The 57,671-nt window shown below is 54.8% G+C and carries 52 protein-coding genes and 2 tRNA genes (1 of these 54 running past the window's edge); 5 read left to right on the top strand and 49 right to left on the bottom strand.

Annotated elements, in window-relative coordinates; all coding sequences use genetic code 11:
- From IAE55_RS04675 to IAE55_RS04555, 25 genes are all read right to left on the bottom strand, one after another.
- Positions 1-678, bottom strand: the 5' portion of a protein-coding gene (locus IAE55_RS04675; RefSeq protein ID WP_200631221.1) for an NADPH-dependent oxidoreductase. It extends 183 nt beyond the left edge of the window; the window shows 678 of its 861 coding nt (coding positions 1-678); its start codon is at positions 676-678; the stop codon falls past the left edge of the window.
- A gap of 47 nt (positions 679-725) precedes the next feature.
- Entirely contained in the window at positions 726-1,676 is a 951-nt protein-coding gene (locus tag IAE55_RS04670) for an aminopeptidase (protein ID WP_145157766.1), read from the bottom strand.
- 44 nt (positions 1,677-1,720) lie between these two features.
- Positions 1,721-2,392: an AroM family protein gene (locus tag IAE55_RS04665; RefSeq protein ID WP_200631220.1), complete on the bottom strand. Its 672-nt coding sequence runs from the start codon at positions 2,390-2,392 to the stop codon at positions 1,721-1,723.
- Positions 2,393-2,555: 163 nt separating this feature from the next.
- Complete coding sequence (locus tag IAE55_RS04660) at positions 2,556-3,491, bottom strand: DUF1177 domain-containing protein (protein ID WP_200631219.1); 936 nt, start codon at positions 3,489-3,491, stop codon at positions 2,556-2,558.
- A 72-nt stretch (positions 3,492-3,563) separates the two neighbouring features.
- A complete protein-coding gene (locus IAE55_RS04655; RefSeq protein WP_200631218.1) occupies positions 3,564-4,622 on the bottom strand; it encodes a DUF917 domain-containing protein in 1,059 nt (352 codons plus the stop codon).
- Between the two features lie 12 nt (positions 4,623-4,634).
- The gene (locus tag IAE55_RS04650; RefSeq protein ID WP_200631217.1) at positions 4,635-6,245 is read right to left on the bottom strand and encodes an OPT/YSL family transporter; all 1,611 of its coding nucleotides are present in this window, start codon (positions 6,243-6,245) and stop codon (positions 4,635-4,637) included.
- Positions 6,246-6,400: 155 nt separating this feature from the next.
- Positions 6,401-7,051, bottom strand: a complete 651-nt coding sequence (locus IAE55_RS04645; protein WP_145157751.1) for an aspartate/glutamate racemase family protein — start codon at positions 7,049-7,051, stop codon at positions 6,401-6,403.
- Positions 7,052-7,200: 149 nt separating this feature from the next.
- Positions 7,201-8,739 (bottom strand): PucR family transcriptional regulator, encoded by a 1,539-nt coding sequence (locus IAE55_RS04640; protein WP_200631216.1) that lies wholly within the window; start codon positions 8,737-8,739, stop codon positions 7,201-7,203.
- Positions 8,740-9,119: 380 nt separating this feature from the next.
- Complete coding sequence (locus tag IAE55_RS04635; protein ID WP_200631215.1) at positions 9,120-9,311, bottom strand: hypothetical protein; 192 nt, start codon at positions 9,309-9,311, stop codon at positions 9,120-9,122.
- A gap of 49 nt (positions 9,312-9,360) precedes the next feature.
- The gene (locus IAE55_RS04630) at positions 9,361-9,675 is read right to left on the bottom strand and encodes a CD3324 family protein (RefSeq protein ID WP_076177008.1); all 315 of its coding nucleotides are present in this window, start codon (positions 9,673-9,675) and stop codon (positions 9,361-9,363) included.
- 357 nt (positions 9,676-10,032) lie between these two features.
- Positions 10,033-10,626, bottom strand: a complete 594-nt coding sequence (locus tag IAE55_RS04625; RefSeq protein ID WP_260986804.1) for a TetR/AcrR family transcriptional regulator — start codon at positions 10,624-10,626, stop codon at positions 10,033-10,035.
- A gap of 35 nt (positions 10,627-10,661) precedes the next feature.
- On the bottom strand, positions 10,662-11,597 hold the full coding sequence (locus IAE55_RS04620; RefSeq protein WP_234489319.1) for an SDR family oxidoreductase: 936 nt from the start codon (positions 11,595-11,597) through the stop codon (positions 10,662-10,664).
- 166 nt (positions 11,598-11,763) lie between these two features.
- Positions 11,764-13,929: a HelD family protein gene (locus tag IAE55_RS04615; RefSeq protein ID WP_200631211.1), complete on the bottom strand. Its 2,166-nt coding sequence runs from the start codon at positions 13,927-13,929 to the stop codon at positions 11,764-11,766.
- A gap of 210 nt (positions 13,930-14,139) precedes the next feature.
- Positions 14,140-14,724: a DUF5044 domain-containing protein gene (locus IAE55_RS04610; protein ID WP_200631208.1), complete on the bottom strand. Its 585-nt coding sequence runs from the start codon at positions 14,722-14,724 to the stop codon at positions 14,140-14,142.
- Complete coding sequence (locus IAE55_RS04605) at positions 14,721-15,218, bottom strand: hypothetical protein (RefSeq protein ID WP_200631207.1); 498 nt, start codon at positions 15,216-15,218, stop codon at positions 14,721-14,723. Before IAE55_RS04605 ends, IAE55_RS04610 begins: the two co-directional genes overlap by 4 nt.
- Positions 15,219-15,512: 294 nt before the next feature.
- The gene (locus IAE55_RS04600) at positions 15,513-16,478 is read right to left on the bottom strand and encodes a 3'-5' exoribonuclease YhaM family protein (RefSeq protein ID WP_145157726.1); all 966 of its coding nucleotides are present in this window, start codon (positions 16,476-16,478) and stop codon (positions 15,513-15,515) included.
- Between the two features lie 145 nt (positions 16,479-16,623).
- Positions 16,624-17,919, bottom strand: coding sequence for an NCS2 family permease (locus IAE55_RS04595; RefSeq protein WP_200631206.1), 1,296 nt, complete (start codon positions 17,917-17,919; stop codon positions 16,624-16,626).
- 163 nt (positions 17,920-18,082) lie between these two features.
- On the bottom strand, positions 18,083-18,838 hold the full coding sequence (locus IAE55_RS04590; RefSeq protein WP_116229365.1) for a tRNA threonylcarbamoyladenosine dehydratase: 756 nt from the start codon (positions 18,836-18,838) through the stop codon (positions 18,083-18,085).
- Between the two features lie 23 nt (positions 18,839-18,861).
- Complete coding sequence (gene aspS / locus IAE55_RS04585; protein WP_145157724.1) at positions 18,862-20,649, bottom strand: aspartate--tRNA ligase; 1,788 nt, start codon at positions 20,647-20,649, stop codon at positions 18,862-18,864.
- Positions 20,650-20,679: 30 nt separating this feature from the next.
- Positions 20,680-21,945, bottom strand: a complete 1,266-nt coding sequence (gene hisS / locus IAE55_RS04580; protein ID WP_145157721.1) for a histidine--tRNA ligase — start codon at positions 21,943-21,945, stop codon at positions 20,680-20,682.
- A gap of 611 nt (positions 21,946-22,556) precedes the next feature.
- Positions 22,557-23,015, bottom strand: a complete 459-nt coding sequence (locus IAE55_RS04575) for a hypothetical protein (RefSeq protein WP_145142807.1) — start codon at positions 23,013-23,015, stop codon at positions 22,557-22,559.
- 71 nt (positions 23,016-23,086) lie between these two features.
- On the bottom strand, positions 23,087-23,593 hold the full coding sequence (locus IAE55_RS04570) for a type 1 glutamine amidotransferase domain-containing protein (RefSeq protein WP_076176996.1): 507 nt from the start codon (positions 23,591-23,593) through the stop codon (positions 23,087-23,089).
- 289 nt (positions 23,594-23,882) lie between these two features.
- The gene (locus IAE55_RS04565; protein WP_181152633.1) at positions 23,883-24,044 is read right to left on the bottom strand and encodes a hypothetical protein; all 162 of its coding nucleotides are present in this window, start codon (positions 24,042-24,044) and stop codon (positions 23,883-23,885) included.
- Between the two features lie 70 nt (positions 24,045-24,114).
- Positions 24,115-24,561, bottom strand: coding sequence for a D-aminoacyl-tRNA deacylase (gene dtd / locus IAE55_RS04560; RefSeq protein WP_105441533.1), 447 nt, complete (start codon positions 24,559-24,561; stop codon positions 24,115-24,117).
- Between the two features lie 94 nt (positions 24,562-24,655).
- Complete coding sequence (locus IAE55_RS04555) at positions 24,656-26,833, bottom strand: RelA/SpoT family protein (RefSeq protein ID WP_076176994.1); 2,178 nt, start codon at positions 26,831-26,833, stop codon at positions 24,656-24,658.
- 279 nt (positions 26,834-27,112) lie between these two features.
- On the opposite strand from IAE55_RS04555, the gene uraA reads away from it, so the two are divergent.
- Complete coding sequence (gene uraA / locus IAE55_RS04550; protein ID WP_200631205.1) at positions 27,113-28,435, top strand: uracil permease; 1,323 nt, start codon at positions 27,113-27,115, stop codon at positions 28,433-28,435.
- Positions 28,436-28,618: 183 nt separating this feature from the next.
- Here uraA and IAE55_RS04545 read toward each other — a convergent pair whose 3' ends face one another.
- The 12 genes from IAE55_RS04545 to IAE55_RS04490 form a co-directional block, all read right to left on the bottom strand.
- Positions 28,619-30,199 carry an FAD-dependent oxidoreductase gene (locus IAE55_RS04545; protein WP_234489318.1) on the bottom strand — a complete coding sequence of 527 codons (1,581 nt, stop codon included), beginning with the start codon at positions 30,197-30,199 and terminating at the stop codon, positions 28,619-28,621.
- Positions 30,200-30,256: 57 nt separating this feature from the next.
- Positions 30,257-30,958 (bottom strand): N-acetylmannosamine-6-phosphate 2-epimerase, encoded by a 702-nt coding sequence (locus IAE55_RS04540; RefSeq protein WP_325168613.1) that lies wholly within the window; start codon positions 30,956-30,958, stop codon positions 30,257-30,259.
- 44 nt (positions 30,959-31,002) lie between these two features.
- A complete protein-coding gene (locus tag IAE55_RS04535; RefSeq protein ID WP_145157711.1) occupies positions 31,003-32,547 on the bottom strand; it encodes a DUF4127 family protein in 1,545 nt (514 codons plus the stop codon).
- A gap of 38 nt (positions 32,548-32,585) precedes the next feature.
- Positions 32,586-33,344, bottom strand: a complete 759-nt coding sequence (locus IAE55_RS04530) for a carbohydrate ABC transporter permease (protein ID WP_374954578.1) — start codon at positions 33,342-33,344, stop codon at positions 32,586-32,588.
- 86 nt (positions 33,345-33,430) lie between these two features.
- The gene (locus IAE55_RS04525; protein ID WP_105441537.1) at positions 33,431-34,312 is read right to left on the bottom strand and encodes a carbohydrate ABC transporter permease; all 882 of its coding nucleotides are present in this window, start codon (positions 34,310-34,312) and stop codon (positions 33,431-33,433) included.
- Positions 34,313-34,383: 71 nt separating this feature from the next.
- Positions 34,384-35,709, bottom strand: coding sequence for an ABC transporter substrate-binding protein (locus IAE55_RS04520; RefSeq protein WP_076176989.1), 1,326 nt, complete (start codon positions 35,707-35,709; stop codon positions 34,384-34,386).
- 436 nt (positions 35,710-36,145) lie between these two features.
- Positions 36,146-36,664 (bottom strand): adenine phosphoribosyltransferase, encoded by a 519-nt coding sequence (locus tag IAE55_RS04515; RefSeq protein WP_200631680.1) that lies wholly within the window; start codon positions 36,662-36,664, stop codon positions 36,146-36,148.
- 112 nt (positions 36,665-36,776) lie between these two features.
- Positions 36,777-39,176 carry a single-stranded-DNA-specific exonuclease RecJ gene (recJ, locus tag IAE55_RS04510; protein ID WP_200631203.1) on the bottom strand — a complete coding sequence of 800 codons (2,400 nt, stop codon included), beginning with the start codon at positions 39,174-39,176 and terminating at the stop codon, positions 36,777-36,779.
- Between the two features lie 56 nt (positions 39,177-39,232).
- Complete coding sequence (locus IAE55_RS04505; RefSeq protein WP_105441539.1) at positions 39,233-40,189, bottom strand: cation diffusion facilitator family transporter; 957 nt, start codon at positions 40,187-40,189, stop codon at positions 39,233-39,235.
- 159 nt (positions 40,190-40,348) lie between these two features.
- On the bottom strand, positions 40,349-41,254 hold the full coding sequence (secF, locus tag IAE55_RS04500; RefSeq protein WP_105441540.1) for a protein translocase subunit SecF: 906 nt from the start codon (positions 41,252-41,254) through the stop codon (positions 40,349-40,351).
- A complete protein-coding gene (gene secD / locus IAE55_RS04495) occupies positions 41,244-42,527 on the bottom strand; it encodes a protein translocase subunit SecD (protein WP_105441541.1) in 1,284 nt (427 codons plus the stop codon). The genes secF and secD overlap by 11 nt, the downstream gene beginning before the upstream one ends.
- A gap of 141 nt (positions 42,528-42,668) precedes the next feature.
- Entirely contained in the window at positions 42,669-42,911 is a 243-nt protein-coding gene (locus IAE55_RS04490; RefSeq protein ID WP_076177013.1) for a post-transcriptional regulator, read from the bottom strand.
- Between the two features lie 317 nt (positions 42,912-43,228).
- Here IAE55_RS04490 and spoVB point away from each other — a divergent pair, with 317 nt between their 5' ends.
- Positions 43,229-44,833 (top strand): stage V sporulation protein B, encoded by a 1,605-nt coding sequence (spoVB, locus tag IAE55_RS04485; RefSeq protein ID WP_200631679.1) that lies wholly within the window; start codon positions 43,229-43,231, stop codon positions 44,831-44,833.
- A 23-nt stretch (positions 44,834-44,856) separates the two neighbouring features.
- Here the strand turns inward: spoVB and IAE55_RS04480 are convergent, their stop codons facing one another.
- Entirely contained in the window at positions 44,857-45,714 is an 858-nt protein-coding gene (locus IAE55_RS04480; protein ID WP_200631201.1) for a DUF421 domain-containing protein, read from the bottom strand.
- Between the two features lie 178 nt (positions 45,715-45,892).
- Here IAE55_RS04480 and IAE55_RS04475 point away from each other — a divergent pair, with 178 nt between their 5' ends.
- Positions 45,893-46,288: a TIGR04086 family membrane protein gene (locus IAE55_RS04475; protein ID WP_105441542.1), complete on the top strand. Its 396-nt coding sequence runs from the start codon at positions 45,893-45,895 to the stop codon at positions 46,286-46,288.
- 63 nt (positions 46,289-46,351) lie between these two features.
- Complete coding sequence (locus IAE55_RS04470) at positions 46,352-47,182, top strand: phosphatase PAP2 family protein (RefSeq protein ID WP_146116105.1); 831 nt, start codon at positions 46,352-46,354, stop codon at positions 47,180-47,182.
- Positions 47,183-47,356: 174 nt separating this feature from the next.
- Here the strand turns inward: IAE55_RS04470 and yajC are convergent, their stop codons facing one another.
- From yajC to IAE55_RS04430, 8 genes are all read right to left on the bottom strand, one after another.
- The gene (yajC, locus tag IAE55_RS04465; protein WP_145157695.1) at positions 47,357-47,701 is read right to left on the bottom strand and encodes a preprotein translocase subunit YajC; all 345 of its coding nucleotides are present in this window, start codon (positions 47,699-47,701) and stop codon (positions 47,357-47,359) included.
- A 41-nt stretch (positions 47,702-47,742) separates the two neighbouring features.
- Positions 47,743-48,882, bottom strand: coding sequence for a tRNA guanosine(34) transglycosylase Tgt (gene tgt, locus IAE55_RS04460; RefSeq protein WP_145157692.1), 1,140 nt, complete (start codon positions 48,880-48,882; stop codon positions 47,743-47,745).
- A 38-nt stretch (positions 48,883-48,920) separates the two neighbouring features.
- On the bottom strand, positions 48,921-49,949 hold the full coding sequence (queA, locus tag IAE55_RS04455; RefSeq protein ID WP_076176981.1) for a tRNA preQ1(34) S-adenosylmethionine ribosyltransferase-isomerase QueA: 1,029 nt from the start codon (positions 49,947-49,949) through the stop codon (positions 48,921-48,923).
- Between the two features lie 7 nt (positions 49,950-49,956).
- Positions 49,957-52,083 carry a SpoIID/LytB domain-containing protein gene (locus IAE55_RS04450; protein ID WP_145157689.1) on the bottom strand — a complete coding sequence of 709 codons (2,127 nt, stop codon included), beginning with the start codon at positions 52,081-52,083 and terminating at the stop codon, positions 49,957-49,959.
- 77 nt (positions 52,084-52,160) lie between these two features.
- Positions 52,161-53,165 (bottom strand): Holliday junction branch migration DNA helicase RuvB, encoded by a 1,005-nt coding sequence (ruvB, locus tag IAE55_RS04445; protein ID WP_076176979.1) that lies wholly within the window; start codon positions 53,163-53,165, stop codon positions 52,161-52,163.
- 36 nt (positions 53,166-53,201) lie between these two features.
- Positions 53,202-53,816 (bottom strand): Holliday junction branch migration protein RuvA, encoded by a 615-nt coding sequence (ruvA, locus tag IAE55_RS04440; RefSeq protein WP_116229345.1) that lies wholly within the window; start codon positions 53,814-53,816, stop codon positions 53,202-53,204.
- Entirely contained in the window at positions 53,813-54,316 is a 504-nt protein-coding gene (gene ruvC / locus IAE55_RS04435) for a crossover junction endodeoxyribonuclease RuvC (RefSeq protein ID WP_076176977.1), read from the bottom strand. Before ruvC ends, ruvA begins: the two co-directional genes overlap by 4 nt.
- 119 nt (positions 54,317-54,435) lie before the next feature.
- Entirely contained in the window at positions 54,436-55,329 is an 894-nt protein-coding gene (locus IAE55_RS04430; RefSeq protein ID WP_200631200.1) for a LysR family transcriptional regulator, read from the bottom strand.
- 127 nt (positions 55,330-55,456) lie between these two features.
- Between IAE55_RS04430 and IAE55_RS04425 the strand changes: the two genes are divergently transcribed.
- A complete protein-coding gene (locus tag IAE55_RS04425; protein WP_200631196.1) occupies positions 55,457-56,524 on the top strand; it encodes a branched-chain amino acid aminotransferase in 1,068 nt (355 codons plus the stop codon).
- A 131-nt stretch (positions 56,525-56,655) separates the two neighbouring features.
- On the opposite strand, the gene IAE55_RS04420 is transcribed toward IAE55_RS04425, so the two are convergent.
- The 3 genes from IAE55_RS04420 to IAE55_RS04410 form a co-directional block, all read right to left on the bottom strand.
- Positions 56,656-57,324, bottom strand: coding sequence for a BofC C-terminal domain-containing protein (locus IAE55_RS04420; RefSeq protein WP_076176974.1), 669 nt, complete (start codon positions 57,322-57,324; stop codon positions 56,656-56,658).
- 102 nt (positions 57,325-57,426) lie between these two features.
- Positions 57,427-57,500 (bottom strand) — tRNA-Pro (locus IAE55_RS04415).
- 23 nt (positions 57,501-57,523) lie between these two features.
- Positions 57,524-57,603 (bottom strand) — tRNA-Leu (locus IAE55_RS04410).
- Between the last annotated feature and the right edge of the window lie 68 nt (positions 57,604-57,671).

Raw genomic sequence — 57,671 nt, 5'->3', positions numbered from 1 at the left:
TGATATCATTTGCTCATCGTACGCCTCCAGCCCTTCGTCCAATGCGGCGGCCGAATATCGTTCTTCATGAACCGTAACGCTCATCGGCAGGCGGGGCTTCACCCCTCTGCGTACCCCTTCACGCTCCCGGCCGACCGCCAGGCCGACCACGGCAAACATTCCCTCGGGAAGGCCGAGCTCAAGCGCCAGCTCCTCCGGATGGTTGCGGACGGACCCGACCGGGACGGCGCCATAACCGAGCGCTTCGGCAGCGACCAGGGCGTTCTGCATCGCCAGTGCGGCATCGACGGAAGACAGCAGGAACATTTCAAGCGTGTCCGCCTTAAAGTCGTAGCCCTGCCGCTGCGTCACATATTTCAGCCGATGGATGTCCGCGCAGAAAATCAGCATCACCGGCGCTTCCTGAATAAACCCCTGGTGGCCCGACAGTGCCGAAATTCGCGATTTCCGGTCCGCGTCCCGGATAACGATGATGCTGTAAGCCTGGAGGTTGGAGGAAGTAGGTGCGCTTCTGGCGGACGTCAGGATCGCTTCAAGCACGGCCGGCGGCACCTCCTCCGGCGTAAAGCCCCGGACGGACTCATGGCTGGTCAGAACCTGGATCGTTCCGTTCAGGTGCGTTTCGTCCGGCACGCTACCCTCCAGCTCAAAGCGGTTTCGTATCATGTTCCGTCCCATGTCTCTCCCCCTCAAGCAGTAGGCATTCCACTAGAACATCATAGGGTTCAGGCGTTCAATTCCCCATTCTTCATGATTTGACGGCCGTCCAGATACACATCCGGCTTACCGACGACGCAATCGATATGCACGCCTGCGGCGACGACGCCGCCGAACGTGTTGTTGCTGCCGAAGGCCACGTGGATGGTGCCGTACACCTTCTCGTCTTCCAGCACGACACCGGTGATCCGGGCCTTCTCGTTCGTGCCGATGCCGAACTCGCCAAGCAGACGGCCGTCCCCGTCGCCGAGCATCTGCAGCAGCTTCTCTCCCTCCGGTCCGCCTTCGGCCGCGGTCAGGCGTCCCTTTTCCACGGTCAGCACGATCGGGCCCGACAGCTTGCCGATGCCGGCAATGGAGCCGTCAACGACGATTTGACCTTCGGCCGTTCCTTCGACTGGAGCGATATAGGCTTCACCCGAAGGCAGGTTTCCGGATTGTCCCGGCTCCAGGTACATGCCCGTGCTGGGCACCCCGTCCCGCCCCTGGATGGAAAACTCCAGCGAACGGCCGTCCTTCTCGATGCGCACCGTTTGGGCGCCTGTCAGCATATCCGTCACTTTTTCGGTCAGCGCTTTGACCTGCGTATAATCGGCGGCAATGGCTCCTTCCAGGAACATGTCCTCGGTGATGCCCGGCATGGTAGCCAGACGCGCTCCGGCGGCTGCCGCCTGCTTGCGGGCCTGCGTATGCGTCAGCGAGTGCTTCGTAATGCACACCACGACCTGCGCTTTGGTCATTGCGGCCGCGATCGCCTCAGGCGGCTCCTCTCCCGACTTCGCGCGCTCCTTCATGACAGCCAGCATCGACTCGGCTCCGAGGCGTTTTCCGGCTTCATGCAGCGCTTCGGCCAGCTCCTTTCGGCTCTCATCGGTAACGACCAGAAAAGTCTCTCCGGATTTCAAGCCAAGGCAATCGGCCAACGTGTTCATACTAATTTCAACGATCTTTTCATTCATTGCGAAACAGCTTCCTTCCATATAAAAAATAGGGCTCGACCGGCTCAAATCATTTCCGATACGATTTTAGCCATAATAGCATTCGACAGAATGACCGGCAAGCCGGAGGCTTTGGCCACGATGCGGCGCGCTTCCTCCGTATATCCCATGCAGTCCAGCAGGATCAGATCCGTCTGGTCCTTCAGCGTGCGTGCGGCCGCTTCGAAATTCCCTTCCTCAACAATGTACGGCGAAGCAACGGCAAACACCGGATGCAGTCCATGAAGCTCAAACTTCGAGTTCATGCTGTCCTTCTGCTCCTCCAGCGGAACGATGACGCCCAATCGTCTTGGGCCGACCATCGCTTTCACCGCCGGGGGAATGATATGATCCGGCTCGATCAAATAGGAAGATTGGGTGGCGAGTCCCGGAAATACGCCTGTGCACAGCAGCAAAATCTGCCGGATGCCCTGCTCTTCCATGGCATAAATTTTCTGCTGAAGGAGCGGCTGCATCTTGCTTCTTCCCATGACGACCGACTGCCCTGTCGTTAACCGCGAGGTGAGCGTATGGTCCCCTTCCTCCGGCTTCAGCTTTGCGTCGATTTCTTCCTTGGTCATTCCGTCCAGCACGCCGGCCTGAACGATGTCCACCCGGCTTGGCAAATGCTCCTCCAGAATCGGCGTAACGTCCTTCCGCGGCGCCTGCCCGATCGTAATTACCCCCAGTTTCGTCATACCGCTGATCCTCCTTCACCATGATCGATATCGAATGAGGCTTCCCCATTCCACATTGTCCGTGATCCCCTGGTTACGTCATGATTGAATCGTCCCCAAACGGGGATCTCCCTGCTGAAAAAGGGAAGACAGCCGTTTGGCCTCTTCCCTCTTCCGTGCTGACTCAGGCATTCCCCGCCGTCTGCAGCACCTTCATCGAACCGTACAGCTTGACGATCCGGTCATATTCATCCGGATTATAAAACGCGCAGGTTCCGTTCGTGACCTCTTTGGCGACTTCCACCGCAAAGCGGACCGCGGCGGCGATGTCGATCTCGTGGCTCGCCCCCGTGCCGCATCCCGGCACGACCGACTGGGCCGTTACGGCTACCCCGACGACCGGTGCCGAGGTGGCCACGGCAGGCTGCAGGATCGAGTTAATGTGGTACAGGTCGTTGCCGTAAGGTGTAATGTCCTGCATCGTGATCGGGAACGTCACCGGCAGCAGTCCCGTCGTCATTTCCATAATGCGCAGCAGGTCCTCGCTCACCCGCAAAATGTAACCTTCCTTGACGGTCGGCGAAATGGCGAAGCCTTTATGGTTGATGACCCGGTTGCCCTTCGTCGTGTCGATCGAGAGGACCGCGTCCATTTCCGGCAGCACCTCGTGGGCGTTCATCGCACCGATATCAACCGGCGAATCCATAAAATCTACCGGCTCATGCGGACGGGTCGGGGCGTCGGGACAAATATGCGTCGTCACGATAACGTCGCCTTTGAGGCGGTCTCCCTTGACCTGCATATCCGCGAGCTTAAGCGCGGAAGCAACCGCCGCTACTGCTCCGTCAGCGTCGGAGACGAGCCCGATCCGGCTTGGACGGGCGCCGATGCCACCAAGGCGTCCAACGATGCCGAGGGTCGGAACAGAACCGCCCTTGGACTTGCCCTCGGTTCCCGGAATGACGATTTTAATAAAATCGGTGCTTCCCTTTTCGCCGGTTACTTTTTGTACGTGGGCGGAAATCTCCGCATAGTCGACGAACAGCGCTTTGACCTTCTCTCCAGTTACATAGCCATCATCCATCGCGTCCAGCGAAATCATCGTTTGCTTGAGTGTCATATGACCGATACCTCCATCTTCTGTCTGTTGTGCGGGTGTTCTCTCTGTACTTTTCGAACCATCCGTAACGATTTAGAACAAATAATTCAGAACCGGTTTCTTGATAATGTCTTCCACCGGCAGCATCAGCTTCTTGTTGCGCATCGTGGTGCTGAGGAGCAGCTTCTCCTTCGGCACGACGATCACGGCGAGCTGCTGTCCCTTCTCCAAAGCGGCGGTCACGACGGGTCTGGCCGTCTTGGCGTCCAGGGTCATGATCAGGTCCGGGAATGTCGCGAAGCGTTCCCCGTCCTTTTCCAGCGTCATGTATTCATTCCAGAACGTCATTTCGAACCCGTCGATCTGCACGGTCCCGACATCGAATCCGCCGGTCGTCTCGATCTGGAAATCCGTCACTTCTCCAGCCGCTACGATCCGGCCGCCGAGCTTGGCGACAACCGCTTCGATAGCTGCTTCGCCCTTGGCGCCGAGCAGCGCCCGGCCGACTTCGATCGCCTGTGAGATGGCTCCCGGAGCGCCGTTTTGCTTCGCATAGGCTGCGGTCACCGGATTTCTCGCCACCGCGACCAGGCCGCCCGCTTCAACCGAAGCCTTGCGGACCATCGACGCCGCTTTGCCGAGGGAGCCGGAGATGCTGAACTCCAGGTAGTTGTCACCTTTACCGCCGATGGCCGTTTGGTGGGACACGTAATCTTCCACCTCCGTTAGATTCAGGGCGCCCATCGTGCCTGTCGGATGCGCTCTGCCGTTGCAGGCGAAGTCGACCAGCGGAATACCGGTAATGACTGACTGCAGCCATCCGTTGACCGTTGTGCCGGCCCCGTTCTCGTTGGTGTGAATGGCCGAGATCGGCTTGCCGAGCAAGCCGGCCAGCATGTCCAGCGCTTTGGAGTAGTGAATGGGCTTCAGATACTTATCCTTTGCCCCTGGTGCACCGACCAGCGATACGGTTACGAGCGTGTCGTTATCGGCGAATTCGTCGATGGTGCGCAGTTCCGGCTGTCCCAGCTCGAGCGCGAGCCGGCCGATTTGCAGGCCTTCCTCGATCCAGCCGCCACCGCCGCCGCCCAGGACCGCGCCGCCATAAACGGCGCTCTCCATCATGTTTTCATCCAAAGGTATACGTGCCATTGGTGTATGCACCTACTTTCTGATTTTGAATATCGAGTTAAAGAAGCTGTACAGCGCATCCCCTGCGATAAATCCGGCCGCCAGGATACTCATTGGTGTCTCGGCTTCCTTGCCTTTCACTTTCAGGACGACAATCCGGATCAAGAGACCCGCCAGGACCGCCCAGCAGGCGTTCGGCGTCGCAATGAGGAGGCCTGTCGCGAACATGACGCCGATCTGGCGCTTGGCACCGCCGATGAGCTGCAGAATGGCGCCCGGAATGGCCCACAGCAGCAGCTTCATCGCCACGTCGCCCGAGGTTCCCGCTTGAATCGTCGATACGTAAACCGTATCGATCGGCGGAACGAGCTTTTGCGAGAAGTACGAGTTATACGTCAGGGCAACAACGATCACGGCTACGCCGAAGGCGATCATGCCTGTCATGTACTGCTGCTTTCTGCCCCGCTTTTCAAATTCGGGGTCCTCCCCGTTGCCGCGCAGAATGTAGCCAGTCTTCAGGTCGTATCCCATGTCCGCAAACGCCGGGCCCGTAGCGGCACTGAACCCGGCCAAAAGGGCCAGCGCCACCGGCGGAAAGCCGATCAGCATGCCGAACAAAAGCGTAATGAACGCGACGGCAAAGGCAGGGAACCAGCCGGAATGCATGGCCGCGATGCCGACGATAATTTCGTGTACAAACGCGGCAAAGGCCGCAAAGAACAGGAAGCCGATCAGCATGCCGAGGGACATTTTCGTCATCAGGCCGCCGATGATGGCGATAATAAGTGCGATGATCAGGTAAGCGACAAAGCCCAGTCCCAGGGAGCGTCTCGCTTCACCCTCCGTACGGGTATACTTCGAATCGTCAGCTTCCCGTTCCGATTTTTTCGGCCGCTTGAAAATCAGAATCGCGGCTTGAACGAGGGCGACGATCCCTGCGCCGATCATGACGCCATGGGCGATATAGAGAGCCTCCACGTTAATGTTGAACCACAGAATGGAATACTGCCGGATCAGAAGGCCGATGCCGAACATGCTGAGCGCCCAGATGTTGCCGATAAAGGCGACGCCGAAGGCCGACATCGATATGTGGAAATAGGAACCGATGAGTCCGAGTACCGTACCGACGCCGAGCAGTCCGGCGCGCTTGCCGCCCTTATCGCCGGCTATGATCGATTCGGCTGTCGCTACGCCCGGAGCCCATGTCCCTGACGCGGGGAACAGCTTCGAGTCGAACAGCTTGTACAGCAGCGCCGCATCCACGAACATGGCCATCGCTGCGCCGATCAGCATCGGTACGATCAGCTTCGTCTCCCCCATCACGAACGGAATGCCGATCGGAATAAACAAACTGTTGGCCGCCCCGAACGTGGCCGAGGATATCGAAGTCTGCACCATATTTTGCCGGTGTACCGACTTGTATTTTTTAAAGACCGCAATCGGAATCCTCGCGATCAGCATCGCCACGAGCGCTCCGATAATAGCCGTATTCGGCGTAACACCAAGCGTGGTAACGATTTGTATCCCGACGATGGCACCCAGGATGGCGGTAACGATGTTGAGTATCAAGCCAAAGGGCTCAAAAATGCTGGGGTGCTTCTCTTTGCCGCCTGCTTGTTCTGCTTCGTGTTTTACTTCGCTCATGATAACGCCTCCAATATATATGAATTTCACTTGGCACTTTAACTCTCATTTCTTTAGTTCAATCTATATTGCAGGCCGCATTTGAAGGACCGTATGAGAAGGGAGATTCCACCGCCTCGCATCAGGGTAATACAGTACTGGCAAATCCGAGCAGATCAGGAAGCGGAAATAATCTGCTTATAATAGTTGGCGGCCATCAGGCCTTCCGCTTCGACGATATCAACGACGGGAACCTGCAGCTCTTTCCGGATCACATCGGCAAAATGAATAGTAGAGAAACCGGTACAAGCGAATACAATCGCTTTTGCACCCTTCTCCACCAGGGACCGTGCTCCTTCAAGCGCTTTCTGCCGTCCCGCTTCCGTCAGCAGATCCGTCGTGTTGGTCACGCCTTCAGGCCGGGAGTATCCTACGATCAGCTCATCCAGCAATACTTTCATGACCGGCGGGATCCCTTCGGTGATCCCCATTAATCCGATGGGCTCGCCTAGCGAGAGAGCGACCAAAGCAGCCGAGCTTCCGGCCCCGATGACGGGGATCGACACGCGGCTACGCAATTCCCGGACGCCCGGATCGGCGGCGCAGCTGACAATCAGCAGGCGGCAGCCTTCCTGCTCCATCTGGATGCCCAGCTCTACGATTTTTGGAAGGGCTGCTTCCTCCGACGCATCATCGTAAATGCCCAGCGGTTGATCAGGTATGCTTCTGCTCATGACAGGGACTTCAAATTGCTCTTGAATCATGTTTCCATGCGCTTGCAGCACTTCATTATCTTTCGCCGTAAATACACGAATTAATCCTATCAAGTCGATCACCCCTTCATTCCTTTAAACTATTGATGTTAAAATATATTACATTAGATTTTATGCCTTTCACCCCGATGGAACAATGTACTCATCCCCCAAAACTGAAAGCGACCCTTTGTGCTCATGGCACAAAGGGTCGCTTTGATCCGCTAATGATTTAATAAATAAAATGTCGTACATAAGTACAATTCGAAACGGCACCTTGGATTGTTCAAATCCAGATCAAGAATCGATTTAATCCGGTCCATCCGGTAATTTACCGAATTGCGGTGAATAAACATTCGCAACGACGTTTCGTTCAGGCTGCCGCCTGTCGCCATATAATGATATAGCGTCCTGACGTAATTTGTGCCGTGGGTCCTGTCATGTTCAGCGAGCACGCCTACCTTTTCCTCAACGAACCGGTTCAGGCGGGCAGGGTCGGTCGATTCCTGCAGCAGGTGAATCATCTCCACTTCCGTGTAAGTGAACATCCGGCGCTCCTGGTTCAGCCGGTATCCGATTGACACCGCCGTTCGGGCTTCGCCATAGCTTCGGTGCGCCTCGACCAGGGAGCCCGGACGGCCGATGCCCATCCGCACTCCTTCCCAAGAGCTCAGCTGCCCGGAAAGGGCATCGCACCATGGAAGCGTCACATCCTTGTCCACGATCCGGCGGTCCTGTCCCGCAGGCTTGGCGGAGGGCAGAAACAATACGATCCTTCCCCCATGGATTTGGAGCTGGGACCGGACTTTCCGCGCGGCGGACTCCTTGCGAATGAACGCCTGAATATTGGTGACGACAGAGCTGTCCTCATTGTAAAAGGGCTCATCTGCCTCTACGACAGCCACTTCCCACAGCCATTCGGGTGAAAGACCGAGCTGCCGCCCCCTGGAGGCCGTCACCCGCTCATCGGACACCGTGTTCAAAATCAGCTCCTCGAAAAACGTGCCCCGCAGCCGGTTTTCCGTGTCCTTGGCGATTTTGTTCCTCATCAGCTCAAGCGAGAAAACGAGCCTTGCCTGCTCAATCAGCATGAGATCCAGCTCATTCAGCTCCCGCTTCTCCACCACGAATTTACCCAGCATTTTGTTGTCGACGCTAACCTCCCACTGGTGATGCTTCCCCGAAGACCGGTAAGGGTACCCTTCCGGCGACGACGCCAGCACCTCTCCGGCCTTACCGATGATCCATATCGGCGAATCAATTAACTCCGAGACGTTGTCAGCGACGACCTGAATGCCTTTATTGTTCAATACCAGCCGGGTCAGCGCCTTATTGACCTCTTCGGCCCGCCTCAGCAGCACGGCCTGCCGGTTTAAAATTTGATCCATAACATGATATGTTATGTCAATGTAAGCCATCCCGATAGGAAGCTGAATGATCGGAATATCGTATTGGTTGCTTTTATCGATCATTTCCTGCGGGATATGGGGAATAAAGCGTTCCGGCTTAATGGCCACCCCCGCCCCGTTCACTTTGGCGAGCTGTTCGATCATTTCGACCAGCAGCGACGGGTCGTTCCGGGTCGAATAGCCTGTCGTCAGCACCATCTCGCCTTCCCGCAGCCAATTTCCGATATCGGGAACCTCCCAAATATCTATATATTGTACGATACGGTCAAGGCCGCGTTCCCCGCTGATCAGCTGCGCATGTTCCATCACCGGCAGCTTCAGCATCTCCCTGACCGTCAAACCTTTCGGACTCATTGCATCACCTCGCGGTTCACGGATATCTGGGTGCAGCATGTCCTTTTGCTTTCGTAACCGCTTGAATATGCCCCCTCTTCATTGTACCTTACTGCTTAGCCCCGATGCTATTGCTTTGTAACCACAGCCAAAAGAAGGAAAGAGCCGGACTCCCGGGCATAAGAAAAACGTCTATCGACGTACTTTCAAAGAAGACAGACCGCGTTTTGCTGAAGTTTTTCTTGCGATTATAGAATGGTTCAGCTTCGCTGAAATTTATAAATTCTATAATCTTAAACAGCAAAAAACCGTTCAGCATCCGAACGGTTTCTTTAGAAACGGCCCGCCTGCTGAGCCATTTCGAGCATATGAAAAAGAGGGTTTAACGCTGCGCGCACTCTTTACTGTTGCCGCATTTTGGAGCGGAACAAACGCGAGAGCATACCTGGCCATGGACTGATCCATCCGACATGCACCTGTACCGTGCTTTCCACAGGTTTTTCCGTTGCACGCAGCAACCGGCTCCTTCGTCTGTGCAGATCCGCGTATTTGTATTCCATCAATTTCTCTTGTACATAGTGGTGTTCCATCATATATTTCTCCTCCGATCTATTTTACGCATAGATGGGGAGGTGTTATAGCCTACTGGCGTGCCGACACTTTTTGTTTCGAGGCATCCGCGGCGTGTTCCGACCGTTTCTTAAAAATCACCTTACGGATGCTCTCCTGAGACAGGTGGAAAGCCTGTTTCAAGTATTCGATTGAATGACCTTGGCAATGAAGAGCAAAGATCTCCTCGTTTCTGCGTTCGATCATTTGCCGTGTCCCGCTGTTTACACCCCATCCGACGCGTTCGTTGCTTCTCTTCGGGATGTAAATCAGCTCGCCCTCAATATGTTTCTGAAGTTCCTTCAGCAAACTAGGGGGAAGCACATCCCTCCCGTTTTTGTAATTCACGATAAACGTCCTCCTTAAACTTCAACAGATGTCCAGTTCCGACGGTTGTTTCAAACCCGCTAAATGCTTGGATCATGCTGTTTTCGCCTCCTTTCGAATTATGTACCCATATATTTTAATAAAACGGTATAAGGGGAGCCGATCGGCCCCCCGATACTGCGGGGCTTCGCTTACGCGAAGACCACCTCGTATTGTGTGATCAAATTGCATCAGCCTCCTTTCATACAGAATCGTCGGCCGTCCGACACCTTTATTAACTCATATTTTGGGAATTCCAGCAAGTGAAAGAACGGATATAAATATTCTTTACCTCTTCAATAAGGATAGGATATTCCTCACCACCGCTTCTGCACCGGGCTACCGGAGGAGAATTCCCATCAGAAGGCCGCTCTCATTCCGCCAATAATCCGGCTGTCCCGGTACCTCCTGCAGCATTAAGCCCGTCAGCGCAGACAGGTAAAGAAACAGCAGCCGGCGGGGGTCTCCTTCGCGAAATTCGCCTGCTTCCTGGCCTTTGACCAGAATCGGGACCAGCTGCTCGATCGTATCCTCCGGCGAATACCGCCCGATCATTTCCTTCGCCCGCTCCGGAACATCGCTCGAGGTTTGGGTCTGGTGGATCAGCAGAAAGGCATCCTTATTGTCACCCTCCAGCATAGCCTCCGTCAGGACGCGGATTTGCTCGGCAGGGCTGCCCGGCATACGCCCCAGCTCCTTCATCGAGTGCTGCGCCTCCTCCATCGCCTCCTGCACGAGTTCGGTAAACAGCTCTTCCTTGGAGCTGAAGTAGCGGTAAGACAGCCCTTGGCTGATTCCTGCTTCGGCGGCAATCATGCTCATTTTCGTTCCGTTGATTCCGTGCCGGGCGAACACCTTGAGCGCCGCCTTCTTGATCTGTTCCCTGCGTTCATCATGAATTTGTTCCAATTGCTGCTCGTTCAGCGGTGCCACGTTGGCGCCCTCCTTTTTATCAGTCATCCCTGCTTTTATTGTATCCGTCGTAAGCCCGGTCCGGCAAGGAGTCCGGTCTGCTCTTCACTCACCTGCCATAGACGGCTCGCGCCGGCTTCATCTCGCGCAGCATCGGAAGGCGTCTGCAGCTTCATGTCCGCGTAATAACCGCCGCTCTTCAGCAGAAGCTCCGATGATTCTGCGAGCCATACGAGCGTCTGGGCCCCTTGTTCAGGCGTTCGGGAAAAAGGCTTCATGCAGGCCATCGTCAGCCGGGCCAGCCCTCCGTTATCCTGGTTGAAGTTGGTCGCCACCAGACCGGGATCAAAACAGTGGGCCGTAACTCCCGTACCCTTGAGCCGTCTGGCCAGCTCGGCGGTGAACAAAATGTTCGCCAGCTTGCTCTGGCCATAGCGGAGATTCGCGCCTCCGAGAAGCGCCTTTGGTCCGCTGTACAGGCGGTCACCGTTCATATCGTTGAAGTCAATGCCCCTTCTCGCCATTTTATGACCATGGGAGGAAGTCGTAATAATCCGGGCATCGCCGCTCGCTATCAGCCGATCCAGCAGCAGGCTGGTCAGGAGAAACGGGCCCAGATGGTTCACCGCCCAGGTCATTTCCAGACCGTCCTCGGACAGCTTCTTCTTGACAAACATCGTTCCCGCGTTGTTGATTAGGCGGTCGATCCGTGGAACGCGGTTCAATATTTCGGCCGCTGCGCGGCGGATATCCTGCTGGGACGACATATCCGCAATGAAGCAGTCTACCTGGGCTTCCCCGTTTGTCATCTTACCCAGCTCTGCCGACAATTCAGCGGCTTTACTGCGGCTGCGGGCCACGATGCCCAGCTTCGCCCCTTTGAGCACCAATGCCTTTGCCGCCGCGCGACCAATGCCGCTGGTCGCTCCCGTGGTCACGATATATTTGCCTTCAAGCGTCCGGCTATTGTTGAACCGTACCGTATAATTCATATTCGATCGACCGCCTTTGCCCATTTTTATGAATGAATCATTCATTCATTTGTCTTCAGTATATCTTCCCTCCCAGGTACTGTCAATCGTATTTTCAAAAATTGGGCTGCAACTGTTATCACGAAAAAAGGACCGTCCCTTGAGAAAGGAACGGTCTCGTTCGATGCTATTTCCACCCGCTTGTGACGATATCTTCCTGCGGGTTGTTCAAATATTGCGGCACTGCATCCTCATGCATGATCCAGAGCTCGTGCAGCGCGCGCGTACAGCCGACGTACATGAGCTTGGCATCCCAGGCCTGATCGCCGTAATGGGCAAGATCCGCATCGGCCACAATGACCGCGTCGAATTCCAGACCTTTGGACAAATACACTGGTAGAACCGATAAACCGCCTTCATACGCCTTTTTGCCACCGTCTATCAAATGCAGGTCGGGTATTCCAGGGGCCAGCTGCTCATGCAGCCGGGCGGCGTCGGCCAGCGTCCGCGTGAGAATGGCTACCGTCCGGTAATCGCCGCCGGCCAGCTGCTGCAGCCCTTCCTGAAGGGAGCGCACCCTCCCCGCTTCTCCCGTATGATACGGAAGAATGCGCACCGGATTGCCGCTGCGGAAGACGGGTACGGCGAGCAGATCGCTCTTCACGCCATTTTCCAGGATGCCGTTGGCGAATTCAATAATTTCCATCGTCGAGCGGTAGCTTCGCGTCAGGGCAAAGTAGGCGGTGCTTTCCGGCGCGAACAGCGAGCTCATTTCCTCCCAGCTGTGGACGCCGCGGTAGGCATGGATCCCTTGCGACAAGTCGCCCAGAATCGTGAAGGAATGTCCCCGCACGAACAAGTCCAGCACCGCCACCTGAAACGGGGAGAAATCCTGCGCTTCATCGATGACGATATGGTCAAAGCGCTGCTCCCCCGTAATGTCGTTCAGCAGGTAGTGCATATAAAGGAGAGCCGGAAGATCCTCTTCCCGGATGACGTCCTTTTTCAAGTCGGACTGGGTAGATTTCAGCACCGCGGCAGGGATGCCGCTCAGCGCTTCCTCGGACCAGCCGCCGGCGGTTTTGACGGCTTTGAACATCTGCTTGTACAGCAGCAGCGGCTCGTATTTCGGCCACTTGTTCGCATACGACTTTTCACGCTGCGCCGCCTTCTTCTTCCGGTCCTTGAGCGCTGCCGCCGAAGCCGACTTTTTCAGCTCCATTTCGATCCAGCGGTGGATTCTGGCCATGACCCTTTCTTTTCGCTTCGCCAGCGGGTACGGCTTATATTCCTCATTGAACCAATGCAGAATCGTCTCTCTAGCCAAGGTTGCCCCTTCCCAAGGCATAAAATCGCCAGGAGGCACTGAACTCGATTCCATAGACGACAAGCAGTCACGGATCATCTGCATGAATCCAATCGACCCCTTGAACCGTCCCGGCACGTTATCGGTGATTTCCGGCATGCCCCCCGGCGTCTCGAACCAATACCGCAGCGTTTCTTCGTTATCGGCCAGTGGAAGGTCAAGTCCCAGCAGCTGGAGTGCCCAGTCCGCAAACGTGCTCTGCTGAATATCCCCGACCCCGAGCTCAGGCAGCACGTCGGAGATGTAATCCAGGAACATATGGTTCGGGGCAAAAATGATCATTTTGTCCGCCGACACCTGGTCCTTGTACTGGTACAGCAGAAAAGCCAGGCGGTGCAGCGCCACGGTTGTTTTACCGCTTCCCGCCACCCCCTGGATGATGAGCGCCGTGTTCCGCGCGGCCCGGATGATCCGGTCCTGCTCCGCCTGGATCGTCGAGACGATGTCCCGCAGGCGGTTGTCCTTGTTCTCGCCCAGCCGGTACACGAGAAACTCGTCGGACACGGCGGGCTGGTCGCTCTCGCGGTTGTATGTATCGGCCACCCTCTCCAAAATCTGCTTGCGGATCACCACGTTCCGCTTCAAATACACCAGCCCTTCGATGATACCCTCAGGCGCTTCGTACGAAGCCGTTTCTTCCCCGCCCGTAAACGAATAGAACAGGCTGGCCACCGGCGCCCGCCAGTCAATGACCATCGGCTGGTCGCCGACCTCCGCTTGGTCTACGCCGATTTTTCCGATGTAGAGCGGCTTGCGTTCCCCGCTTCCTTCCTGGAAGTCCAGCCTGCCGAAATAAGGCTCCATCAGGCTTTTGGCCAGGGACTGGCGCTTCTCTTCCCGGCCCGCTTCCAGCACCTGTTCCGTAAAATCATGCCCGGTGTATACCGGAATGCCGCGCAGCCTCTCAAGCTGGCGGTCGATCTCAGCGATCGTCGCATTCAGCCTACTCTCTTCCTCTTGATAGGCACTTTGAAAATCGGTCTCCAATTTCAGTTACCTCCTAAAAGTATTAAGGAGCGGGTTAACCGCTCCTGCTCTTGTAAGCCAATGCTTAAGGTTTATCCATAAGCCGCGCTTAAAAAGGATATTCAGTATATCATAATCCGGAGGCATTTTACCATAGGGATTTCAGATTCCCGGGGACCGGGGAAAGGAATTGAGACGACCTATGTTCCCCGTGCTGCGACTTTTGCGGCGTTACTGCAGCTTATGCTCGTACCTGACCTTTCCCTCCCGGTCCAGTCCTTTGATGGATTGCCATGAGAAATCCCGTCCCTCCGTTTTCCACACAAACAGGAACATGCGGTCATCCGATATGCGCTGCCGCTCCGATCCGGACGTCGCTGTATTGCTGCCGCGGTCCTCCATCACCACACCCAGTTCCACGGTAACGATGTCGGGATCGTTGACATAACCGTAAAATTTGGCCATCCCGCCATCCGACCCGGTGCTCTTAACATCCCAGCTGTAGGTCAGCGGTTTTTCCGGGTTTTTGGGCACACCGGCAACACCTCCACTGGGGTGCCATTTAAAATGGCTCCAGGTGACCGTATCGGCAGAAAACCACTGCTTGTAGGTGCCAAGGAACACCACCGTATCCTGATCCACCTGAACCTTCCTCACGACCTTGGACGGCCCGTAATGATAGCTTTGCTCGGAAAGCTCATGGGCGCCCTGCGCCGTAAAGCTGCCGCGATCCAGTCCGGATACCCACAGCAGGACGATGAACAAAATCAGAACCGCGCACCATTCCAGCACTCCGCCCAGCCTGCTGATCTTCATTTGGTGCTCTCCTCCTTCTCCAGGAGAATCGGCATCTCACTCTGCCGGTCATACCAATCATAGCGGAGGGTCAGCTTCTTTAGCTTCTTCGTCCCCGCAGGCAGCGGGTCAAAATAGATCCATCCGTTCTCTCCCCATGGCACTCCGGTGCTGCTCGCCCCGTGCTGGATCAGGTCTTTTCCTGACGCGTCCAGCAGCTTGACGGAAGCCGTCGGGAAGGACCACCCATCCCTCACCTTTTTGCGGAAGGCGTAGCGGATCGCGGTCCGCTTGGAGGTGGTGTACAGCTCCTTTATGGTAAATGTATCGTCATCGATATTCAGCTTCCGGTTCACCGGATACGCCGTAACCCGGCCGTCGTTTTTCAAGTCCGCGATCATAAGCCGGTTGCCGTCTCTCCATGGGAGCCAGTCGACCAGCTGGAACAGCAGCAGCGCGGCAAAAGCAAAAATTAGCAGCCTTCGTATAATCATTCCCACCGTTACATTTCTCAAGGGCATGCTCCTTTTATTTCATCATGGATCTCAATAGCCATTTGTATCGGTGAAGATTTTACCATAAACCGGAAAAATCGCAATCTGATTCCTGGGCAGCAATCGCCCCTCCGCTCAGCCGCTTCTCAGACAGTGGAAGATCCGGCTGCCCAATGCGTTGTTTTTCCGCTGAAGATCAAAAAACAGCCAGGGCGGGTTCACCGCACGCTGACTGTTTTAACGTTCCCCATTATTTATGAATTCAGGATCGTATATCGTATAAAGTTCGGAAATCAGACGAAAATGCTCACAACGTTAATCCTTGCCGTATTTCGAACGGTAGAACGCCTTGTTCTCCAACGCCCGTACGGGCGTGGTCCATTCATCCGTCATGGACATCGTATCGATGGCGTCCTCAGCGGCTTGCAGCTTGGCATCCATCTGGTCGATGAGATGCAGGGCAAGCGCCTCCGGTATTTGCGGCTGCACCGGACTGCCCCACTCGGCCAAATTATGATGGGCCAGAATAACGTGCTGCAGCAGCACGATTTTCTCCGCGTTCAGGTCCATGCCGTGAAGCACTGCCGCCTCCGTGATCCAGCTGACCGCAAGCGGAATGTGGCCGATCAGCTTACCGGTGAAGCTGTACTCGCTGACGATGCCCAGCTCCGCCGTCAGTTCTTCCGTCTTGGCGATATCGTGCAGAATAATGCCCGCCACGAGCAGATCCCGATTCAAAAACGGCCGCTGCATGCACACGAACTCGGCCAGCTCCAGCATCCGCACGACATGGTAGGCCAGGCCGGCATAAAAAGCATGGTGCATGCCTTTGGCAGCCGGATAATGCATGAGCTTATCGCCAACCTTGCCGTAGCAGTGCTCGATAATTTTGCGGAGCTCGGGATCCTGAACGCTTGCCGCCGCTGCCTTGATCGTATAGACCAAGTCCGCCGGCTGCACGGGAGCCGACCGTACGAAATCGGTGATGCTGTACCCGTCCTCATCCTTGGCCGGCCGAATCTGCGTTACTTTAAATTGCAGCCGCTCCCGGTACAGCTGGACGATGCCGCGCACTTTGACGAGCATAGGTGCAAAGAACGTCTCCTTGTCCGTCGAGGAGGTGTCCCACAGTTTCGCGGGGATTTCCCCGCTCGTATCCGATAAGATCATATCCAAATAATCCTTGGGCGGCGTGGCGTTCGTCTGTTTGACCTGCAGCGATTTCAGCAGATAGAAGCCCGTAATTTCCTGCCCTTCGGTAAACGATTGAATAAGTGTCATCTCTTGAAATCCTCCTAAATAATTCACTGAAAAAACGGTTCAGGACAGCTGCTTAGCTGTCCCTATCCATTACCCCAAACCGGAAAGATCCACCCGCCCTTAAACGGGTCCCCTTTCACGCGCTTCCACATCCGCGATTTATGCCTTAGAGGAATGCATGCAGCACGAAGTTCGCCACAAACAGTGCGGCAATGCCGTACAGCACAGGCGAAACCTCCCGGCCTCTGCCCTGGGCCAGCTTTACCACCGGGTAAGCGATAAAGCCGAAAGCCATGCCGTCCACAATGCTGTACGTAAAAGGGATCATGACCATAATGAGAAACGCCGGAAACGCTTCGGTCAAATCCGTAAACTCCATCTCTTTGACGTTCTGGACCATCAGCCCGCCGATCACGATCAGTACGGGCGCGATGGCACTGTCCGGTATGTAGCTCAGAAGCGGAATGAAGAAAAAGGTCGCACCGAACAGCAGGCCGGATACGAGCGCCGACAGCCCGGTTCTCCCCCCGGCGGCAATCCCGGCGGAGGTTTCCGCAGCCGCCACCACGGGACTGCTCCCGAATATTCCGGCGAAGATGTTCGATATCGACAGCGCTCGGAGGCTGCCTTTAAAATGTTCCGGCCGGCCGATCATCTGGGTTTGCGCCGCGATGAGGCCGATATTTTCAAAGACGACGATCAGAAGCAGCAGAAAGACGGCGATCCAGAACACCAGGCTGCCGATCCCTGCCGCTGACAGATGGCCGAACAGCTCCCCGTACTGGCGGAAGGTATGTCCGGATTCAAGCTGTACCGGCTTGACGGCACCGAGCAGATAAGCCAGTCCCGTTCCCAGCAGAATGCTGATGAGCAGTCCTCCCTGCACGCCACGGATAAACAAAATCAGGGCAAGCAGCAGCGTAAAGCAGGACACGATGACGGCCGGATCGCTGAAGTGCCCGATGGTGACAAAAGTCGTCTGGTGGGCGATCACGATTTGGCTTTTCTGCAGCCCGATAAACGTCAGAAACAGCCCGATCCCTACCGTGATGCCGTGCTTCAGGTTGTGCGGGATGGCCTCGCTCACGATCCGGTACAAGGACGTAAAGGAAACGATCGAAAATAACACGCCCGTGACCGCGACGACCATCAGCGCTTCCTGCCAGGACAGCTTCATGGAGTGCACCAGGGTGTACGTGAAGAAGGCGTTGATGCCCATGCCCGGTACGACCACAATCGGCGACTTGCCGCCAAAGGCCATCAGGAGGCAGCCCACAACCGACGTCAGCAGCGTTCCCACCATGGCGGCCTTCAGCGGCATCCCTGCGTCGTGCAAAATATTCGCGTTAACCATCACAATATATACGACGGAAAAATACGAAACAGCACCCGCAATCCATTCTTTCTTCCAGCTGTCCCCCGGCAGCAGCCCCAGGCTGCGGTGCCAAAAACTAGAATTCAACAATAGTCCTCCTGTTCGACAAACGGTGTCCAACCTATTTTATTTATACCATATTTGTAAAATAAAAGGCGCGAGCGCCGTTATACGGCCTCGCGCGCCATCACTTGCTTTAGTTATGCCCGTTATTTCGCGAGCGTCTGCCCGGTCGGCTCCGGGATGTTCGTTATACCTGAATTTCTGCTTTGGCCAGCAGGTCCTTCACGGCAACGCTCACCATGATGAGGCCGACGACAGGAGGTACGTAGGCGTTGCTGGCCGGCGGCTGCTTTGCCTTACGGATCTCCGGCGCGTTCTCCGGAACGATTTTTTCCGTCACGTCTACGCGCGGCTTGATCGGCTCTTCGGTCGAGAACACGACCTTGACGCCTTTTTTGATGCCGTCTTTGCGCAGTTTTGTCCGGATGACCCGGGCGATCGGATCCATCGTCGTCTTGGAAATATCCGCAACCTGGAATTTGGTCGGGTCCATTTTATTGGCCGCGCCCATGCTGGAAATGATCGGAATTTTGCGGTTCAGGCACTCTTTGATGAGATGGATTTTGTAGGACACGGTATCCGATGCGTCCAGCACGTAATCCAGCTCATACTTAAACAGCTCCTGATAGGTTTCTTCGGTATAAAACATGTTCAATGCGATCGCATCGATGTCCGGATTGATTAATTTGACTCGTTCTACCATCAGATCTGCTTTCTTCTGGCCGATGGTCGTCGTCAATGCATGGATCTGGCGGTTGATATTGGTAATGTCAACCACGTCTTTATCGATCAAAATAATGCGGCCGACCCCGGTGCGGGCCAGGGCTTCCACCGCAATGGACCCCACCCCGCCGATGCCAAGGACCGCCACCGTGCTGTTTTTCATGACTTCCAGGCCTTCCGGCCCGATGGCCAGCTCCGTACGTGAAAATTGATTAAGCATATCGTCAGGTGGCCTCCCTTAACTTAAGAATGAACTTTCTTTTCTTCCCCCGGCTTTTTCACGAGCTTGATGTGAAGCTGTTCAAGCTGCCCTTGGTCGACCGGTGACGGTGCATCCATGAGCAGATCGGTCGCGCTGGCCGTTTTCGGGAAGGCGATCGTTTCGCGAAGGTTGCTGCGTCCGGAGAGCAGCATCACGAGCCGGTCCAGACCAAACGCGATGCCGCCATGAGGTGGCGTGCCGTATTCAAAGGCATCCAGTAGGTGGCCGAATTTGTCTTTGGCATCCTCAGGCGACAAGCCGAGGGCCGCGAACATTTTTTCCTGCATGTCGCGCTTGTAAATCCGCATGGAACCGCCGCCAACTTCGTAACCGTTCAGCACGATGTCGTATGCCTGGGCCAGAATGCTGCCCGGATCGGTTTCAAACAGATGCTGGTCTTCGTCGCGCGGACGGGTGAACGGATGGTGCAGAGCAACGTAACGTTTCTCTTCCTCATCCCACTCGAGCAGCGGGAAGTCGACCACCCAGGCAAATTTGAACTCATTTTCGTTGATCAGGCCGAGCTGTTTGCCGATTTTCAGGCGAAGCGCGCCAAGCACGTCGGCTACGACTTTTTTATTGTCAGCGGAGAAGAGCAGCAGGTCGCCTTCTTCGGCTCCGGTGCGCTCTCTCAGCGCTTCGATCTCTTCAGGCGTAAAGAACTTCACGATCGGCCCTTTGAATTCGCCTTCCTTGACTTGAATCCAGGCCAGGCCTTTGGCCCCGTAACGGGCCGCGAACGGACCCAGATCGTCGATTTCCTTACGGCTCCATGTGCCGCAACCTTTGGCGTTCAGCACTTTGACTTCTCCGCCTTTTTCGACGACGGAAGCAAACACCTTGACGCCGCTGGAAGCTACCAGGTCGCTGACTTGGATCAATTCCAGCCCAAACCGGAGGTCCGGTTTGTCAGAGCCGTATTTATCCATCGCTTCGGCATAAGTCAGGCGCTGGAAAGGCAAAGGAATGTCTACGTTAACCGTTTCTTTGAACAGGCGGGCCATCAGCTGCTCCATCATGCCCAGAAGCTCGTCCTGGTTCATAAAGGACGTTTCGATGTCCACCTGCGTGAACTCCGGCTGCCGGTCCGCGCGCAGGTCTTCGTCCCGGAAGCAGCGGGCGATTTGGAAATAACGCTCGATCCCGCCTACCATCAGAAGCTGCTTATACTGCTGAGGGGACTGCGGCAAAGCGAAGAACTCGCCTTCGTGCACCCGGCTCGGTACGAGATAGTCGCGTGCACCTTCCGGGGAGCTTTTTGTCAGGATCGGCGTTTCGACTTCAATGAAGCCTTCTCCGTCCAGGAAGTCACGGAAGATCTTCGATGCTTTGGAGCGGAGCAGCAGCGTTTTTTGCATTTCCGGACGGCGAAGGTCCAAGTAACGGTATTTGAGGCGAAGCGACTCGTCAACTTCCACACCGTCTTCGATAAAGAACGGAGGCGTTTTGGCGCCGTTCAGCACTTCGATCTCGGTAATCTGCACTTCGATTTGGCCGGTCGGCAGGTTCGGGTTGACCGTTTCTGCGTCGCGCTGCACAACTTTACCTGTGACGGACAGCACGTATTCACTGCGCACTCGGTCGGCGATGGCCAGGGCTTCGCCGGAGTATGCCGGATTGAATACGATCTGCACGATGCCGCTGCGGTCGCGCAGGTCGATAAACAAGACGCCCCCGAGGTCACGGCGGGTTTGCACCCAGCCGTTTAATGTTACCGTTTCTCCAATGTTCGCGGTGGTCAGGCTACCGCATTGATGGGTCCTATGCATGTTTTGTCATTCCCCTTTTAATTGGTATATTTATTCAGCCTTATCGGCGGATTTACGTAATGCCAAATGCAGTTCGCTCAGCTTCACCGTCTGCTGCTCGCCGGTTTCCATTGACTTCAGGGCGATTTCCCCGCGCGACAGCTCGTCATCCCCGAGAATCGCGGTATAACGCGCCTTCAGGCGGTCAGCGGACTTCATCTGCGCTTTCATCTTGCGGCCCAGGTAGTCACGTTCTGCGGCAAAGCCTTCCTTGCGCAGCAGGTACAGCTGCTTGGTGATTTCGCGGTCGGCCTCTTCGCCGAGGGCCACCAGGTACACGTCCAGCGGCTTCACCGCTTGAAGGTCGATCTCCTGCTTGTCGAGGATCAGCAGGATCCGCTCCAGGCCGATGCCGAAGCCGATGCCCGGCTGGTCCGGCCCGCCGATTTCGCCGACGAGGCCGTTATAGCGCCCGCCGCCGCCGATCGTATCGATCGCGCCGATACCCTGCGCCTTGTATTCGAAGGCGGTGTGGGTGTAATAGTCCAGGCCGCGCACCAGCCGGTGATTGACCTTGAAGTCGACCTCCATTGCGGTGAGGTATGCCTTCACCTGCTCGAAGTGCGTGGTGCACTCCTCGTCCAGGCTGTCCAGAATCGATGGCGCATCGATGAATTTGTCCTGGTCGATCTTGCAGTCCAGCACCCGCATAGGGTTGCGCTCCATCCGCGACTGGCAGTCCTTGCACAGCGTGTCTTTCATCGGCGTCAGAAACGCGAGCAGCTTCTCGCGGTACGCCGCCCGGCTGGCGGGATTGCCCACGGAGTTGATCTCCACGGTCACGCCCTGCAGGCCGAGGTCTTTGCAGAACTGGTATCCGAGCGAGACGACTTCCGCATCGATGGCCGGATCCAATGCACCGAACGCCTCGATCCCAAACTGGTGGAACTGGCGGTAACGTCCCGCCTGAGGACGCTCGTAGCGGAACATCGGGCCGATGTAGTAAAGCTTGGTGACATCAGGTTCACCGTACAGCTTGTTTTCGACGTAGGAGCGGACCACGCCGGCAGTGCCTTCCGGGCGCAGCGTCATGCTGCGGTCGCCCTTGTCTTTGAACGTGTACATCTCTTTTTCGACGATATCCGTCGTTTCGCCAACGCCGCGCTCAAACAGTTCGGTCTGCTCGAACATCGGCGTGCGGATTTCGCGGTAATTGAACCGCCGGCACAAATCTCTGGCTTTTTCTTCGACAAACTGCCATTTCTCCACCGTGCCCGGCAGCAAATCCTGCGTGCCCGTCGGTTTTTGGTAAGCCATAGCAACCCCTCTTTTCATAGATCATTTGTAGCTAACAAAAAAATCCCTCACCCCTGCGCTTGAACAAGCCAACAGGGACGAGAGATCGTTATTCATTGATTCCCGTGGTACCACCCACATTCCGGATACTTCTTATGTATCCGCTCCAAACGATTAACGCCCGTTCAGCGCAGCACGTCTACTCATGAACTAGAACAGCGCACATCCTGCGCCGCAAGCCACTTTCGCCGCCTGTTCTCGGGGAAGTCATTCATCCGGTCATCCATAGAATCCTCTCAGCCTAAGGGATTCCTCTCTGCATGGTGGGGCACGGACTACTTGGTCCCGTCATCAAATCGATTTTAGATTATTTTTAGATTGTAATGAACCGCTGCACTAAAGTCAAGAGTCTCTGTCACAAAATGGATACAGCTGTCAATTTACAGACATTTCTGCAAAGAAAAAACCTACAATCCATATTGTAGGTTCAATAAGGTAATATATTAAAAAAGGGGGTCATGCTGTTATTATAGACAGCCAATATTAAGGAAATATGAAACTAATATTACAGTTATATTACATAAAAGAAAGCGCTTTATTCAGCGCTTTCTTTACATCGGTTTGTGAGGAAATCAGTCGAAAATTTCCACATAACCGCCGCTTGCCCGCAGTTTATTGACAACGTCCTGATAAGAATCGTCAGGCACTTTGGCAGCAAGGACGTACTCCAGGTCCCGGTAGTCCTCATCGTCCGGGGACACGTCCACCGCTCCCGACAGCAGGTCGCCTCCCTCGTCCGCACGGCGTTCGCGGTCCTCCTCGGACAGCTCGTCCGGATCCCGGTCGTCCACCACGGGGATGCCTGCGGCCGGGTAAGCGGTAGGCACGCCTACCGCACCTGACGTTCCTGCGGCATTGGAGCTGCCGCTAAAATTGACGGGGGCGATTGGAAGCAGGATGCGGCGGTCACTGCCGATGCCCTCCCCAAGCCGGCTTACCTCCAGGTGCTCCGTTTGGAAGCCAATCAGCTTCGTTTTTGCGCTTTCCGCGTCATCCTCGGTTTTGAAGTACGCTTGAATTTGCTTCGTCATGATACATTACCTCCATCTCTATTTAAAATCATGAATCACAAAACGAAAGCTTCCAAGGCACTCCCGGAGCCTTACAGCACGTTCAGCAGTTCCCGGACAAAGGCCGGTTCGTCTTTGGGAGTCCGTGAAGTGATGAAGTTGCCGTCCAAGACGACCTCCTCATCCTTGAATTCCGCGCCGGCGTTCACCATGTCATCCTGCAGCGGAGGGTACGAGGTGATCGTTCTGCCTTTCAGCAGACCGGCGCTGATTAAAATTTGCGGGCCGTGGCAAATCGCGGCGATCGGCTTGCCGGCACTGTTGATCTCCTTCACGAAGTTCAGCACATCCTTGTTCAGCCGCAGGTTCTCCGGAGAAGAGCCTCCGGGAATGACGACGGCGTCGTAATCGGCCGCCTTCGCGTCCGCGATAGCTTTGTCCGCCGTATACGAGGCTTCGCCGTTTTTACCGGTCAGCTTCTCACCCTGCTGGAGGCCGATAATATCCGTGTCATGGCCCGCTTTGTTGACTTCATCATATGGGACTTTCATTTCCGAATCTTCAAATGCGTTCGCTAGCAAAAATGCAACCTTGCTCATGGAATATCGTTCTCCTTTCATGGATAAGTGGTCCACGCCTTGTTATTACCCGAAACGCGCACGTTTATAACATGCTCGAGGATCCATTCGCGAGGAAAGAAAGGAGAAGAGGCGGAATTTTCGGATTGCGAGCTGCGCAAGTCAAAATGGGGGGATGATTTTCGCAATAAACTTGGGGCGGATCATCTCAAATAACAGCAAAAGGGCTCTTTTCTACAGAAAAGAACCCTCTTTCGCAATAAAAGAGGGTTCTGCTCGGGTCTATTTACTTGCAGCAATAATGGGTCGACTACCGGATGGTCTGCTGCCGGCCGATACCCTTCGTGTACAAGGTCCATAAGGGAAACGGGATTTCCCGTACGGCCTGCATCGTCTTGGTGGCCTCGTGCAGCGAGGCGACCGGCGCAAGCGGCAGTGACTGCAGCGTTTGGGTCTGAACGGATTGGCGCATATTGGATGAACTCCTTATTTGTATATAAATGGCGGATGCTCATCCCTATTTTGCCCGATATTTACCGTTTCTATGCCCCTTTGCTGTCGATAATCAGCGTGACCGGCCCCCAGTTGGTAAAGGTGACGTCCATCATCGCCCCGAACCGGCCGGTGGCGACCTCAAGCCCTTTGTCTCTGAGCTCGCGGTTGAATTGTTCGTACAAACCTTCCGCGATATCCGGTTTGGCCGCGGCCATGAAGTTCGGGCGTTTGCCTTTGCGGCAGTCGCCGTACAGGGTGAACTGCGACACGGACAGTATGCCCCCGCCAACTTCCATGACGCTGTAGTTCATTTTCCCCTCATCATCTTCAAAAATGCGCAGTCCGGCAACCTTATCAGCCAAATATTTCGCGTCTTTGTCCGTGTCCTCATGGGTAACGCCGACGAGCACCATTAGCCCTTGGCCGATCGCCCCCGTGACTTCTCCGTCTACCGTAACCTGCGCTTCCTTACAGCGCTGTACAACCACTTTCATGCTGTCTCTCTACGCTCCTTCGCTTGTTCCGCTCCCCTGGGCACCTTGAGCTATCAATGATTACTCAGGTGTGCGACGTGCATTCTCAGGCTTCTTACTGAATGATCCGGTGCACGGTGTAGACATCCTTCACGCGCTTGATCCGTTCCACAACTGACTGCAAATGATCGGTGTTGCGGATCAGAATCGTCATGTGGATGAGGGCCATTTTGTTTTTGTCCGAGCGCCCGGTCACCGCGGAAATGTTCGTTTTGCTCTCCGATACCGCCTGAAGCACCTCGTTCAGGAGCCCGTTCCGGTCATGTCCCGTAATTTCGATATCGACGCTGTAATTCGCCTCGATCTCGGTTTCCCACTCGACTTCGATCACGCGTGCGGCTTCTTCACCATCGCCCGACGCCGGAATGTTCGGACAGTCCGAGCGGTGCACCGATACGCCGCGGCCGCGGGTAACGTAACCGACGATATCGTCGCCGGGCACCGGATTGCAGCAGCGGGCGAACCGCACGAGCAGGTTGTCGATTCCTTTGACCCGAACACCGTTGGTCGGGCGCGATCTCTTCTCGGCCGGCTTGATTTCCTTCTTCTCGGTCGTGAGCTCCAGCAGGCTGGCTTCCTCCTGCTCCTTGCGGAGCCGCTCCGTCAGGCGGGTACAAATCTGCGCTGCGGTAATGCCGCCAAAGCCGACGCCCGACAGCATGTCTTCGATATCGTTGAACGAAAACTTCTTCGCCACTTCCAGCAGCTTCTCGTCGGTCATCCATTCAGAGATGTCCAGGCCGCGGCCCTTCAGCTCGCGCTCGACCATTTCGCGGCCCTTCTCCACGTTCTCTTCCCGTTTTTCCTTCTTGAACCACTGCTTGATCTTGCTTCGCGCATGCGAGGATTGAGCGATCTTCAGCCAGTCGCCGCTCGGTCCGTAAGAATGCTTGGACGTCAAAATTTCGACGATATCCCCAGTTTTGAGACGGTGATCCAGCGGTACGATCCGCCCGTTTACCTTGGCCCCGATGGTCCGGTTTCCGACCTCCGTATGAATCCGGTAAGCAAAATCCAGAGGCACCGAGCCGGAAGGCAGCTCAATGACTTCGCCTTTTGGCGTAAACACGAAAACAAGATCCGAGAAAAAGTCCATTTTGAGTGATTCCACAAATTCCGAAGCGTCCTTGGCTTCATGCTGCAGCTCCAGAATCTCGCGGAAAAAGGTCATTTTATTCTCAAAGTTGCCGCCGACGGCGGTTGTACCTTCTTTATAAGCCCAGTGGGCCGCGATCCCGTACTCGGCGGTCCGGTGCATTTCCCAGGTCCGGATCTGAACCTCGGTCGGCTCGCCGTTAGGCCCGACTACGGTCGTATGCAGCGACTGGTACATGTTCGCCTTCGGCATGGCGATATAGTCCTTAAACCGGCCCGGCATCGGCTTCCAGAGCGTATGGATAATTCCCAGGGTGGCATAACAATCTTTAATGTTATCCACAATAATACGGATCGCGAGCAAATCGTAGATTTCGTTGAACTGCTTGTTTTTGGTCGTCATTTTATTAAAGACGCTGTAGATATGCTTCGGCCGTCCCGACAAATCGCCCTCAATGCCCATCTCCTCCAGCTTTTCGCGGATCCGGACGATGACGTTTTCGACGAACTGCTCACGCTCAGCCTTCTTCTTGTGGATCAGATTGGCGATGCGGTAATACTGCTGCGGATTGAGGTAACGGAGCGACAAATCCTCCATTTCGCTCTTGATCGCTGAAATACCGAGACGGTCGGCAATCGGACAAAAGATTTCGAGCGTCTCATAAGCGATCCGCCGCTGACTCTCCTCGGACTGGTATTTCAATGTACGCATATTGTGCAGGCGGTCGGCCAGCTTGATGACGATGACACGAATATCCTGCGCCATCGCGATAAACATTTTACGGTAATTCTCGTTCTGCTGTTCTTCCTTGGAACGGAACTGGATTCGCTCCAGCTTGGTCAGTCCATCGACAAGCATGGCACAGGTGGCGCCAAATCGGGTACGGATATCCTCGAGCGATACGGTCGTGTCCTCGACCACGTCATGAAGAAGCGCGGCGACGATGGATGTCGTATCCATCATCAAGTTCACGACAATATCTGCAACCGCAAGCGGATGCAGGATATAAGGCTCGCCTGATTTGCGCACCTGACCGTGATGGGCCTGTTCCGCAAATTCATAGGCTTCCCTGATGCGGTCCAAATCCGGCTCTTTTATATAGGCTCCAGCCTTTTCAAGTAATCGCTCTATGCCCATTCTAGTCGTTTCCGTTTCCCTTCTATATAAAATAGAACCCGCGTCATAATCCATCTTTGCAGGTTCTGTCATGTAATGATTTTATATAATTATGACGCTTGAACGGCGTTACGTCAACATTTCCTGCCAGGAACAGGAAGCCTGGGAACAACAAACAAGTTTTTTGGCCAAATTGCGCCCCGGGAGTGAAAAAAAAGATTGAAAAATGTCATAATTCCAGATAAATTAGATTGAATGAATTTATTGATATGGACGAAATCACGTATGGGAGTGAACGAATTGCAACGCGAAATTCAAGTCAATGAAAGGCTTCCTTTGGGTCCGGGCTTTCTGCTCAGCCTGCAGCACCTCTTCGCCATGTTCGGAAGCACGGTGCTCGTGCCGAACCTGTTCGGCGTTGATCCGGGCATGATCCTGCTGATGAACGGGATCGGCACCCTGCTGTACATCCTGATCTGCCGGGCTAAGATCCCGTCGTATCTGGGCTCCAGCTTTGCTTTCATTTCTCCGGTGCTGGCCGTGCTCGGCGACAATCCGAAGGAAAATTACCCGCTGGCCCTGGGCGCCTTCATCATTACGGGTATCATCTTCGTCATCGTAGGCCTGATCGTCCAGTTCGCGGGTACGAGCTGGATCGACGTCGTGTTCCCGCCGGCCGCCATGGGCGCAATCGTCGCCACGATCGGACTGGAGCTGGTGCCGACCGCGGCTGGCATGGCCGGACTGCTTCCGAAAGCAGACGCGGCTTCCGGCGCGATGACCTACGACATGAACAGCATTATTTTATCCATGACGACACTCGGCGTAACCGTCATCGGCGCGGTCCTGTTCCGCGGATTTCCGAAGATCATCCACATTCTGATCGGTATCGTCGTCGGATACGTCCTGTCCTTCTTTATGCCAGGCATGGTTAATAAGGACGCGATCGCCAGCGCCCACTTCCTCACGATGCCAACGGTCACCACGCCAAGCTGGAACTGGGGCGCCATCATGACCATCATCCCGGTATCCTTGGTTGTTATCGTCGAGCACATCGGTCACCTGCTAGTTACGAGCAACATCGTGGGCAAAGACTTGTCGAAGGACCCGGGACTGAACCGCTCGCTGCTGGGCAACGGCATTTCGACCATCCTCTCCGGCTTTGTCGGCTCCACGCCGAACACGACGTACGGGGAAAATATCGGCGTCATGGCGCTGACCAAAGTATATTCGGTCTTCGTCATCGGCGGCGCGGCCGTCATCGCGATCCTGCTGTCCTTCTCGGGAACGGTCTCCTCGGTCATCTCGAACATTCCGACGCCGGTTATGGGCGGCGTATCCCTGCTGCTATTCGGGGTCATCGCCGCTTCCGGTCTTCGGATCTTCGTCGAGCAGAAGGTTGACTTCTCCAAGCCGACCAACATGATCCTGGCGACGCTGGTTCTGGTCGTCGGCATCAGCGGCGTGCAGCTCAACCTTGGCCCCGTTCAATTTAAAGGAATGGCGCTCGCCACGGTCGTGGGCATCGTGCTCAGTCTGTTCTTCAAGCTGATTGAGGTCACCGGGCTGTCCAATGAACCGGGCGGCAAGGAGCAGGAACTGGTGGAGAAAATTCCGGATTGAGTGGCAAGGGATCGGAAGACACAGTGAATCCGATGTGTCACATTGAATCGGCTGTCTCTCAGTGAATCGGCACAACAGTATAACCGCCAACCCTAATATGAAAAGCATACGCAAGAAAGCCGGACAAGCATCCGAAAGATGCCGTCCGGCTTTTTCGTATATTCGTGGCCTCAAACAGGGCAACTACATTTCCAATGTCCCTTCCGGCCAGTGAAGCTGAACCCCATATCGCTCCAGCATCGCTTGGTAATCGCATAAATGCGCTGCCGAGGCCCTTACTTCACGAGGAGGAATACCGTGCATCACCGCATAAGCGGCTAATAGTCCCGCGGATTCGCCGATATTCCATTCCGTCGGATGCAGCCGATAGCAGCCATTGGCGATCTGCGTCATGCCGATATTTTTGCATGCCGGAAGCAGGTTGGTCATCCGGACCGGAATCAGCGATCCGAGCGGAATTTCATAAGGATAGTTCGGAATAAAGAAAGCCCGCTGGTTCACCGTCGTCGGATGCAGATCCAAATAATAGCTTCCGACGCCGACGCTGTCCTCATACCGCTTGATTCCATTAGCGCCGCGAAGCTCCTGGCTGACATCATGCTCGGTGATCGTGTACTGCGCACGGATTCGCCGCGACTCCCGGATATAAGGGGACTTCGCCAAGCCGTCTTCCGTGCCGAGTACGTCGCCGCGCAGCCGGATGCCTGGATACCCGTATCCCCCGTCAAGCCGGGGAGCTTCGGTCTGCAGCCAGTACACAAGCGACAGCGTAAGCTGGCGGGCCGCCTCTAGATGACGCTTGCGCTCCTGCTCCGATACGCCGATCACAGGCCCCAGATAATAATCGTTCATAGGCCAGTTAAGCAGCGTCACCTCGCCGTCGCTCAGCGGCACGCGCCACAGGGAGGGATCCACGATCCGCCGGTAATCCCACAGCGACATAATCCCTTGATCGTTCGGAAACATCGTAAACCGCCGCAATTTGGACGTATCCTCGGCTTCGTTCGCATACCAGCTTAAGATCGGATAAGTGGAAAATGAGGGCTTGTATTCATGCCAAAAGTCATAGCTGTCCGGCTTTGGGATCGTAAAGTTTCCGTCTGGGATGTATTCCACAGCCGCCACATGGGTGATGGACTGCATATCAAGCGGATCGGCCTGCTCCAGCGCGTGCGGTTCGTTCGTTTCGCTGCGCGCCTCAGCTCCGCTCACATATTCCGCACCGGCCAGGGGAAGAAGCTCTCCGGTTTCAGTAGCGTCCAGAAAATACGCGCCTCTCAGCTTATACCCGGTTTGCCCATCTGTCTTCTCCACCGTTACCGACGCCACCTGATCACCTGCCGTCTCGCAGTGAACAGGGCGCGTGTTAAGCAGCACCTGGATCCGGCGGGTGTTCACGTATGGGGCCAGCATATCCTCCAGCACCTGCAGAGCAACCTTCGGCTCATGCGCCACCCTGCTGACCCAGGCGTTCCCCGGATTGAGCTCCGGATCGTTTAACGCCTGCTCGTTGAGCGGGTAGTTGCGTTTGTAATAATCCCTGACCCGGTTTCTGAACTCCCGGTAGGATGCCGTGCAGCCGAAGCTTTCGATCCAGCGGTGCTCATCGGGAGGAACCGCCTGCGAGGTCAGCTGCCCTCCGATCCAATCGGTCTCCTCGGTCACGACCACCTTCATCCCGGCTTTGGCCGCCGCCAGGGCGGCCGACGTTCCGCCGAGTCCTCCGCCGATGATAATTACATCAGCCACCAGCTCTTGAATCAACGTTATCCACGCTCCTTTCCTTGTTAACCAGTTATATTCAGTGGACGCCCGTCCTTCTCATGCTCTCAGCGACTGGGCCGCCTTCCGGGCCGCGTTCGAGAAGCGCCGCGTGATCTGCTGCGGTCTGGAAATGGCCCCGCCCACCACGACGGCGTGCGCGCCGAGCTTGAGTGCCTCCTCGACCTGGTAAGGCTCGTGAATCCGGCCTTCGGCAATGAGCGGAATGCTCAGCCGGGCCGCCGCTTCTTCGACCAGCTTCAGGTCGGGACCTTCGAGCTGCGGCGAATAATCCGTATACCCCGACAGCGTCGTCGATACGCAGCTGACGCTGAGGGAAGCGGCATAAACGGCCTCATCCAGCGTCGAAACATCCGCCATGCTGGCTACGCCCGCCTGCTTCATCCGCCGGATCAGATCCTCCAGCCGGGCTCCGCCGGGCCGACTACGTCCCGTGGCGTCAAAAGCGATCATGTCCGCACCAGCCTCAAGCAGCTCCTCCACCTCCTTGAGCGTAGGCGTAATATAAACGTCCGATCCCGCATACTCCCGCTTGATGATCCCGATCACCGGGATCGAAACCGCGGCCTTGATCGCCCGGACGTCGTCCGCCCCGTTGGCCCGGATCGCCGACGCTCCGCCTTCTTCGGCGGCCTTGGCCATGCGGGCCATAATGTGCGCACCGTGCAGCGGCTCATCCGGCAGCGCCTGGCAGGATGCGATCAGGCAGTATCGCAGAGATTGCAGTATTGGCTCCAGTATGTCCACCCTCTCTCATCTTTTTATGTGACTTATCAAAGCCACTATTATCTATATATCGGCGGTTTCACATGAAAACGCGCTTGTAGTCCTACTTCGAAGGTACGGTTCCAGGGCATGAAGCAATCCGTGATCTCCACCACCCCTTGATCGCTGTTAATGCGCTGATCCAGCATTTCTCCAAGGCGTTCCTTGACCAGCCTGGACACTTCACCGCGCTGGCCGTCCAGTTCGAATACGCTAAGCCCCAGCTGCTCAACCAGACCGGCGTTCAGCTCCATCCGGACACCCGCGCAATAGCAGACATCCTCGGCATACCGCAGCGCCAGAAAGTCAAGATGCTCCTGCGTCCTGCCATAATGCAGGTACAGCATGGATTGTGAAATAACCGTTCCCAGCGAATTGGAGCTCGTATTCCATCCGGCATAACCCGCCAGGTTAAACAGCATTCCTTTTTGCCGCAGCAGCTTCACCAGCTTCAAATCGCCGCCGTTCGCATAGCCGACGTCCGCGACAGCCGCCGGCTTGCCCTGAACCCGCATCACGTAATCCCCGTACTCTACCAGCTCGATAATGTTCCGGTTGATGTCGTAACCGAAGAACGGGTGCTCCTGGGACACGGCTTCGACCATCGTTTCTCCCGGCGTATTCACGAGCAGCACCAAGTCCGACTCATTGCAGCCGGACCCGATTAAGCCGCCCGCCGCCATGATTTGATACTTCAGCGTCTCATAGAAGTACCGGTCCTCGTACAGCGGTGTGACAAAGCTGCCCTGAATCGCCGCAAGGCGCGGATAAATGAGCGGCGTGCTCCCCTTGATTTCGTTGACCATGCGAGCCAACAGCGTGCATCCGACCTCATCGGCGCCGGGATACATGTATGCCCGCAGCTCCACATCGAGCTCGGAGATCAGCGCTCTGACCTTCTGCTGATCCTTGGCCGTATAACCGTATGGCGCCGAATCGTCTTGAGGGAAAATCATAAAATCAATGCCGCCGTCTGCAATCACATCCAGCACGCGGCCGATCGCCTCGATGTTCACCGCCCTGCGGTCCAGGTAATCCCGCAGCACATCAGTGGGCAGCCGGGTATCGATCTCGGCCAGTTCCATGCTTTCTTCCGCCGTGGCCAGCCCCAGCTCCTGCCGGTGACTGATAAAGCCCTTGCGGAAGATTTCCCGGCCCCAGTCGCCGTAGTAATCCGGCTCCTCATCGGCGATCGAATACTGCGGACAGCGCATGATCAGCTGAAAGGCAAAGAGCCGCAAGTTCGGATTCCGTGCCTTCAGCCGCCGCAGCCGGTCCACCCGGTTCGCAAGCTCCACCGGCTTTAGGTAATGCAGGCGCGACGGGATGATACCTCCGTAAAGTAGCGTGTCTATGGCGATGATGGCCCCGTCGGCGTCAGCGGCCTCCTGCTCCAGCCAGGCCCACAACCTTTCGGTATCGCCTGGGTGCTTTTTGAGACCCATCATGTCCATCGGCGGCCGGACCATCTCAAACTCGGTTCCCTGCGCCAGCATATACGGGAATTCATAGTTGCAGGGACGTTCGTCTAGAGGGACGAACACCAGTTTGTGACTTTTCTCCATGTCTGCAAGCTTCCTTTCCTAGCGTAAATTAGCCCATCTTACCCTTTGATCGCACCGGCCATGCCTTCCATGTAGTAACGCTGGGTAAAAAGGAACACGATAATAATCGGCAGCACCGAGATCATCGTTCCCGCTGCGATCCATCCAAAATTGTAGGAGAATTGGCCGTTCAGGAACGTCAGCGCCGCAGCGAGCGGATACTTCTGCGGATCGTCCAGTACAACGATCGGCCATAGGAAGTTGTTCCAGAACGCCATCATTTCCAGCAGCGAAATGACCGCAATCGCCGGCTTCACCAAGGGCAGGATCAGCTGCAGCCAGATCCGGAACTCGGAGGCACCGTCCATTTTTCCCGAATCCCGCACGTCCGAAGGAATCCCGAGAAACGTCTGGCGCATCAAAAAGATGTTGAATACCGACACCGCCGAAGGCAGTACGACGCCCAGAAAAGACCCGGTTAAATGCAGGGACTGAATCGTCAGGTAATGCACGATCATCGCCGTCGAAGACGGGATAATCATCGTGGCCACCAGTAGGGTAAATACGAGATCCCTGCCTTTGAAGCGAAAGGTCGCCAGCGGATACGCCGTCAGGCTGGAGAGAACGACGTTGGTCACAACCCCGAGCACCGTGATCACGACCGTATTATAGATATACTTCGGAAAGTTCATGAACTGCCAAACCTTCACGTAATTGTCGAAGTCAATGAACGTCGGCAGGATGGCCGGCGGGTTGGCGAACACGTTTTTGCCCGGCATCAAAGACACGCTGAGCAGCCAGAGAAACGGTCCCATCATAAACAGAGCCAGCGCGACCAGCAAAATATAGACGATCGTCAGCCGGATTCCTGTTTTCACTTGCTTCATCCCACGATTCGCTATCATCAGTATGGATTGACACCGCCTTTCCGGTTAAATCGGAACACAAGCACGCTGAATACGGCGATAATGACGCTGACGATGAGCCCCAGCGCCGAGGCGTACCCGAAGTTGAACTGTTCCAGACCTTTTTGGAAAATATAGACGCTCGATGTCAGCGTTGACGTACCCGGTCCGCCTTTGGTCAAAATATAGACCTCGTCAAAAACGCGGATCGCCCCCATGAGGGAGATCAGGGTACAGAATAAAATGTGGGGTCTCAGCAGCGGAATCGTGATGTTCAGGATCACGCGCAGCCTGCTTGCTCCATCCACCCGCGCCGCTTCGTACAGATCCGAAGGAATGCCCTGGAGTCCGGCCAGGTACAGCATCATGTAATAGCCCAGGCCCTTCCACATCGTAATGAACATAAGCACGAACAGTGCTGTATTGCTGGTGGCGAGCCAGGATACCTGGTCGCTGATGATTCCTACTTTAATCAAAAGAAAATTGACGACCCCGTTGTTGCTCAGGAGCCAGCTCCAGATCAGCGCCACGGCCACCATGGAGGTCACGACCGGAATATAATAAGCGGTTCGGAAGAACTTCACGCCCGGAATTTTGCCGTTGACCAGAATCGCCATCAGAATGGACAATATCTGGATGATCGGAACGACGATCACGTACAGCAGCGAATTCCACAGCGAAATGAGGAAATTGTGGTCTTTAAACGCGTTCACAAAGTTATCGACACCGACATAATGCGTTTCGGAAATAACCGAGTAGTCCGTGAAGGACAGCGGGATACCGTAAATAATAGGCCAAAATACGAATACAGCGACAACCAGAAGTCCCGGGGCCATAAAAGCCCATGCCGTGAATGACTCCGACCGCATCCATTTGTACACTCTGTGATCACCACCTAACTAGAATGTACGGGGGAACCCAGTCCCCCGCACGCCTTCCGTCAAAGGGTCCCTTACTTCTTAAGCACCCCGTTGACTTCCTGTTCCATTGCATCCACCGTCGCTTTGACATCAGCCCCGTTCAGGAAAATTTTCTGCAGACCGCGGGCGATGGCGGAGTTGATATCCCCTGCGTTCGGCACACCGACCATGTAGTCGACCGCCTTATCCAAGCTGTTGGCCGAAGCGATCTTGGCTTCCGCCTCCAGCGACTTGTCGGTTTCCGTAAAGAACGGATCCTTGATCGATTCCTTGGTGGACGGCAGCGTGTTGGCCGCTTTGGAGAACGACGTCTGATTTTCGGCATTCGTTACGAAGACCGCAAACTCGACCGCTTCCTTCTGATGCTTCGACTTGGCCGGAACGACCAGGTTCATGGAGTTGGACAAGCGGACGTCGGCTTTTCCGGTCGGCAGCGGTACGGCAATCGTGTTCTTATACACGTCCGGAGCCGAAGTCTTCAGGAAGTTGATAAAGGTCGGACCGGCCAGCTCGAAGGCCACCTGCTCCCCGGAGTAATATTGGATCTGCTTCGTGAACGGTACGTCTTCTTTCATGATGACGCCGTCGGCGATGTTTTTCTGAATCGTTTCGATCATACTGGTCATCTCAGGTGTATTAAAGGCTGCAGCAGTTTTGTCATCATTCAGAATCGGAATGCCGTTTACCGGAAGCAGCTTCGAGGCGAACTGCTGCGAGTATCCGAGCTTACCGGTTTTCGCCTTCACTTGGCGCGCCCAATCGGCCAGCTCCTCCATCGTTTTCGGCGGATTCGCCGGATCCAGGCCGGCTTCCTTCACGATTTTCGTGTTCATAAAGAGCACCTCGGTGCCTGTATACCAAGGTAGGGCATAAGCCTTGCCGTCGATGACAGTTGAGTTGAAGATGCCGTCGAAATAAGCTCCCTTCTCTTCATCCGTCAGGAATCCGTTCAAATCGAGCACGGCTCCTTTGGAGCCCATCTGGCTGGCAAATTCGGTGTTCAGGTTCACGACGTCCGGACTGTTGCCGCTGGCGATGCTGGTCAGCAGCTTGTTGGTCACCGCGTCATAAGGATAGTCTTTCCAATCGATCGTGACGCCCGGATGACTGCTCTGGTAATCGGCAATGAGCTTATTGAAGTAGTCCGTGAATGTAGGCTGCAGCGCGATGGTCCAAAACTCCAGCTTGACCGGATCGCTGCTCTTGGTCTCGGTGGACGGCTGCGGTTCGGAAGATTGCGATGGTGGAGCATCCGCCTTATTCCCTCCTCCACAAGCGCTGAGTACGACCGACAACAGCATGACAGACAGCAAAGTCAGAACAAATCCTCTACTTCTACCTCTTCCCTGTTTCCTCATTAGCAATGGCCTCCCCTTTGATCATAAAAGATGATTCCAAGCATGTGTTTCCTGCTTTAGGCAGATTATAGCAAACCGCATAAAAATAAAAAAGATATTTTTCATATTTATTAAAAAAAGTGGAGTTATTTTCCCAAACGAATCAATCAAGCTACGTTCCTAATGCAGCCACATTTCAACAAAAGCTCAATATATTGCAGCGGCAAACTCTGCCGCTCCACAGCGAACCTGCGCCAAGCCTGATGAGACGAAATCAGCGTTGCTCCTTCATGTGCGCATAATTCTCCCGCTCCTATTGTAAGTAGACGCAACTATATACTGAGTGCACAGGGGCGTCGGCAATCCAATCACAACAACAAAAAAAAAGAGCCGCCTGAAAGTCGCTTCGACTTCAAACAGCTCTTCGTTTATTTCCCGGGAAACGAACTCCCGGTTTTTAATCTTCGTAGGACATGAGGGAGAATACTTCCACGCCAGGCAGCTTGTCGCGTCCCTTCAAAGCTTCAAGCTCAATCATGAACGCCGCCCCAACCACGTTGCCGCCCAGTTGGTTAACCAGATTTACGGATGAGGAGATAGTTCCGCCCGTGGCAAGCAGATCGTCAGCGATCAGAACGTTTTGGCCTTTCTTGATCGCGTCGGTGTGCATGGCCAGCTTATCCTTGCCATATTCGAGATCATAACCGACTTCAATCGTTTCGTAAGGCAGCTTGCCGCTCTTGCGGATCGGCGCGAATCCGACGCCCAGCGCGTATGCAAGCGGCGCCCCGACGACGAAGCCCCGGGCTTCCGGACCGGCAATGACATCGATCTGCAGATGAGACACCATGGCCTTGATGTCATCGATGGCCTTTTTGTACATTTCCCCGTTTTGAAGCAGGGTCGTAATATCTTTAAAACTGATTCCAGCCATCGGGAAATCTGGAATCACCCGGATATAATCTTTGTAATTCAACATAATCTCTCCTTCTAGAGTTTTACGAAGTAAAACGGACTCCGTAAGCGTTACTTGAGGTCACGAAATGATACGGAACCTCGTAAGCATTCATTTCGACCGATTGTCCCGGTCACGAAGCTCCCTGCATGCGGGAAATGAACCAGCTCGTGACCTGCGACGTGCTGGCATACAGCAGATGCTGTTCCATTTCCGCCAAGTTCCCTAGCGCAAGGAAATGGCGGGATGAAGCCAAATCACGCTTGGGCGGTTTAGGAATAAAACGGATAAGGCCTTCCTGCCTGTCTATAAAAGAAAGCTCCTCGAACACATCCATCATCTTCGTCACCATGCGGATGCTGCACGATGCCTGCTGACTGAGCCTCGATAAGGCGGTTTCTTCTTGAACGGGCTCGGCTGCGATTCTTGACAACAATATATATAGCTGCTTGAACTGATCCCTGTCCGGCACAGCGAGTCTCTCCCTCTTATGTACCTGATGAAGCAGAAATACGTTGGACAGTTTCGGAAAAGAAAACAGAACCGCATCCAGCTGCTCCGGCGTCTCCGGCGCGTTCAGCATGAACAGCGTCGTCACGTCGTCCTGGCCGGACCGCTCCTCGTTCGGATGATACGCCAAAATTCCAGCATTCTTATCATATACCCAAAGGGTAGATTCATTCAAACGGATTTTTGCCGGATCCAGAATCTCCCGTTCCAGCACCGCCGCCACCTGCGTCGGTCCCAGTCTGAAGTGCGATCCGATCAGCTGGCTGACCCGGTCGATCTCCTGCCAAGGATCCTTGGATCCGCGCAGGTCGAACACCTGCGGCTGAGTAAGCTTCAGATCCTGCAGCATCAGCTGCGGTCTGCGCGAACCGTTCCATTCATTGACGCTCATTTCCCCGAGCAGATCGAGCTCCGCGCCTTCCGTCAACACTTCGGCCAGCTCGCCTTTGCCGAATGCGACCACTTCAAGGCGGACGCCGTCCTGCTGAACGACCAGCTTGAGGTGCTTGCTGTCACGTCCCATCTTCCGCGTCTCGAGCAGCCTGCAGTTTCGGAAAATAAACTTGGGCACAGGATTGGCCATACCGAAGGGCGACAGCATTTCCATCTCATCGATGACCGACAAGGGAACGTCCGACAACCGCCACTCTCCGTCTGATGCCGCGACGGGAATAAAATCGGATTCGGTCAGAACCCTGGCGGCATACTCGTTCAGCGCCTGCTCGAAGGCGTCCAGCTGATCCCTGTGCAGGCTCATGCCCGCAGCGGACGGATGGCCGCCATAATGGTCCATCAGCGATTTGCAGGAGGTCAGCGCCTCATAGATGTCGAGCCCCGGAATGGAGCGGGCTGACCCTTTGCACATGCCGGTATCCGGATCTATACCCAATATGATGACCGGGCGGTAATACCGTTCCAAAATTTTGGAAGCGACAATGCCGACGACGCCCACATTCCAGCCCTCTCCTGCCAGCACGATCACGTCGGGCACCCGACTTCCATCGGTCTTGGCTATTAGCTGGCTGGTTGCCTCCTGGACGATATCGTCGACCACCTGCTGCCGCTCCTTATTCAGTTCATCCAGCCCATGGGACAATCTTAATGCCTCATCCTGGTCTTCCGTCGTCAGCAAGGCTACGGCCGATCCAGCATGATCCAGCCTGCCGCTGGCATTAATGCGCGGGGCCATGCCGAAGGCGACATTGATCGATGTAACATTCCGCATCGTAATGCCCCCAACTTCCATGAGGGCGCGGATTCCCGGAAACGCTGAGCTGCGCATCTGCTCTAAGCCGCGGCTGACCAGGATGCGGTTCTCGCCGCTCAGCGGCATTAAGTCCGCAATGGTACCGATGGCCACAATTTCCGTCCATTCCACCGGCGGCTGGCCGAGCATCGCCTGGGTCAGTTTGTAAGCCACCCCGACCCCGGCCAGGCCTTTAAACGGGTACGGGCAGTTCGGCTGCTTCGGATTGATCAGCGCATAGGCGTCGGGTAGCACTTCCGGAGGCTCGTGGTGGTCGGTGATGATCACATCCATTCCGAGCGAGTTGGCATACGCAATCTGCTCGACGGCGCTGATGCCGGTATCAACCGTGATGATCAGGCTGACCCCCTGCTGATGCGCCCAGTCCAGCGCATGGTTGTGCAGTCCGTACCCCTCATTGGAGCGGTGCGGAATATAGATGTCGTAGGACGCTCCAAGATAGCGCATAAAATGAATCATGAGCGAAGTACTGGACACGCCATCAGCGTCGTAGTCCCCGTAGATTAATATATGTTCGCCGGTCTCGACCGCTTTTTGAATCCGTGGAACAGCCTCCTTCATGCCGAGCAGCAGGAACGGATCATGCAATGCGTCCAGGCTTCCGTTTAAAAACATGGCGGCTTCCTCTGCACTGTTAATTCCTCTGGCCGCCAACAGCGAACCTACCAGAGGAGAAACCGACAGCTCATGTGCCAGCCGTCCCGCCTTCTCCGGATCCGTTTCGGAAGTCCGCCATTCATATTTTGAATCAAACAATCGTCTTCACCTTTCTTTCCCCGCCCCGTCTTCTGTTCGTATAAGTCATGAGCAAGCTATTGGAGCAGTGTCGGCTGCTCATTATCCGTCAGATGATGGTTCGACTTGTACGGATAACCGGGATCATAAGGGACGACCTGGATATTTACGATGCTGACATGCAAAAAACGGTGCATCAAAAGCTTCTTGACCCGGTCGGCGATCTCGGCGCCTTCCTGGACGGTAATCCGCGGATTGACGCTGATCTTCAAATCGATCGTAATGTAATGTCCCTGCTCCGATGCTTTCAGGTCATCCACCGTAATGACGCCGTGAACCCGCTGCACCGTATCGATAAAATTAATCGCGTCCTCCTGCTCGGTCTCCTGCACCAGCTGTCCGTACACAGAGCTGACGATGAGCCTGTAGCCTCTGCGCAGCAGCAGCGCCGCGACGATCAGAGCCGAGATGGAATCCATATACTGCAGCATGGACCACTGAAAGGCGCTGCCGGTCATCGTCAGAATGACACCGATCAATACCGTGATGGACGAATACAAGCTGAAGCGGTGGTTGTCGGCGTACACCGTATGCATGCCGTCACCCTGCTTCTTGGATTGGCGGTACTGGAACTGAAAGAGCGCTTCTTTGACCGCAAGCGAGACGAGTATCGCAATCAGCGTAAACTGCCCGGGTGTCTGCACACGGCCAGAAGCCAGGTCCCGGACCGCCGCTACGGCAATTTGCAATCCGCCCATCAGCACAAGAACCGAAAACAAAATCGCCAGAATCGGCTCTGTTCTTCCGGCCCGCAGATCACCCTGCTGCGCACTCCGAAGCTTTGACGACGTCCGCCATGGAATGCGCCGGGCCAGTGCGCCGGCTGCGTCCGATGCGGAATACAGCGCATCTCCCAGCAGTGCCTTGCTCCCTGTAAAATATCCGACCACGCCTTTGAACAAGGCAAGTAACAGTTCACCGGCAATTCCCGTCCAGACGACGGTACCCGATGGATTTGAACGCTCTATACTCATGAAAGCCTCCCCCCGGCAATCTGAATACCGATTCTGATCTGTTGTTTGAAAAAGATATGACATTCACGACAATAAGTTTAGATAAAGTCAGATAAGTTCCAGCGGAAAAGCCGCGCCCAATCAGACGCGGCTTTCCTTCATAACATTCGCTTCACAAGGTTACGCCTTGGAAGGTTTGGCTGGCTTGGCACTGGTCTTTTGTTTGCTTTTGAATATGAGCCACAGCGGACTGGCGATAAAGATCGAAGAATACGCTCCGAACAACAGCCCGATAACCATCGCCAACGAGAACATCTTGATCGATTCCCCGCCAAACAGGAACAGGAAGAAGGCCGCAATAAACACCGTCAGCGCCGTATACAAGGAGCGCATGAGCATCTGGCTCACGCTCTTGTTCATAATAGCTCTCAAATCGTCTTTGGTCTTCTGCTTGCCGAACCGCAGATTTTCGCGGATCCGGTCGAAAATAACGATCGTATCGTTAATGGAGTAACCGATGATGGTCAATACCGCCACGATAAACGTCAGGCTGACTTCCAATCGGAAGATCGAGAAGACGGCCACGACCATGAAGGCGTCATGCAGCAGCGCCACGATGGCCGCCAGGGCGAACCGCCATTCAAACCGGATACTTACATAGATGATAATCCCGATACAGGAAATCAATACCGAATAGATCGCATTCCGTCCGAGCTCCTTGGCCATTTCCGTATCGACCGTGTTGATTTCGAACGATGCTGTTTTATCCAGCTCTTGGATCGCCGATTTGAGATGTTCACTCTGGTCTTCGTTAAGCTCTTTGGTAAAACGGATGTTGACCCGCTTGTCCCCAGGGGCAACCGTTGCGCCGTCGCTGAGGTGGATCTTATCCAGCAGCGGCTCAATTTCAGCCTTCGTCACGTTCTTCGACAGCTTGACGTCCACATTGGAGCCTGCTTGGAAATCAACGCCGTAGTTTAATCCAAAAGCGGAAAGGGTAATGATTCCCGCAATCGTCAGGACGATGGAGAAGATGAACGCGTACTTGCTCATCTTCATAAAATCGTAATCTTTTTTAAAGTGCACGAATATCACTCTCCTTTACCCCGAACTGCTTCGGCTTCTTCAGCACGCCGGCTTTAACCAAAAGGCTGAGCAGGTAATGGGTGAAGTACACATTCGTGAGAATACTGAGTACGATTTCCACGATCAGTACCAGCGCAAAGCCTTTGACGGCGCCTGTACCGAAGGCAAACATAACCGCTCCAACGATAATGGTCGTAATGTTGGAATCGAGAATCGTACGGAAGGACGACTTGTTCCCTGCTTTGACCGCAGACATGACGCTCTTGCCGTTCCGCATTTCCTCCCTGATCCGTTCATTCGTAATGATGTTGGCGTCAACCGCCATCCCGATACCGAGAATAAACGCCGCGATCCCCGGCAGGGTCAGCGTAAAGTCGGCCCAGACGAAGACGAGAATGAGCAGCCAGGTGTGGGCAATCAGTCCAAAGCTGGCGATGATACCCGGCAGGCGGTACATACCGATCATGAAGATCAGAATCAGGATGGAAGCGATGATGCCCGCTTCGATCGTTTTATGCAAAGACTGCATGCCCAGCGTTGCGCCCACGCTCTGAGAGTACTTCTCCGTCAGCTTCAAAGGCAGCGCCCCGAGGTTGATCGTATCGCGGATCTGGTTCGCTTCGTCAATCGTATAATTGCCCGTAATCGATGCTTTGCCGTCCGTCAGCTCCTGCTGTACGGTCGGAGCGGATAAAAGGGTATCATCCAGGAAAATGGCAAGCTCTTTGCCAAGCAAACGTTTGGTCACGTCGGCAAATTTCTTTTTATCTTTGACTTTGATATCGATTTGCGGCTGGTTCAGCTGGTTATAACCCACCTGTGCACCGTTTTCCACGAAATCGCTTCCGACGAGTTCGATTTTACAATAGAGATCCTTCGGATCTACCGTGCCGTCTTTCCCCGCTTCAGGAGTCTTACATCCATCCGCACTGCGGAAGGTCAGCGACGCCGGCTCCTTCATTTTCTTACGGACATCGGCTTCGTTCGTCACGCCTGCGATTTTCAGACGGATCCGGTTCGTGCCCTCGGTGGTCACTTCAGGCTCGCTCGTTCCGAGCGCGTTGGCGCGTTTCTCCAAGCTTTCCGCCGTCCGTATGAGGGACTCTCTCGTAATCTTCTGCCCCTGCTCCAGCGGCTGGGCCTCATACAGAATCTCAAAGCCCCCTTTAAGATCGAGACCGAGTCGTACGTTGTCGAGCAGCGCAGGGCTTGTCCCAGCCATGACCGCAATCGATACGAGCACGACGATGATGAAAGTGACAATTCTTTTCATGCCGTTCCTAGTTCCCCTTTCGTTCTCAATATTCCTATTATAGCCATGCGCCAAAAGGCAGTCAATTTATCAATATTTGTCGTTTTCCGATTTTACCGTATCCCTCATCCCATTTAACACAAGCAGAAAAAAAGATCCCTTTCAATCGAAAGTGGATCCTTTATATGCGGATATGGTCATAAAATTCATAAACGTCATCACTTTCAAAGAGAGTATATCGTTGACCAGCATGTAGAGCGGAGGAATCCCTTCCTTCTCGTATTTGACGCTGACGCAGTTCCAAATATCCTTGCTGGTTACATGCTCGTAGCCGACGAGTCTGAATTCCTCCGCCTTGCTGCGGCAGAGCGATTCAATCGCTTCCTCCAGCTGCCTGTCGTTCATTTCCTCAGAGCTCACTCTACGGCCTCCTCTCGACTGCCTCTTTCCACGCACGATCTGTTCTGGTTTGTCCTGTTGTCCTATAGTCCATTGTAGCACTGATTTGTTCTGTATTCGACCCCATCGCCTTCGATTCCTTCTTTTGTTCAAATGTTACCGGAAAGGATGAATGAGTTGGGACAGGTTCAGCATATCCATTAAACAAGGTCTGACATTACCAAAAGTGGCAGCACAGCTTCGACACGGGAAGAGGGAGTGGACAATTGAACAAGCATCCTAAACATCCAGGCGTCAAAAAGCAAACCTTTATCCAAGGCACGATGATTTTGCTTGCCGCCGGCATCGTGAACCGCATTCTCGGGTTTATACCGCGCATCGCCCTGCCCCGGATCATCGGCGCCGAAGGGGTAGGGATTTATCAGCTGGGTTATCCTTTTTTCCTGGTGATTATGACGCTGATCACTGGGGGTGTCCCGCTGGCGATCGCCAAGCTGGTGTCGGAAGCGGAAACCGAAGGCAAACCGCAAAATTCAAAGTATGTCCTGCGGGTCAGCCTCGCGTTGACGGTGGGTCTCAGCGTGCTGTTTATGGCTTTATGCCTGTGGCTGGCCCCTTGGATCACGACAACGATTATAACGGATTCCCGCGTGTACTACACCTTTGTCAGCATGACGCCCATGCTCGTTATCGTGGCCATCTCGTCCGTCTACCGCGGCTATTTCCAGGGAAGGCAGAACATGATTCCGTCCGCGACCTCTTCGATTATCGAGACCGTTTTTCGGATCGTGTGCACGCTGTGGTTCGCCTACCTGCTGTTGCCAAAAGGAATAGCTTATGCGGCTGCCGGAGCCATGCTTGGCGTGATGGCCGGAGAATTTTTCGGGCTGCTCGCCCTGCTGTGGCAGTACCACAGGGACGAGAACTGGCTGTCATCCAGGCAAGCCCGGAGAGAGAAAGCAAAGCAGCACAAAAAAGTCGGCCTTGAAGACAGTTCCGGCAGCCAGGTCAGCCGCGGATTGTTTCCACGCCTGCTTGGCATCACCGTACCGGTCACCGCCGGGCGTTTGGTCGGCTCCTTTTCTTACCTGCTTGAATCGATTATTACAGCCCAGAGCCTTGCGCTCGCCGGTGTTGTCACTGCTGTAGCAACCGCCCAGTATGGCGCGCTGCAAGGCATGGTCATCCCGCTGCTGCTGCTTCCGGGCGTACTGACCTCGTCCCTCGCGGTCTCGCTTGTGCCTTCGCTGTCCGAAGCCGCCGCCCGCAAAGACAAGCTTACGATCCACAAACGGTTAAACCAGACGGTCCGGCTCGCACTCGTCACCGGTGCCCCCTTTGCCGTCATTATGTATGTCCTTGCAGAGCCGCTGTGCCTGCTGCTGTACAACAATGCGGACATCTCCAACATGCTGCGCACGATGGCGCCATTTGCGCTGTTTCTGTACGTTCAGGCACCGCTTCAGGCCACCCTGCAGGCGCTGGACCGGCCAAGCCGCGCCCTGTTCAACACCTTGATCGGAGCCGTCCTCAAGCTGTTCCTGATCTGGTACCTGTCCTCCCAGCCGGAGTACGGTATTTACGGGGCCGTTATCGCCATTATCATCAACAGCATCGTGGTCACGTTCCTGCACGGGTTCAGCGTCAGCCGGCTGCTCGCCTACCGTTTCCGGATGTTCGATCTGCTGAAGCTGGCGGGAGCCATGATCATCATGACGGGCATTACCCAATACGGCTATCTCCATCTGCCACTGGGAGGAATCGTTTGGATCCGCTTTTTGGCAGCCATGTCTATAGGCATGATCGCTTTTCTGGCCGCCGTGTTTGCTTTAAAGCTGGTGTCCCTGCGAGATCTGTCCCGCATGCCCTACCTTGAAAAATGGTTCAAACCTAGAAATCCAAGAAACCCCAAGACACCTGCCGCCTGATCCGCAGCACGGAAATTTCCGTCTTATTTGCGGTCGATGTAAAGCCGGCCTTTATGGTCGATGGAGCAGAGAAACACGTCTTTAAACTCTTTGATTCCCTGCTGTCGGATCTGATTTTTCAGCCAGAAGCGATTTTTGTTCAGCCGCTCCAAATTGTCGTCCTGTACTTTTCCGTCCATGATGAGCGGGATCGGCAGTATGCCATAGGTAAATTTTCCGCTGGGAACCAGAATTTTTTTACTGCGGTTTCTCGTCGGGACCCGGGACGGATCGGCATATGGGGTTCTATAGGTCTGTTTCGGCTTGCCGGCGGTCTCCTCTGAACGTGAAATGGCTAACGCATTGCCGGCGGGGCCTTGTGGTTTTCCGTTTCGATTTGACTTCCCCTGGGGAACGGGCATGTCGTACTTTTCTCTTTTTTCATTCCGTTTGGATTTAGGAATAACCGTCAACTGCCCGGAGTTTTCCAGAATCGCAAATTCCACATCCGCCACGTTTTCGATACTGCGCCCGCGCAATTGAAGAAGCAAATCGTCCAGATTATACCGATGCTTCCTCATTTCTTCACGGTTGAGCTTGCCTCCTGATACGAGGATGGCCGGTTTTCCTTCGAATAACAGGCGGATTTTCCGGCTCTTCAAGCTGATGAAAGCAATCGTGATCTGAATCAAGACAAGCGTAGCCATCGGAAAGAGTCCGTCCGTGATCGGACGCGCCGTATCCTCCAGCACAAAAACGCCGATTTCAGCGATCATGATCGAGATGACCAGGTCAAAAATGGACAGCTTCCCGATCTCCCGCTTGCCCATGATCCGGAGGGTCAGGTAGATGACAAAGTACATCAGGACGGTTCGGAAAACAGGAATCAGTATATCGGACATCTCGGCCACCTGCTCCTTTCTGTGCCATTCATCATGCCAATTAAGGATATTTTGACCTTTCGGGAACACAGACATTCAGAAGCCGGAGCGATAAATTATTGGAAAATTACTTGTACTACTGGGGCAAGCCGTCACATAAATTTACATTAAATTGTGGAACTATGAAGGGGGTTCTCTTATGCATTTGATCCGTCGCCTGTTCTCTTTTCGGATCTCCAATCCCACTTTGTCGGGACTGTATTATTCCTTTTTCTGGATGATGGTCGGGGCGCTTATTCTTTCTTTCCTGTTGTGGTCCAGCGGCATGAAAGAACAAAGCCTGTCCCGCTACATTTACGTGGTTCATGCTGTCGCCGCGGCATTTGGAGGGCTTGTATCCGGGAAGCGTTCAGGCAGACGGGGTTGGTACCAGGGCGGATTAACCGGCATTTTGTACGGTCTCATGATCATCATGATCGGATTTCTGGCCCTTGACAGCAGCCTTCGGCTTGGAGATTTGCTGTTGATCGCAGCCGTTATTGCTTCGGGAGCCATCGGGGGCATGTTCGGGGTGAATTTAAAAAACAAATCGTAACCATTAAACTCCTCGCATGTGCTACACTAAGTGCACTTAAAGCAAGAGGAGGACGTCCCCGACGTGTTGTATGACTCTATGAATTATATTTCGGCAGCAACGCTTGTTATGGCAATCGGGCTGATCTGGCTGGGCACCCTGCGCAACCCTCTGAGGGCCGGATGGCTGCTGATCCGGGAGTTTGGGACCAATCGCAAATTTTTGGGTCTATTCGCTTTGATGGCTGCGATCCTCCTGTTCAACAGGTACGAACTGCAAATCGAAGCAGGCATGCATGTGAAGCAAGACTTCACTCCATGGGTATTCGGGATCGAGGGGCATTTCGTACAGCACCTGCAGCAGTTTTTTCACAGCCCTTACATTACGCCCGTATCGGTATTTTTTTACGTAGTGGTGTTCCAATCCTTACTGATCGCTATGCTTGGAATCTTTGCGGCCGATGGGAACAAAGCCTTTCTCATGGCTGCCTGCATAGCCGTCTTCATCAATTATGCGGTGGCCATCCCGTTTTACCTCTTCTTTCCCGTGAACGAGGTTTGGTCCTTTCCGCCATCCGGCGCGTCGTTCTACATGCTGGAGGTTTTTCCGAAATTCGAGCAGGCGTACCGGCCGCTATCCGGTATTAACAACTGCTTTCCAAGCCTCCACACTTCGATTTCCATCACCATGCTGGTGCTCGGGATCCGTTCGGGGAATCCACGACTGGCCCTCATGACGCTGGTCAGCGCCGTTATCATCATTTTCAGCATCTTCTACCTCGGCATCCATTGGCTGACGGATTCGGTCGCCGGTACCCTGCTCGGTCTGCTTGCCGCTTCCGCCGGGATCTACTGGGGACGGAGGCTTGCGCACCCGAAGCAGCAAAAAGTAAAGCCCATCGTATCCGATCTCTAATACAAAAAGGCTGCACCCTTGTCCGTAGACAAGCTGTGCAGCCTTTTGTCATCCGTAAGTATGAACATCGGCGACAGCAGCAGAGCTCCCTCTGCCGCTATCGTTATGTGATGTGCCTGGTCTTACTGGAAATGTTGCTTATGAACGCTCTACCCGTGTAGTACCCGGATCGTCTTAGGACGATTTCTCAGATTCGCCGGAGCTCGAGCTAACCGCGTGGCTGATGGAACCGCGATCGAAGGTCAGCTTCGTCACGTCGTTCACACGCAGGACCACGATATCGTCCGTAATTTCCATAATTGTTCCGTGCAGGCCGCCGATCGTTACGACCTTATCCCCCTTCTTCAATGAGCTCAGCATGGAAGTACGGGTCTTCTGTTTCTTCTGCTGCGGACGGATCAACAGGAAGTAGAAAATCGCGAACATCAGGACGAGCGGTAAAATCAAGCCGACAAGGCCTCCTCCTCCGGAGCCGCCAGCACCAGCCGCTAATTCAAAGGTTTGAGTTTGGTTGAACATATGCTTTTCCCCCCTTTCAAATACAATACTGCTGTTGAAGCTTAAAACCCTTTATCATTGTCATAAAGCCCATATTGTTCAAAAAACTCATCGCGAAAATCAAGCAGCCTGTCCTCCATAATGGCCTGGCGCACCTGCTTCATCAGATTGATAAGGAAATGCAGGTTGTGGTAAGTGGTCAAACGGAGTCCGAAGGTCTCATCCGCTTTGATCAAATGCCGCAGATAGGCTCTTGAATAGTTCCGGCAAGTATAGCAGTCACATGCTGGGTCAAGCGGGCCAAAATCTCTGGCGTATTGCGCATTGCGAACGACTAGCCGTCCCTGGCTGGTCATGGTCGTTCCGTTCCGGGCGATCCGTGTCGGCAGGACGCAGTCAAACATGTCCACGCCACGGATAGAGCCTTCGATCAGTGCATCCGGCGACCCTACGCCCATCAAATAGCGGGGCTTGTTGTCCGGAAGCAGCGGAACGGTGTAATCCAGCACTTCGTACATCAGCTGCTTGGACTCTCCTACGCTGAGTCCACCAATAGCATACCCCGGGAAATCCATGGAAGTCAAATCACGTGCGCTCTGTTTGCGCAAGTCTTCATACATGCCGCCCTGAACGATGGCAAAGAGCCCCTGATCATGCGGTCTGGCATGGCTGTTCAGACAGCGCTCGGCCCAGCGGGTCGTGCGTTCCAAGGACTTCTTGACGTAGTCGTACTCGGCCGGATACGGCGGACACTCGTCAAAAGCCATCATGATGTCCGAACCAAGCGCGTTCTGAATTTCCATGGCCACTTCCGGCGACAGAAACAGCTTGTCTCCGTTCAGGTGGGACCGGAAATGCACGCCTTCTTCGGTAATTTTACGCATCTCGCTCAAGCTGAACACCTGAAATCCGCCGCTGTCCGTCAGAATCGGACGGTCCCAGTTCATAAAACGGTGCAGTCCTCCGGCTTCGCGGATAATGTCATGGCCCGGGCGCAGGAACAGATGGTACGTGTTGCTCAAAATGATCTGCGCATTCATTTCCTTCAGTTCTTCCGGGCTCATTGTCTTGACCGTGGCCAGCGTTCCAACCGGCATAAAGGTCGGCGTCTCGATCACACCGTGCGGCGTGTGCACACGCCCCAGCCGGGCTCCCGATTGCTTGCACGTTTTAATATGTTCATAAGTAATTGCTGCTGCCATGATTAAATACCATCCTCTTATATGCCGATCAACCGGTCTTAATAGATAAACATCGCATCGCCGAAGCTGAAGAAGCGGTATCTTTCCTTCACAGCCTCCGCATATGCGTTCAAAATATGCTCGCGTCCCGCCAGCGCGCTGACCAGCATGACCAGCGTCGACTTCGGCAGGTGGAAATTAGTGATCAGGGCGTTTACGACTTTGAACGTATACCCCGGATAGATGAAAATATCGGTCCAGCCGCTGCAGGCTTCAAGCAGGCCGCCTTCAAATCGCGTCCCGATCGTCTCAAGCGTCCGGCAGGAGGTGGTCCCTACGGCAACGATTCTTCCTCCGCGGGCTCTAGCCTCGTTCAGGATATCCGCTGTCTCCTGATTCACCGAGTAATACTCCGCATGCATGACATGATCCTCTACACGCTCAACCGACATCGGCCGGAACGTGCCCAGACCGACATGAAGCGTAATGAAAGCGACCGTCACGCCTTTGGCACGGATTTGATCCAGCAGCTCTTCGGTAAAATGAAGGCCGGCGGTCGGAGCCGCAGCGGAACCCTCATGCTTGGAATAGACCGTCTGGTAACGCTCCTTGTCGTCCAGCTTCTCCTTAATATAAGGCGGGAGAGGCATTTGACCCAGCCGGTCGAGAATCTCCTGGAAAATCCCCTGATAGGTAAAGGTCAGCTTCCGCTCACCCATTTCCCCCTCATCCTCTATGACCGCCTGTAGCTCGTCGCCGAACCGGATCACGCTGCCCTTTTTCAGCTTTTTCCCAGGCTTTACGAGCGCTTCCCAGGTGTCCCCCTGCAGATTTTTCAGGAGAAGCACCTCGGCTTTGGCCCCCGTCTCTTCTTTCACGCCGAACAGTCTCGCCGGAATGACCCGGGTATCGTTGAGAACCAGCGTGTCGCCGGGCTGAAGCTCGTCTGCGATATCTTTGAAGGTGCGGTGGGCGATCGATCCGTCCTGCTTGTTCAATGTTAACAGGCGGGATGCCGTCCGCTCCGGCAAAGGAGTCTGTGCGATTAATTCTTCTGGCAACTCAAAATCGTATAAGTCTACATTCATCTGTTCGTCATTCCTTAACAATAGTTACATTCTGATAATAGTGTTTCAAAATGTCCTGGTACCCATACCCGGCGTCCGCCATTCCTTTGGCTCCCCACTGGGAGAGTCCGAGTCCATGGCCGTTGCCGCGTCCCACAAACAGAAACGCTTCCCCGGCTTCGATCCGGCGCGCCTTCGAATCCCCGTTCATGACGATCGTGCCTTTTCCAGCGATGGAAGAAGTCCCTGAAGCGGAAATGACCGACGTGTCGGACGTGCCGGAAACCTTCGTCGTTGTCCCGTTTGCGCTTAATACAGTATAGCTTCCTGTAGGTACAATATCAAACAATGTGCTTGGCAGACCGTTCAAAGCTGAACGGAACATATCCGGATATTTCACATCTAAAATCTGCCCATTGGCCTTAATTTGGATCGCCCGTCCGGACGGTCCCCGCTTGGTGACCTCCAGCGTGCTGATCGTGGAAGGTGCAGCCGTTGAGGTCTTGCCCTTCAGCGTTGCGACTAGCTCGGCCGAAGTATAAGGTCCCCGAACCCAATCGTAGGTTCCCGATTCCTTCACTTGCTCCAGAACGACGGCGGTATCGCCGGGGTTCATCTGCGCGGCAGGCTCAACGTTCGATTGAATGAGCGGAAGCGGACGCACGTTGGTGTTCTTGGCCGTCACCGTGACTTTTGCAAGTCCGGCAGCCGTCGCCGTGCCCAGTTCCTTGACGTTGTCCTCTCTGACATAACCGGTAATCCCGTTGCTGAGAAGAACGTGGTACCAGGTTTTAGCCCCGTTTTGCGCGGCTACGTCTTCCTTGCTCTCGACGGTGCCGAACGCAGCTCCACCGCTGTTCCATACCTCGGTCGGGTCGGCCGATGCGCCCCCGGCATTGGAAGAGAATACCGCCTCGACAACATTGCCGTTTTGCAGCAGCACTTCGCCCTGTGTGGCGTCTACGGCACCGATGACGCTTGGCGCTTCGGAGGCAACTCCGTTGTAAACTTGGCTGAGCGTCGTATCCACGACATCCGCCACCTTGAACTTATTATTGCTGCTGCTGATCTGGAAAGCAGCATAGCTGCGGGCAGCCACGGCTTGGGCTTTGAGCGACTCCTCCGGCCAGGACGACGGCACTTCGCCGCCGACGACCGCATAGAGGTATTGCTCAAAAGGCAGCTCGTTCACGAGCGCCAGCTGGCCGTTCACCATGCTGATCTCCATGCCGCCCCGGTATGTACGCCCCGATCTTTCCGCCACTTTAATTTGGTCACCGCTGCTGGTAATCCAGCCTTTGGCATTGGTCCCGCTGACCACGATATGTTTCACCGCGGCGGAGCTTCCCGGGCTGCTCCCGGCATCACTGCGGATGATCAGCGCGGGCTGCGATGCATCCACCTCCGACAGCGTAGCCGCTGGAAGCTTTGCGCTTACCGCACTGCGCACCGCCGCAAGGCCGGATGCGTCTGCCGCTTCGCCGACCCATACCGCATAACGGCCGCCGCCGTCTCCGCCCGGCTGAACCGCCACAAACGCATCGGCGCCGGCTGCCTGGATTTGCTGGGCCGCAGCTGCCGCTTCAGCCTCCGATGCATAGGTCCCTGCCGACAAGTGATTGCCGCCGGTCACGACCGGAGTCTGTCCGTTCAGCTGTCCCGCTGCTGTCTTGGCTGTCCGCGCCGCGGCATCGTTAGCCGCCTGCAGGCTCGCATACATGCCGGTATACACCTGATATACCGTTCCGGCACCCGTCGATGCGGCAAAGATGACCGGCTTGTCGGCCGTCGCGTTCAATTTTTTATAGGCATCCGCCGCCGTTTTGGCATCGGAAGTGGCGAGTACTTTCACGCGGAATCCATCCACGCTGAATTTAGCCGTCTCGTTAGCCCCAAAGGATACAAGAGCCGGAGCCCCCGAAGAAGCCGATACTCCTGCAGACCATGACTGTCCCGATGACAGTGTGACGACAGGCGTCGTTGATTTATAGGTACTTCCCAAGTCGAGGAACAAGCCTACGCGGATTTGATCCATGCTCGTTCCCGCGGCTTCTGCGGTCACAGCCGGCAGCTGCAGGACTCCCGTTGCCAGAACGGCAGCCAAAATCCCCTTGCTTCCCCACTGGCCCGCTTTCGTTCTCCACCAATTTCCCACTCGTCATTCTCCTCCCGCTTCTGTCTGAAAATGTGTTCGAACCATTTCACGTCCGGCAGCCTGGTGACAATTACTCTTTACTGATCAGTCGGCATCGGCAGACCTAAATGCTGATAGCCCGCTGCCGTCACCATTCTTCCCCGCGGCGTCCGCTGGAGAAATCCGATCTGCAGCAGGTAAGGCTCGTATACGTCTTCAATCGTCTGGCTCTCTTCGCCGATGGTGGCCGCGATCGTATCGAGGCCGACCGGACCGCCACGGAAGCTCGTGATCATAGCGTGAAGCATTTTATAATCGATCTGATCCAGTCCTTTCGGATCGACCTGCAGCATCTTCAGCGACTCCTCTGCGATGGCCGGCGTAATCATGCCATCCCCCCGGACCTGGGCAAAATCCCGGACCCGGCGCAGCAGCCGGTTCGCGATCCGCGGCGTCCCCCTGGACCGCAGGGCGATCTCGTCGGCCGCATCCCCGATTATTTCGATGCCGAGAATGTCGGCACCTCTGGAGACGATGTAGCTGAGCTCGTCCACCGTATAAAACTCGAGGCGGCTGACGACGCCGAAGCGGTCCCGCAGCGGTGCGGACAGCAGCCCGGCCCGTGTCGTCGCTCCGATCAAGGTGAACGGGGGCAAGTCCAGTCGCACAGACCGTGCACTAGGCCCTTTACCGATCATGATATCCAGCGCAAAATCCTCCATCGCCGGATAGAGCACTTCCTCCACCGTCCGGTGCAGCCGGTGGATTTCGTCGATGAACAGCACGTCCCCTTCCTGGAGATTCGTCAGCAGCGCAGCCAGGTCTCCCGGCCGCTCAATGGCCGGCCCCGACGTCGTCCGCAGGTTCACGCCCAGCTCGTTGGCAATGATATTGGCCAATGTCGTCTTTCCGAGGCCCGGAGGCCCGTACAGCAGCACGTGATCCAGCGCTTCATTGCGCATTTTGGCCGCCTCAATATAAATTTTCAGGTTTTCCTTCACCTGGTTCTGTCCGATATATTCCGCAAGATAACGAGGACGCAGGCTAAGCTCTACCGCCTGGTCCTCCATCATCAGGTTTGCCGATATGATACGGTCATCCATTGCTATCGCTCCTCTTGTAACGCCCGCTTACCATAACTATCCCGCATAGAGCTGCTTGAGCGCCCGTTTCATTAAAATGTCCACCGAATCCCCAAACGCCGTGTCATCCTTGATCTTGTGCCATACCCGATCCAGCTCGACGTCGGTATAACCGAGCGCCTTAAGGCCTTCGCGCGCTTCGGACCAAGCCGATCCGTCCCCTTCCACCGGTTCAGGAACCGCAAACAGCCCTGTCGCCATGGCCGCCGTGCCAAAACCGTCGAGCTTGTCCTTCAGGTCCAGAATCATGCGCTGTGCGGTCTTCTTGCCGATTCCCGGCAGCTTGGTCAGGAACGTAATGTTCTCCTGATAAATGGCCGTCACGACATGATCCGGCGTGCCCCCGCCAAGAATGCCCAAGGCTACCTTAGGGCCGATCCCCGACACATCGATCAGCTTGCGGAACAGCTGCTGCTCCTCGCGCGTTGGAAAGCCGAACAGCAGGATGGCGTCTTCCCTGACGTGGTGGTGGGTATATACAGTGACCGGACCATCCGTCTTGGCAAACACGAAAGGGTTCGGGCAAAATACCCGGTAGCCTACTCCCTGCACGTCAAGCACAATGTACTCATTCTCCAGATGGACCACGGGTCCTCTCAAAAAATCGATCATTTTCTCAATACCTCATTTATTCTGGAATTTAACGTGTACGAATGGGCGTGGCAAATCGCCACGGCCAGCGCGTCGGCCACATCGTCCGGCTTGGGCACCGCCTGCAGCTTCAGGAACATGCGAACCATTTCCTGCACCTGCTTCTTCTCCGCTTTGCCGTATCCGACGATGGCCTGCTTCACCTGCATCGGGGTGTACTCGGCGATCGGCAGCCCGCGCTGCGTTGCCGCCAGAATCAGAACGCCGCGCGCTTGACTGACAGACATGGCCGTCGTTACGTTTCTATTAAAAAACAATTTCTCGAAAGCTACCGCTTCCGGCTGATACTTATCAATAAGCTGGAGCATCGCCTCATAGACGTGCAGCAGCCGTTCTTCATCAGGTGTATGGGCTTCCGTCTGAATACATCCATACTGAACCGGAGTGACCTTACTTCCGTTTTTATCGATAAATCCGAATCCGACGATCGCAATCCCCGGGTCAATTCCTAAAATTCGCAAGTCATTTCTCTCCCTTGGTATAAAGCGAACATATGTATTCGTTCTCTTCATTATAATGTAAAACTTCATACCAAGTCTATGATTCTACTAAAAGAGGTATGCCTGCATCCGGGACAAGCCTACACAGACTCCGTCTCGGAAGGAGTGAACGTCCGGATGAGTTCATTGATAAAAGCAAGCATCGCTGTGCTCAGAAACGTCTGCTTCCGGTAAACGATGCCGACCTTTTTCTGGGGGATGGGCTCAACGATCGGTACAGTGCAGATCGAAGGATCGGAGCCTTGTACAAGGTAGGACCTGGGTAGTATGGTCGCGCCGACCCCGAGCCGGACCATCTGCAGCATGGAGTCCATCGTCGACAGCTCAAACGCCGGTTGAAGCTGCACCCCTGATTGAGCGCTGTAGCTGTCCACCATTTGACGTACCAGAAACTTTTCAGGAAAAAGGATTAGCGGCACCTCTGTCAGTTGGTCCACTTTCACAGCTTCTGCGGCCGCAAGGTGATGCTGCTTCGCCACAGCCAGGCACAGCTCTTCGGTGTAGAGCTCTTTGCTGACCAGCTGCTCGTCCTCCAGCGGGAGAAAAACTACTCCAAGATCCAGCTTGTTAGCCAGCAAACCGGCCCTCGTTTCCTCCGTCGCCAGCTCCACGACCGAAATCGAAATGCCCGGCTGCTTCTGGTGAAAAGAAATCAGCGTCCTCGTCAGCAGATGGTTGCCTGAGCAGCCGATCGTCAGCCTCCCCCGCTGCATCCCTTTCAGTTCATTGATTTCGGACTGCGCCTGCTCCAGCTCATGAAAAATGTTCAGCGCATGCTCCTTCAGCGTTTGCCCCGCTTCCGTCAAATAGTTCCGTTTTCCGATCCTTTGAAAAAGGGGCATGCCCACCCTCTCCTCGAGCAGGCGGATTTGCTGGCTGAGCGTCGGTTGGCTGATGCCCAATTGAACGGCTGCTTTCGTAAAATGAAGCTCTTCGCATACGGCAAGAAAGTATTCCAGCAGGCGGAAATCCATAAGCCTCCCCCTTCACCTAAACCATAGTTAATAACTATTATTTTAATTGATAACATTGAATTGACCAATCATTTTTTATTCCCTATAGTGAGAATAATAAATTTTTATAGATGAGGTGAGCGTTGCAATGACACAAGAGATCAGCATTCAGTTAACCACCGAGCCGCGAACACGGCCGGACAGCGAGAAGCTTGGCTTCGGCAAGTATTTTACAGATCACATGTTTATGATGGATTATACGCTGGAGAAGGGATGGCATGATCCGCGGATCGTTCCTTATGCCCCGCTGCAGATGGATCCGGCTTCCATGGTATTTCATTATGGGCAGGCTGTATTCGAAGGTCTGAAGGCATACCAAACTTCTTCCGGCGACCTCCTTCTGTTCCGCCCTGACAAAAACATGAAGCGGCTGAACCGCTCCAACGAACGCTTGGGCATTCCTGAAGTGTCGGGCGACTTTGTCATTGAAGCGATCCGCACCCTCATTAACATCGATCGTGCTTGGGTTCCGACGGCTCCAGGAACATCGCTGTACATCCGGCCTTTTATCATTGCAACGGAAGCTTGTCTCGGCGTGAGAGAATCCCACACCTACCAGCTGATCGTCATTCTGTCGCCTGTAGGCGCTTACTACTCGGGCGGGCTTGCCCCGGTAAAAATTAATGTGGAGAGCTCTTATACTCGTGCCGTGCAGGGCGGAATCGGGCATGCGAAGGCAGCCGGCAACTACGCCGCAAGCATCAAAGCCCAAAGCAACGCCAAGAAAGGCGGCTACTCCCAGGTGCTGTGGCTAGATGCGCTGGAAAAGAAGTACATTGAAGAGGTCGGCAGCATGAACATCTTTTTCAAAATCGGCGGTAAAGTGATCACCCCGGCCATTAACGGCAGCATACTGGAAGGTGTGACCCGGGCTTCGGTTCTGGAGCTGCTCGGCAGCTGGAACATCCCGGTGGAAGAGCGGAAAATATCGATTGAGGAGATTTTTGAGGCCAATGCCAAGGGAGAATTGGAGGAAGTGTTCGGCACGGGGACTGCGGCTGTCATTTCCCCTGTCGGCGAATTATATTGGAATGACCGGCAAGTCCTCATTAACAACGGCCAAATCGGCCCATACTCGCAAAAGCTGTATGACACCCTAACGGGTATCCAGACCGGGCGGCTTCCAGATCCATTGAAATGGACGATGCCCGTTTAAGTCCCCATAGGATGAATGCAAAAAAAGCTTTCCTGTTCGCCTCATCGCTGGCAGGAAAGCTTTTTTCATTTGCGTTCTATTCCTTTTATCGAAATTCTGTTTAAAGCAAAGAACATCGAACATCCCGGTCTTTACCCTTTTCGGGCATAATCGCTGAATGTGGACAGCACGCTGTTGTATTCGTCAATGTCCTGCACCCGGATGCCGTCATAAAGCTGCTGCACGGCTCCGTCCGGCAGGGAGGATTCCATCGAGTTGATATCCAGTTGGAAAAAGGTTTTAATGACCTTTTCGTGTGTCGGCGGTCCCTCGAACAAGGTCAGATTTCCATCTTTGTCGAGGCTGATGTAAGCCTGTTCCTTACAGGTCGGGGATAGATCCGAAATGGTTTCCTCAAACCGGATTTGTCCCTTCCCGGTAAACTCGCCTTTCCAGGTTGGATGCTCATTCATCAGGGAGTAGATGTCATCGCTGCTCAGTTGTCCAAGCACCTGTTCCTCCTCACCGCATATATAAACTTGGCGAACGGTTACTTCGTTTGTACCCTTCGTTTGATTCAACGTCTTCCAGAATTCCGAATTATCTACAGTGTCATCGGAACCTTCCGTCTGCTCATAATGCTGAAGCGTTTCAATGGCAACCGGCGGTTTCGTGCTGAGCAGGCTCTGTACCTGATCCGGAAGATAGGATCCGAGCCAGACCAAGGCAAGCATTAACGAAGAGATCCCCAGCGTCAACGCTCTGCGTCTCCAACGTCTCCATTGCTTTTGTATTTTCTTTTTGATTCGCGCTGCATTCACGGTAATCCCCTTCTATTCTCTATCTTTTTCCTTTATTGTGACCGGGGAAATACCAAATTATACAGCAAAAAACCACCGAAATTCATTCGGTGGTTGATCTGATCGGGACGACACGATTTGAACATGCGACCCCCTGGTCCCAAACCAGGTGCTCTACCAAGCTGAGCTACGTCCCGTTATTCATCTAAAAATGTTAAAATGCCGGTGAAGGGACTCGAACCCCCACGGTTTCCCTCACGATTTTGAGTCGCGCGCGTCTGCCAATTCCGCCACACCGGCTCGGTAAAACATAAGTACGCGCCCTAAGAGATTCGAACTCCTGACCTTTTGATTCGTAGTCAAACGCT

Origin of the sequence: Paenibacillus sp. S28 (genome assembly GCF_016624415.1) — a bacterium.
In the GTDB taxonomy this organism is placed as follows: Bacteria; Bacillota; Bacilli; order Paenibacillales; family Paenibacillaceae; genus Paenibacillus_AQ; species Paenibacillus_AQ favisporus.
Note: the sequence above shows the minus strand (reverse complement) of the source record. Positions and strands in the feature narration are given on the sequence as shown.

What these genes read in the sequence shown, in the direction of transcription:
- IAE55_RS04530 (WP_374954578.1), bottom strand. Translation starts at nt 33,344, where the DNA reads ATGATGGGACCGTTTCTCTGGCTGCTCAGCGTGTCTTTGATGCCGGGC.
- ruvA (WP_116229345.1), bottom strand. Translation starts at nt 53,816, where the DNA reads ATGATCGATTTTTTGAGAGGACCCGTGGTCCATCTGGAGAATGAGTAC.
- IAE55_RS04555 (WP_076176994.1), bottom strand. Translation starts at nt 26,833, where the DNA reads ATGGGCATAGAGCGATTACTTGAAAAGGCTGGAGCCTATATAAAAGAG.
- IAE55_RS04670 (WP_145157766.1), bottom strand. Translation starts at nt 1,676, where the DNA reads ATGAATGAAAAGATCGTTGAAATTAGTATGAACACGTTGGCCGATTGC.
- IAE55_RS04480 (WP_200631201.1), bottom strand. Translation starts at nt 45,714, where the DNA reads ATGTCCGATATACTGATTCCTGTTTTCCGAACCGTCCTGATGTACTTT.
- IAE55_RS04425 (WP_200631196.1), top strand. Translation starts at nt 55,457, where the DNA reads ATGACACAAGAGATCAGCATTCAGTTAACCACCGAGCCGCGAACACGG.
- yajC (WP_145157695.1), bottom strand. Translation starts at nt 47,701, where the DNA reads ATGTTCAACCAAACTCAAACCTTTGAATTAGCGGCTGGTGCTGGCGGC.
- IAE55_RS04570 (WP_076176996.1), bottom strand. Translation starts at nt 23,593, where the DNA reads ATGAGCAAGGTTGCATTTTTGCTAGCGAACGCATTTGAAGATTCGGAA.
- IAE55_RS04610 (WP_200631208.1), bottom strand. Translation starts at nt 14,724, where the DNA reads ATGAAGATCAGCAGGCTGGGCGGAGTGCTGGAATGGTGCGCGGTTCTG.
- ruvB (WP_076176979.1), bottom strand. Translation starts at nt 53,165, where the DNA reads ATGGATGACCGTATCATATCGGCAAACCTGATGATGGAGGACCAGGCG.
- secD (WP_105441541.1), bottom strand. Translation starts at nt 42,527, where the DNA reads ATGAAAAGAATTGTCACTTTCATCATCGTCGTGCTCGTATCGATTGCG.
- IAE55_RS04650 (WP_200631217.1), bottom strand. Translation starts at nt 6,245, where the DNA reads ATGAGCGAAGTAAAACACGAAGCAGAACAAGCAGGCGGCAAAGAGAAG.
- IAE55_RS04520 (WP_076176989.1), bottom strand. Translation starts at nt 35,709, where the DNA reads ATGAGGAAACAGGGAAGAGGTAGAAGTAGAGGATTTGTTCTGACTTTG.
- IAE55_RS04620 (WP_234489319.1), bottom strand. Translation starts at nt 11,597, where the DNA reads ATGAATTATACGGTACGGTTCAACAATAGCCGGACGCTTGAAGGCAAA.
- queA (WP_076176981.1), bottom strand. Translation starts at nt 49,949, where the DNA reads ATGAATGTAGACTTATACGATTTTGAGTTGCCAGAAGAATTAATCGCA.
- IAE55_RS04600 (WP_145157726.1), bottom strand. Translation starts at nt 16,478, where the DNA reads ATGACACTTATTCAATCGTTTACCGAAGGGCAGGAAATTACGGGCTTC.
- IAE55_RS04430 (WP_200631200.1), bottom strand. Translation starts at nt 55,329, where the DNA reads ATGGATTTCCGCCTGCTGGAATACTTTCTTGCCGTATGCGAAGAGCTT.
- spoVB (WP_200631679.1), top strand. Translation starts at nt 43,229, where the DNA reads ATGATTTTGCTTGCCGCCGGCATCGTGAACCGCATTCTCGGGTTTATA.
- aspS (WP_145157724.1), bottom strand. Translation starts at nt 20,649, where the DNA reads ATGCATAGGACCCATCAATGCGGTAGCCTGACCACCGCGAACATTGGA.
- IAE55_RS04535 (WP_145157711.1), bottom strand. Translation starts at nt 32,547, where the DNA reads ATGGAGAAAAGTCACAAACTGGTGTTCGTCCCTCTAGACGAACGTCCC.
- tgt (WP_145157692.1), bottom strand. Translation starts at nt 48,882, where the DNA reads ATGGCAGCAGCAATTACTTATGAACATATTAAAACGTGCAAGCAATCG.
- IAE55_RS04565 (WP_181152633.1), bottom strand. Translation starts at nt 24,044, where the DNA reads ATGCGCCAATCCGTTCAGACCCAAACGCTGCAGTCACTGCCGCTTGCG.
- IAE55_RS04505 (WP_105441539.1), bottom strand. Translation starts at nt 40,189, where the DNA reads ATGAGTATAGAGCGTTCAAATCCATCGGGTACCGTCGTCTGGACGGGA.
- IAE55_RS04635 (WP_200631215.1), bottom strand. Translation starts at nt 9,311, where the DNA reads ATGATGGAACACCACTATGTACAAGAGAAATTGATGGAATACAAATAC.
- IAE55_RS04490 (WP_076177013.1), bottom strand. Translation starts at nt 42,911, where the DNA reads ATGAACGACAGGCAGCTGGAGGAAGCGATTGAATCGCTCTGCCGCAGC.
- IAE55_RS04640 (WP_200631216.1), bottom strand. Translation starts at nt 8,739, where the DNA reads ATGAGTCCGAAAGGTTTGACGGTCAGGGAGATGCTGAAGCTGCCGGTG.
- IAE55_RS04575 (WP_145142807.1), bottom strand. Translation starts at nt 23,015, where the DNA reads ATGACGAAGCAAATTCAAGCGTACTTCAAAACCGAGGATGACGCGGAA.
- IAE55_RS04590 (WP_116229365.1), bottom strand. Translation starts at nt 18,838, where the DNA reads ATGCTTAATCAATTTTCACGTACGGAGCTGGCCATCGGGCCGGAAGGC.
- IAE55_RS04660 (WP_200631219.1), bottom strand. Translation starts at nt 3,491, where the DNA reads ATGACACTCAAGCAAACGATGATTTCGCTGGACGCGATGGATGATGGC.
- IAE55_RS04665 (WP_200631220.1), bottom strand. Translation starts at nt 2,392, where the DNA reads ATGACGAAACTGGGGGTAATTACGATCGGGCAGGCGCCGCGGAAGGAC.
- hisS (WP_145157721.1), bottom strand. Translation starts at nt 21,945, where the DNA reads ATGGCTTACCAAAAACCGACGGGCACGCAGGATTTGCTGCCGGGCACG.
- IAE55_RS04475 (WP_105441542.1), top strand. Translation starts at nt 45,893, where the DNA reads ATGCATTTGATCCGTCGCCTGTTCTCTTTTCGGATCTCCAATCCCACT.
- IAE55_RS04655 (WP_200631218.1), bottom strand. Translation starts at nt 4,622, where the DNA reads ATGGCACGTATACCTTTGGATGAAAACATGATGGAGAGCGCCGTTTAT.
- dtd (WP_105441533.1), bottom strand. Translation starts at nt 24,561, where the DNA reads ATGAAAGTGGTTGTACAGCGCTGTAAGGAAGCGCAGGTTACGGTAGAC.